We start from the raw sequence: 54,199 nt of genomic DNA, 5'->3' as shown, positions 1-54,199 counted from the left end.
CATGTGGATATCGAGCTGGAGTCCGGCCTGGCCCTGCGTTACACCGATCCGCGGCGTTTCGGCGCACTGCTCTGGAGCCGTGATCCGTTGAGCCATGTGCTGCTCAGCAAGCTGGGGCCGGAGCCGTTGACCGAGTTGTTCGATGGCGAGCGATTGTTCCAGCTGTCGCGTGGTCGAGCCATGGCGATCAAGCCCTTTATCATGGATAACGCCGTGGTGGTTGGGGTCGGCAATATCTACGCGAGCGAGGCGCTGTTTGCTGCGGGCATCGATCCGCGCCGAGAGGCTGGCTCGGTGTCGCGGGCGCGCTACGTAAAGCTGGCGGATGAGATCAAGCGCATCCTCGCCCATGCCATCGAGCGCGGCGGTACGACGCTGCGTGACTTTGTCGGCGGCGATGGCCAGCCTGGGTATTTCCAGCAGGAACTGTTCGTCTACGGGCGCGGCGGTGAATTCTGCAAGCACTGCGGCAGCACCCTGCGCGAGGTCAAACTGGGCCAGCGCGCCAGTGTTTATTGTCCGCGCTGCCAACGCTAGGGATTTTTCGTCGGGCTAGATTTGGCCTGTCTGCCCGAACCGATTACACAACAATAAGAAAGACCGAGGTTTTTTGATGTCCGGTAACTATCTGCCCCGCAACCCTCTGGCTGAGTGGGTCGGCCGTGTGGCGATGAAACTGATGGGCTGGCGTATCGAAGGCCAGCTGCCGAAGCTCGACAAGTTTGTGGTGATCGGCGCGCACCACACCTCCAATTGGGACTTTGTGATTTTTATCGCAGTGAAATTCGTGCTGCGTCTAAATGCCCGCTGGTTTGGCAAGCACACAATCTTCCGCTGGCCCTTTGGTGCGCTGATGCGGCTGTGGGGTGGTATCGCCATCCGCCGCGAACGTCAGGGCAATACGGTTGAGCAGGCAGTGCGGGCCTTTAGCGAACATCAGCAGTTTATGCTGATCCTCTCGCCGGAAGGCACGCGCAAGAAGGTCGAGCGCTGGAAGATGGGCTTCTATCACATCGCCCTCGGCGCAGGCGTACCTATTGTGCTGGGGGCGTTGGACTATCAGAACAAGCGGGTTTTTATCGGCCCGACCTTTATGCCTACGGGGGATGAAACGGCCGATCTCAAGGAGATTCTGGCGTTTTACCGGCCCTTTATTCCGAAAAAACCTGAATACGCCTTTTATGGCGATTGACGGCCGTCACGCTGACAATTACCAATGCGCTGTTATAGTTAGTCTTACCGCCTCCTAATAGCTGAAGGATCGCCCCATGAAACTGTTCCGCTCAACCGCTGCTGCTCTGGCGCTGACCACTGGCCTGCTGGCGCTGCCGGCTTATGCTGACGTAGCGCAGCAGAACACTAGCGGAGACCCTCTTTATACGGCTAACGCACCCAAAGCCTTTTCGATGATTGGCGATCTGCTGATTGCGCGGCCATTGCTGATTGGCGCAACTGCCATCGGTGCTGTGGCATTTGTGGTGAGCCTGCCGTTCACGGCTGCTGGCGGCAATATTGGCGAAGCGGGCCATGCACTGGTCGTTGAGCCAGGCAAGGAAGCTTTTGTGCGCTGCCTGGGCTGCACCACCAGCGGTTACAAGCAGAACTGATTGCTTTACCTGCTTCTGGGCTGCCGCGCTGTTTGGTTGGGCAGCCCTGAGACGTTCTCATCAGGCGCGTCAGTTATCCGCATTACTGCGGTACAGCTGGAGTGACCACCGCAGTACCGATCCCGCGCGGATCGCTTGCCGCGGCAACTTTCCCGTCTTGCTTGTCCCAGTACAGCACCTGCTGATTGCCGTACTGCCTGCCGGTTGCTTTCAATTGATGCCCGAGCGCTTCTAGCGCCGTGATTTCTGCTGGGCTGAATGTGTCCGGCTCATGCTCGATCAGGTCCGGACGGAACTGATGGTGGTAGCGCGCGACGCTGGGCCAGTGCTCAATCGGTTGCTGATCCAGGTACTGCAGCATCGCCAGCAGCACCATGCTGGGAATCCGGCTGCCGCCCGGCGTGCCGAAGCTGGCGAAGTCCTCAGCGCTTTCGATAAAGCTTGGGCTCATGCTCGACAGCGGCCGTTTGCCGGCAGCGATGCTGTTGGCCTGACTACCAGTCAGGCCGTAAGTATTAGAGCCCTGAACATCGGCGGCAAAGTCATCCATTTCATTGTTCAGCAATACCCCAGTGCCGGGTGCGGTAAAGGCTGCGCCGAACGGCAGGTTGACCGACAGGGTCGCGGCCACCGCATTGCCTTCGGTATCGAGCACCGCGAAATGGGTGGTGTGGTCGCCTTCCTGCCAGGTTTTGCTGGGCGGCAAGCTGTCGCTCGGCGTGGCGCGTTGTGGGTCGATGCTGCTGGCCAGCTGTTTCAGGTAAGCCGGGGCCAGGAGTTGCTGCGCCGGGTTGCGGACAAAGTCCGGGTCACCCAGCAAACCACGATCTCGGTAGGCGCGACGCAGGGTTTCGACGATCAGGTGAGTGCGCTGCACGCTATCAGCCTGTTGCCAGGGCAGTTGTTGCAGCATCAGCAGGCTTTGCCCCAGGGCAATGCCGCCGGCGGACGGCGGTGGTGCGCTGATCAGCTCGCGGCCTTGATCCAGCTGGACGCGCAGTGGCTGGCGTTCAACGATGCGGTAGTCGGCCAGGTCCTTGAGTGTCCAGATGCCGCCGGCATCACGCACTGCCTTGACCAACTGTGTGGCCACCGTTCCGGCGTAGAAGCCCTGAAGGCCCTTTGTGCCCAGCTGTTCCAGGGTGCGGGCGAGTTCCGGTTGGCGCAGCAGGCCGAACTCTTCGGGTATTTCGCCTTTGTCGAGGAAGATTCGTGCGGTTTCCGGGTCGTCGCGCATGGCAGCCAAGCGCCAGCCAGCGCGTTCACGGTAAACCCGGTCGATGCTGACGCCGCTGTGCGCCAGGCGGATGGCCGGCGCCAGCGAGTCGCGCAGCGGCAGGCGGCCAAAGCGTTCGGCCAACTCGACCAGTGCCGCCGGCAGGCCAGGAATGGCGGCGGCCAGTGCGCCATTTAGCGAAAGGTCTTTGCGAATTTCGCCGTCGACCCGATACAGGTCAGCATGCGCCGCCTGGGGCGCGCGTTCGCGGGCATCGAGAAAGCGGTAGATTGGGTGTTCGCCGGCTTCGCGCAGTAGAAAGAAACCGCCACCGCCCAGCCCGGAGCCGTAGGGTTCGACCACCGCAAGCGCTGCGCTGATGGCCACTGCAGCATCAAAGGCGTTGCCGCCCAGGGCCAGGGTTTCCTGGCCGGCCACGGTGGCGGCTGGATGTGCGCTGGCAATGGCGATGCGTTCAGGCTGAGCTGCGGCATGCAGTTCAAGGGCGCAGAGTAGAGCAAGCGCACCGAGCAGAGGGCGCCAGGGGAGGTGGCCGCGGATCAGGCGGCCGGTCTTCATGCTTTACCGGTAATGATCAGGTACTTCTGCATCAACTCATCCTTGCTCTCGACATTGTTCTCATCGAGCGGGATGCAATCGACCGGGCAGACCTGCTGGCACTGCGGCTCGTCATAGTGGCCGACGCATTCCGTACACAGGTTGGGGTCGATCTCGTAGATTTCTTCGCCCTGGGAAATCGCTGCGTTCGGGCATTCGGGTTCGCAGACGTCGCAGTTGATGCAGTCGTCGGTGATGATCAGGGACATGACAGAACCACTCCTGCTGCCGCTCTGGGGCGCAGCCTAGATGTGTGCAGAAAGACTATGGCGCGAATTGTGCCGCATCGGGGCCGCGCATGCACGCGGCCTGGCGGTAATGGCTTAGCGCTTGAAGCGCTCGGTCAGCGCTGCGGCCACGGCGGGGTGCACGAAGTTGGAGATATCACCGCCCAGTGCGGCGATTTCGCGGACCAGGGTCGAGGAGATAAACGAGTACTTTTCCGACGGGGTGAGGAACAGGCTTTCCACGTCCGGAGCTAGCTGGCGGTTCATATTGGCCAGTTGGAATTCGTACTCGAAGTCCGATACCGCGCGCAGGCCGCGCAGGAATACGTTCGCGCCTTGTTCTTTGGCAAAGTGCGCCAGCAGGGTGGAAAAGCCGACTACTTCAACGTTGGGCAGGTGCTGGGTGACTTCCCGGGCCAGCTCGACGCGTTGCTCCAGGCTGAACAGCGGGTTCTTCTTCGGGCTGGCGGCGACCGCAATGATCACGCTGTCGAACAGCCGCGCGGCACGCTCGACCAGGTCGCCGTGCCCCTTGGTGATGGGGTCGAAGGTGCCTGGGTATAACACTCGATTCATCGTGACGTCCTGGCGGGTCCGTTGGGGAGTCGGATGGTAGCGCAGCGCATCCCCTTGGCCAAGTCGACCGCGGCTTATCCAGGGTATTCACGGGCGCAGAATGGCCCGTGAATACCCTGATATCAGGCGTGCTTGAGGCGTTCGGCGAGTTTTGTCGCGAGTTTGGCCGTCAGACCATAGATCGACAGCTGCGGGTTGGCGCCGATGCTGGTGGGGAACAGCGAGCCATCATGGATCGACAGGTTGCTCAGTTGATGGTGACGACCCAGGCTGTCGGTGACGGCCTGCTGCGGGTCTTCACCCATGGCGCAACCGCCCATGACGTGGGCACTGCCGAGGCGGGTGCGGTACAGCTCCAGGCTGAGGTTGTCGATCAGGCTTTTCGCCTCGGCCAGGGTCTTCACATAGCCGGCATCGGCATGCAGCGGCAGCACCGCCTTGGACCCGGCGGCGAACTGGATCTCGGCCATGGTATGGAAGGCGCGGCGTACGCCGTCCCAAGTGTAGTCGGTCATCTGGTAGTCGAGCACCGGGCTGCCATCGCCGCGTAGTTCCACTGTGCCTTCGGCGCTGTCCGGGTGGAAGCCGTCGCGCAGCAGGGCCAGCATCACGTTGGTATTGGGCAGTTGCTCCATGCGCATGGCATTGTCGATGCCGAAACGGCCGAGCAGGGTGGCGGTCAGTGCCGGCTGCAGCGGCGGTACTTCGAGCTTGTAGGACAGGCGTCCAGCGGTGCCGTCATCCCATTGGAAGTGGTCGGAGTAGATCGATTGCGGCGCGCCGTAGAAGGGGTTGATCACCTGATCGAACAAGGCTGCGGAGAAGTTCACCAGGTGCAGGAAGGTGCGCTTGCCGGTGCGCTGGTGCGGGTCCGGTGCATTCGAGCGCAGGAGAATCCCTGGGGTGTTGATGCCGCCACCGGCGAGTACGTAATGCTTGGCCTTGACCGTGATCGTGCGGCCATTGGGGGCGACGCTGCGCTCGTCCATACCGAGGCATTCGATGCCCGTGACCTGATCGCCGTCGATCAGCAACTTGTTGGCGCGGGCCAGATAAAGCAGTTCGCCGCCTTTATCCAGGGTCGCGGGGATGGTGGTGACCAGCATCGACTGCTTGGCGTTGGTCGGGCAGCCCATGCCGCAATAGCCCAGGTTCCAGCAGCCGCGCACGTTGCGTGGAATGACCTTCCATTCATAGCCGAGCTTTTCACAGCCGCTGCTGATCACGGCGTTGTTGGCATTCGGCGGCACGACCCAGGGCGCGACGCCGAGGCGCTGTTCCATCTGCTCGAACCAGGGCGCCATTTCTTCGGGGCTATGGCCTTTGACGCCGTGCTCCTTGGCCCAGTGTTCCAGGGTTGGTGCGGGCGTGCGAAAGCTTGAGGTCCAGTTGATCAGCGTGGTGCCGCCCACCGCGCGGCCTTGCATGATGGTGATCGCACCATCCTTGCTCATGCGGCCGATGCCTTCCTGATAGAGGCTGGCGTAGGCCTTGTCTTCGAGCATCTTGAAGTCGTCGCTGGTCTTCAGCGGCCCTTCCTCGATCAGCAGCACCTTGAAGCCTGCCGCGCTGAGGATTTCTGCGGTGGTGCCGCCGCCGGCGCCGCTGCCGACGATGGCCACGTCGGCTTCCAGGGTCAGGTCGCTGTCCAGGCGCGAGCCGTTATAGGTCTTCCAGCCACGGGCCAGGCCCTCTTTGAAACTATCCGGTACAGGCATTTCAAGTTCTCTTTTTTATGATCGCGCTGCATAAAAGGTTGAGCGAGCTAGAGTCAGGCTAGGCGCAGATGCGCGAGGACGCGGAGTTTACGAGCTGTAAATGAGCAGTACTCGTTTCACTCGCCCTTGCGGGCCGCCCTCCGGGCGTTCGGTGACAAGTCACCGTCCGAGGCATCTGCAACAACGCCTGGCCGACGCGCAGCCAGCCGCTAGTCAGACCGTCGGAGGGCCGGGGTAGCCGCAATGCGCCCAGGACTCTGCGCGGCTATACCAGCTCATCATCACCAACTGCAGCAGCGAGGCGTGGCCCATTTTCAGCAGGCCAATGGAGCTGTTCTGCCAGCGTTCGAGGAAGGCCTGCACGTCGGCGTTTGAGGCGTTTTCCCAGCTGCCCCAGACGCCGGTCAGTGGCCCGCGGGTGATCGGCATGGCCAGCACGTCGAACAGCTGCACGGTCAGCTTGAGCAGTTCCGGCGAGACGTGATTAAGGCTGTAGTCGAGGCTGGCGAGGGTGCCTTCGACTGCTTGCGGCATCTTCTCGGCCGTTACCGCGCCGGCCAGCATCACCGGAATCAAGGCATTTAGAAAGGCCAGATCGGACTCGCGGATTACCGCAAAACCGGCTTTCGGCGTACTCGCCGAACAGCCGCTGAGGCTGGCAGTCAGCCCGGCAGTGGCGAGAAAGGCTGAGCCCATCAAGCCGACCTTGAGCAGGTTGCGCCGAGTCAGGTTCGGCGCTTCAAGCGTGGTGTTGTGCATTTATTGTTATCACCGATTCAGGCCATTTGGGGTTAGCGAACGAACAGCTTGTACACCAGCTTCTGCAGGGCCTTGCCGTAGGGTGGGTAGATCAGTTTGGCGGCGTTGAAGCGCTGCTTGATAAACACGCCCTTGGCCTTGCTGAAGGTGAGGAATCCCTCATGGCCGTGGTAATGCCCCATGCCGGACGGGCCGACGCCGCCGAATGGCATATCGTCCTGGGCCACGTGCAGCAAGGTGTCGTTGAGGCATACGCCGCCGGAGTGGGTTTCGTGCAGCACGCGCTGCTGCTCACTCTTGTCGTAGCCGAAGTAGTACAGCGCCAGTGGCCGGTCGCGCTCATTGATAAAGGCGAAGGCATCTTCCAGCTTGTCGTAGGGGATGATCGGCAGCAGTGGGCCGAAGATCTCGTCCTGCATCACCTTCATCTCATCGGTCACGTTCAGCAGCACGGCCTGCGGCATGCGCCGGCCCTGAGCTTCGGGGTACAGCGGAATAATGGTCGCGCCTTTGCTCTCGGCGTCCTGCAGGTAGCCATTGAGGCGCTGCTGCTGACGCTCGTTGATGATTGCGGTGTAATCCGGGTTGTCCTTGAGTTGCGGGTAGAAGCTCTGCACCGCATTGCGGTAAGCCTCGACAAAACCCTCCACGCGGTCTTTCGGCACCAGTACGTAATCCGGTGCGACGCAGGTCTGGCCGGCGTTCATGGTCTTGCCGAAGGCGATGCGCTCGGCGGCGTCGCTCAGCGGTACGGAGGCCGAGACGATGGCCGGCGACTTGCCGCCCAGCTCCAGGGTCACCGGGGTCAGGTTCTCGGCGGCGGCGCGCATCACGTGCTTGCCGATGCTGGTGGCGCCGGTAAACAGCAGGTGGTCGAACGGCAGTTTGGAGAAGGCCATGCCGACTTCCGCCTCGCCCAGCACCACGGTTACCAGATCCTCGGGGAAGACTTTAGCCAGTAGATCCTTGACCAGCTGCGAGGTGGCCGGGGTCGACTCACTCATCTTGATCATCACCCGGTTGCCGGCGGCCAGGGCGCCAACCAGTGGGCCGATGGCGAGAAACAGCGGGTAGGTCCACGGCACGATCACCCCGACCACGCCCAGCGGCTGGTAGATGACCTTGGCCGAAGCCGGCATAAATTGCATGCCTACGCTACGCCGTGAAGGCTTCATCCACTTCTTGATGCGCTTGGTCGCGTAGTGGATGCCATGCAGGCTCGGCATCAGCTCGGCGAGCAGGGTTTCATCGGCGCTGCGGTTGCTGAAATCTTGGGAGATGGCGCTGATCAGCGCGTCCCGCTGGTTGCTGAGCAGATCGCGCAGCACGTTGAGCCACTGGATGCGCTGCTCGGCCGAAGGCATGGGGTTGGCCTTGAACGCCTGGCGCTGACGGGCAAAGCTGCTCTCCAACTGGCTGAGCTGCTGTTGGCTGCGTTGCAGGCTTTGTTCTAGGTAGGCGACGTCGGCGACCATGGTGATACTCCTCGGCATTCCAGCAATGCAGTGCGTCAGATGAGCTGAGGCCGCTGCAGAAAAGGTGTGCTGGATTTTTAGAGCAATTGCTCTAATCTGTCAAATAGCATGGCGCTGTCAGCCGACGGACGCAGCCCAACGAAAAGTTAGCGCGCAGGATTGAGAGGCGCGCAGGTAACACTTTGGCGGCGGGTGCGTGTACCTTTGCCGGGCTTTTGAGCCGAGATCGAGCCGTTATGTCAGCCCCACTGAAAACCCGCGAACGCATCATTCAGGAGAGCCTGGCGCTGTTTAATGCCCAGGGCGAGCGCAGCGTCACCACCAACCATATCGCCGCGCACCTGGGGATTTCACCGGGCAACCTGTACTACCACTTCCGCAACAAGCAGGCGATCATCGCCGAGCTGTTTGCCCTCTACGAAAGCCAGGTGGATACCTTTCTGCGCCGCCCCGAAGGCCGCGCGCTGACGGTGCAGGACAAAACCTTCTATCTGGAAGCGCTGCTCGCGGCGATGTGGCACTACCGCTTTCTGCACCGCGATCTGGAGCACCTGCTCGACAGCGACGCCGAGCTGGCCGAGCGCTACAAGCTGTTCTCGCAGCGCTGTCTGCAGCGTGCACAGGAGATTTATCAGGGCTTTGTCGAGGCCGGCATCCTGTTGATGAATGCGCCACAGATCGAGGCGCTGACCCTCAACAGCTGGATCATCATGACCTCCTGGGTGCGCTTTCTCTGCACCACTCGCGGCAATCCCGGCGACCTCAGCCAAGAGATGCTGCGCCGTGGCATCTACCAGGTGCTGACGTTGGAAGGCGGTTATATCGCCCCGCAAGCACGCGAGGCTGTGGAGGCGCTCTACGCCAAGCTGCATGTGCCGCTGGAACAGGTGATCTAAGAACGAGTCGCCAAATTTGTAGCCCGGATAAGCCTTGGCGCAATCCGGGGTTGCTGTCCCGGATTGCGCTGCGCTTATCCAGGCTACGGGTTGAGTTGTTGTTTCAGTCGTAGGGTGGGCAACGCGAAGCTTGCCCACCGTCACCTACACAACCACTCGAATATCACCTGTCCTGTAGGGTGGATGATAAGAGCGTCATCCACCCTACAGGAGTTTCGCGGCCTGCTCGGCCAGCCACTGTGGAATGCGCCGTTCCAGGTAATAGCCTGGTTTAGCCAGGCTGCCTTCGACAAAGCCGACATGGCCGCCGTGGGCGTGCAGTTCGAATTCGATGCTGGGCGACAGTTCGCTGGCTTCGGGCAGGCTGTGCGGGAACACAAAGGGGTCGTCGGCGGCCTGGATAATCAGCGTCGGCGTCTCGATCTGGCCGAGGAAGTAGCGGCTGGAGGCGCGGCGGTAGTAGTCCTGGGCATCGGCGTAGCCATGCAACGGCGCGGTGATGCGTCCGTCGAAATCCCAGAAGGTGCGCATATTGTCCAGTGGGCCGAGTTTCTCCAGGGTGGACAGCCGATCAGCCATGCCCCGGTGAGCAAACAGGCGCTGTTTGTCTTTCACGTAGGCCACCATCTCGCGCATAAAGTGGCTCTGGTAGACCCTGGAAAAGCCCATGCCGATGCGGTCGGCGCACTGATCCAGACGAAACGGCACCGACACCGCCGCAGCGCCCTGCAACTGACTCTCTGCGCCGCTTTCCCCCAGGTACTTGAGCAGTACATTGCCGCCCAGGGAATAACCCACGGCATACAGCGGCGCCATCGGCCGTTGGGCACGCAGGTGGCGCACTGTTTCTGCCAGGTCTTCGCTGGCGCCGGAGTGGTAACCACGGGCCAGCAGGTTCGGCTCGCCGGAGCAGCCGCGCCAGTTCAGCGCCACGCTGGCCCAGCCCTGGGTCGCTAATTTTTGCTGCAAGCCCAGCACATACAGCGAGTCGGATGAACCGGTCAAACCGTGCAGCACCAGCACCAGCGGCGCATCGGCCTGGTGTGGGCCGTGCCAGTCCAGATCAAGAAAGTCGCCATCCTCCAGCCACAGCCGTTCGCGCGTGCGCTCAAGCTTCGCCGGTTGGCGACACATCGGGTTCCACAGAGTTTGCAGATGCGGGCCGGGTAGCCACCAGGCGGGCTTGAAGGACGTTTGCATGACAAATATCGATTGGGAAAGCGCTCAGGCTAGGGCCTGAGGCGGTGAAACGGAAGCTAAATGAGTGGGGCGAATAACAGAACCTGACCGGGCTTCACGACGTGAAGCCCGGAGTTTGCCTCAGGCTGCAGCCGTGCGCTGCCATAGCGCGTAGTACACCTGGCCCGCCTTCTGTTCGCGGTGTAGGCGCCAGTTGCCGGGCATGCCGAGGCTGGAGGGTGAGTTCTCGCTTTCGGTGTAGACCCAGGCATCCGCCGCCAGCCAGCCGTTCTGCTCCAGCAGGGTGCAGGCGGGGAACAGCAGGTTCTGGTTGAACGGCGGGTCGAGAAACACCAGATCGAACGGCGTCGCCGCCGGGTTCTGCAGGTAGAGCAGGGCGTCGGTCTGCTGCAACTGGCCGTTGTCGCAGTTCAGCGTTTGCAGGTGGCTGCGCAGGCTGGCGATAGCCGCTGGGTTGAGGTCCAGGGCCAGGGCGCTGCCGGCGCCGCGTGACAACGCTTCGAGAAACAGCGCGCCGCTGCCGGCGAACAGGTCGAGCACCTTGGCGCCTTCGACATAAGGCGCCAGCCAGTTGAATAGCGTCTCACGCACGCGGTTCGGTGTCGGTCGCAGGCCAGCCGCCATGGGGAAGTTGAACTGCCGCGAGCGCCATTGCCCGCCGATGATCCGCAGCTGGCCATCGCCGCTGTGGGCGGGGTTGGCTTTTGGCGGTTTGGGTCGCTTGCTCATCAGTGCTCCGGGACGCCAGTGGGTTGCTCGGCAGGGTTGTCGGTGGGCGGTGGCAGTTCTTTCTGCGCCACGCTCGGGCCGGCGGTGACGATCACCAGGGCGTCGGGGTTGAGGTGCTTGGCCATGGCGGCCTTGACCTGTTCCACGCTCAGCGCTTCGACGTCGCGCATAAAGTCTTCCAGGTAGCTCAGCGGCAGGTCATAGAAACCCATGGAGCCCAACTGGCCGACGATAGCGGCATTGCTCGCAGTGGACAGCGGGAAGCTGCCGGCCAGCTCGCGCTTGGCGTTGTTCAGCTCATCAGCGGTCGGGCCGTTGGCGATAAAGTCGGCGAGCATGCTTTTGACCAGTTGCAGGGTGCCGTCGCTGAGTTCGGCGCGGGTCTGCAGGGTGATCATAAAGGGGCCGCGCGCTTGCATGGCGCTGAAGCCGGAGTAGACGCCATAGGTCAGGCCGCGTTTCTCGCGCACTTCGGTCATCAGGCGGGTGCCAAAACCACCGCCGCCGAATACCTGGTTGCCCAGGTAGAGCGCGGCGTAGTCCGGGTCGCGGCGGTCGATGCCGAGCTGGGCAATCATCAGGTGGGTCTGGTTGGACGGGAACTCGATGTGCTGCAGGCCCGGCTTAGGGACTTCCGGCTGGGCGATACGCTGCAGCGCCGGGCCTTGCGGCAGTGCGGCGGATACCTGGCTGGCCAGGGCTTCGGCATCACTGCGCGAGAGGTCGCCGACCAGCGCAATAATCGCGTTATTGGCGGTGTAGGCCTTGGCATGGAAGGCCTGCAGCTGCTCACGGCTGATGGTCGGGATCGACTCCGCATTGCCGTCGCTCGGGTGCGCGTAAGGGTGGTTGCCGTACAGGCGCTCGAACAGCGCCAGGCTGGCCAGCTTGCCGGGGTTCTGCTTCTGATATTCGAAGCCAGCCAGCAGCTGGTTCTTGATCCGCGCCAGTGAGTCTTCTGGGAAGGTCGGTTGGCCGAGCACCTGATTGAACAGCTGCAGCGCCGGCTCGCGTTTGTCCGCCGCGCTGAGGCTGCGCAGGCTGGCGATGGCCATGTCGCGGAACGCGCCGTTGCCGAAGTTGGCACCGAGGTTTTCGAAGCCGGCGGCGATTGCGCCGACATCCTTACCCGGCACGCCTTCGTTGAGCATGGCGTTGGTCAGCATGGCCAGACCGGCGACGCCGTCGTCATGGCTGCTGCCGGCGGCAAAGGTCAGTTGCAGGTCGAACATCGGCAGCTCGCGGGCTTCGACGAACAGCACCTTGGCGCCTTCGGCGGTTTGCCAGGTCTGGATATTCAGATCGCGGCGGCTAGGCGGCTGATCGCCAAGGGCGGCCAGGGATTCGATGTGGGTCGATTCGGCGGCCGGGGCCGGGGCCGGGGTTGGACTGCTATCCGGGCGGTTGATCACCAGGGCCAGCAGCGCCAGCAATATCAGTAGCGCCAGGCCAAGCAGGCCGTAGCGCAGGCCATTGCGCTCACTCATTGCGCTTCTCCTCAGGCAGAACATGGGCGACGCTCAGGCGGTCGCGGGTAAAGAAGGTGCTGGCGGCTTGCTGGATATCGGCCGGGGTCACAGCCTCCAGTTCGGCCAGCTCCTGGTCGATCAGCTTCCACGACAGGCCGACGGTTTCCAGCTGGCCGATGGCGGTGGCCTGGCTGGTGATCGAATCACGCTCGTAGACCAGGCCGGCAATCACTTGTGCACGCACTCGGGCCAGCTCTTCGGCGCTTGGCGGGGTATTTTTCAAGTCTTCCAGCTCACGCCATAGGCCGGCTTCGACCTGCTGCAGAGTCTTGCCGGTCTGCACGTTGGGCGTAGCGGAAAGGATGAACAGGCTGTCGCCACGGGAGAAGCCGTCGTACCAGGCAGAGGCGCCGGATACCAGTTCCTCGCCACGCTCCAGGCGCGTGGGCAGGCGGGCGCTGTAGCCGCCATCGAGCAGGGCGGCGGCCAGGCGCAGGGCATGCACCTGGCGCGGCTGTTCGGCGGTGGCCAGGCCAGGCACGTTAAAGCCCATCATCAGGCTCGGCAGCTGGGTTTTCAGGTGCAGGGTGAGGCGTCGTTCGCCCGGTGCGGCCAGCTCACGCGGCGCTTTCGCCGTGGGCACGGTGCGCTTGGGAATGGCGCCGAAGTAGCGCTCGGCAAGGATCTTCACCTCGGCGACGCTGACGTCACCGACCACCACCAGGGTGGCGTTGTTTGGCGCGTACCAGGCTTGGTACCAGGCGCGCAGCTCTTCGACGGTCATGCGCTCAAGGTCGGCCATCCAGCCGATAGTCGGCGTGTGGTAACCGCTGGCGGGGTAGGCCATGGCCTTGAAGCGCTCATAGGCCAGGCTCGACGGTTTATCGTCGGTGCGCAGGCGGCGCTCTTCCTTGATTACCTCGATTTCCTTGGCGAACTCATCGGCCGGCAGCTTGAGGCTGGCCAGACGGTCGGCTTCCAGCTCCAGGGCGACGGCCAGGCGGTCACGGGCCAGCACCTGGTAGTAGGCGGTGTAATCGTCGCTGGTAAAGGCGTTTTCCTCGGCGCCCAGTTCACGCAGGATGCGCGAGGCTTCACCGGGGCCGAGCTTGCGGCTGCCCTTGAACATCATGTGTTCGAGGGCGTGGGACAGGCCGGTCTGGCCGGGCGTCTCGTAGCTGGAGCCAACCTTGTACCAGAGCTGGCTGACCACCACCGGGGCGCGATGGTCTTCGCGCACGATGACCTTGAGGCCATTGTCCAGGCTGAATTCGTGGGTCGGCTGCGGCTCGGCGGCCAGGGCCAGCAGCGGGCAGGAGAGTACGCCGAAGCAGAGGGCGGCGACACGATGGGCAAGCGTTGGCATGGGAGTCTGTTCACCGTAAATGGCAGGTTGCCGGGGCGCGGAGGGCGACTCGGCACGCTGTGAAGCGCAGGTATAAGGTGTTGGGCAAAACCTGCGGCAGAGTATCGCGTGTTGCGGCAGTCAATCCATAGAACCTGTGTGCGATCTGCATAGCCTCGGCCTTTTGGGCGGCTCAGGCAGGGGCGGAGTTTAACGGCAAGCGGCGCGCAACAGAACCGTGAGACCTTGCCGGTGTGGGCCGGTTCCACCAGCGCCGTGGCTATTGTTCAGGTCTTGGTGGCGGGGTTGAGGCCCAGCCCGCGGGCGTCGAGAAAGGCCGCCAGGTAATCGATAAAGGCCTGCACCTTGCGCGTGGCGCGCCGGTGGCTGGGGTATACGGCGAGGATCAACGGGCCGAAGGCATCCGGGTCAAAGTCGTAATCGCTCATCACCTGGACCAGTTGGCCGCTGTCCAGATAGGGCTGCACGCTCCAGGTCGGGCAGCCATAAAGGCCAGCGCCGCTCAGCGTATTGGCCAGCAGCAGGTCGTAGTTGTCACTTTCCAGGCGGGCAGTAGGCACCGGGACGCGCAGGCGCACACCGTTTTGCGCCAGCCACCAGAAGTGCTGATCCAGCGATGGGTGGCGGTAGAGCAGCCACTGGTGCTGGGCGAAGTGTTCCGGGCGCACGGGAGTCGGGTTGGCGGCCAGGTAGGCCGGGCTGGCGCATAGCACGATACGGTTGTGCCCCAGGGGTTTGGCGATCAGTCCCGGCAGGTCGCTGCGGCCCTCGCGCAGGGCCAGGTCATAACCACCGTCGACCAGATCGACAAAGGCGTCGCTCAGATCGACCCGCAGGCGGATCTGTGGGTTGGCGGCGAGAAAGCCACCACAAGCCTCATCGAGAAACGCCCGACCAAAGCCCAGCGGCGCGGTCAGGCGCAGGTTGCCATGCAGGCCGTGCTTGAGCTGGCCAATTTCCTCACCGGCATCGTGCAGGCGTTGTAGCACCTGGCGCGCGGTATCCAGATAGAGCCGCCCGGCTTCGGTCAACGCGGTGCGCCGGGTGCTGCGCTCGAACAGCTGCGCGCCCAGTTCGGCTTCCAGATGGCTGACCGCCTTGGTCAAGGCCGAGGGGGTTTTGCCCAGCTGCTCGGCCGCACGGCTGAAACTGCCGTGCTCGGCGGTGGCGACAAACATGCTCAGGGCGCTGAGCTTGTCCATAGAGTTTTTCCTGTTTGGCAAAAGCGTTTTGCTTGGCGCTGCGGTTCTGCACCGCTGCGCCAGGCGCTAGTCTCGCGGCGAAACCAATAAGAACAAGAGGCTAAGGCAATGCAACGATTTATTCCAAGCCTGTTGGTCGCGGCTCTGGCTTTTTCCTCGATGGAAGCCATGGCTGCTGCCGACCTGCTGCTATTTAACGGCAAGGTGTACACCGCTGAACCCGGCCAGCCTCTGGCGCAAGCGGTCGCGGTGGCCGATGGCAAGATCCTCAAGGTGGGCAGCAATGCCGAGATCAAGGCCCTGGCCGGTGCTGATACGCAACTGATCGACCTGGCTGGCAAGGTGCTGATGCCGGGCATGATCGACACCCACAGCCACCCGGTTGTGGCGGCCTACGACAGCATGGGCTCCAACCTGTATGACGAAGTGAAACCGCTGGCCGAACTGGAGCAGTGGATCATTGCCCAGGATCAGGCCGGCGCGGCGCGGGTGGGCGATATCATCGTCATCTCCGGCGCCAGCTCGGGCTATTGGGAGCAGAGCGCCGGGCTGGGCCAGATATTCAACCAGGGCCGCTGGGCCGATCAGCCGGTGGTGCTGAATGGCATCGACGGCCATACCGGCTGGGCCAACAACGCCATGCTCGCGCGCGTGAAAATCGACGCGGCGCTGGTGAAGAGCCTGCCGGAGAAGGAGCGCAACTATATCGGCCACGCTGCCGACTTCACCCCCAGCGGCTACCTGGCGGAAAACGGCTGGGATCGGGTGCGCAGCCAACTGCCTGCGCCCACCGAGGCGGTGATGCTCAACGCGGCGCGTGAGGCGGTGAAGGTTAACAACCAGGTCGGCGTTACCGCCTGGATGGACGCGGCGGCCAATGCCGGCAGCGGCGATTCGCTGTTCGAGCTGCGCCCCACCGAGCAGGATGTCGGCGTACTGCCGCTGTACCGCAAGCTGGCCGAGAACGGTGAGCTGAGCGCCCACGTCGCGGCGCTGCTGATCACCCATCCGCAAAGCCAGCCGGCCGACCTCGACGTGCTGGCCAAGGTCATGCAGCAATTTCAGGGCGTGCCGAACCTGACGTTCCCAGGGGTTAAGATTTTCGCCGACGGCGTAATGGAGTTCCCCGGCCAGACCGCTGCGGTAATCGACCCGTTCAAGAACAGCCTCAAGCGCGGCGAGTTGCTGATCGACCCGAAGCACTTCGGAGAATTGGCCGTGGCGGCTGAACAGCGCGGCTGGATCATGCATGTGCATGCGGTCGGCGACCGCGCGGTGCGTGAAGCGCTGAATGGCTTCGCGTACGCCCGCTCGCTCAAGCCGGCGCTGGTGCCGCACAGCATCAGCCACCTGCAGCTGGTCAATCCCAAGGAGTTTGTGCGCTTCAAGCAGCTCGGCGTGATCGCCTCAATGCAGCTGCTCTGGGCCACCGCCGAGGCCTACACCGAGGAACTGGTCAAACCCTATGTCAGCGCTGCCGCCTACCAGTACCAATACCCGGCGCGTTCGCTGCACCAGGCCGGCGCGACCATCGCCGGGGCCAGCGATTGGCCGGTATCCAGCCCCAATCCGTGGAATGCCATCGCCCAGGCCAGCACCCGCAAGGGCCCTATGGGCGTGCTAAATGCCAAGGAAAGCATCGACCGCGAAAGCATGTTCCAGGCCTACACCCTGAATGCCGCCAAGGCCCTGCGCCTGGACAGCCAGATCGGCTCCCTGGCGCCCGGCAAGCAGGCTGACCTGATCGTGCTCGACCGCGATGTGTTCACGGTCAGCGATGAAGAGCTGTTCGACACTCAGGTGCTGCGCACCTTCTTTGCCGGTAAACAGGTTTACGCCCCGGCCTCCTGACTCCGACTCCGTCCGCTCCGCCTTATCGGTACTGCTCCCCGCATCGGGCGGGGCGGGCGGAGCCTTGCCCAGCAGTCGCCACAGACCCATAACAATAAGGAATAGCCAATGCGCGCATTACCCACCCTCACCCTCACCCTCACTCTCGCCAGCCTGACGCTGCTGCCCATCTGCTGCCAGGCAGTGGAACTGAATGATCAGTTCGCCCTGCTGATTACCCCCAAAGTGGTCAGCGACTACCGCTCTGACGGCGTCTCGCAAACCCTCGGCGACCCGGCCGCGCAGCTCGACGTGATGCTCAGCCACGCCAGCGGCGCTTACCTCGGGGCCTGGACCAGTCATGTCAATTTTGGCTACGACTGGGAACATGACGATAACTACGGCACCCGCCAGGAAGTCGATTACTACGCAGGCTACTACTGGCAGATCAACGACAACATCAGCCTGGACGCCATGTACAGCAAGTACACCTACCCAGGCGAAAGCCAGTTCAACAGCAGCGATATCATCGTCACCCTAGAGGCCTACGGCGCCTATGTCGGCGGCAAGTATTCGGTCGATACCGACGACGACAAGCTCAACGCATACATCGGCTATCGCACCCTGCTGCCGTTGGACGTGGCCCTGGATGCTCGCTACGGGAATGTCGACTACAAGGACGACGTGCTTTGGAATGAAGACTTCAGCCGGTCGCGGCAGAGCTATGGCTACTGGCAGGTCGACCTGACTCGCGACCTGATCGGCGTGACCTGGGGGCTGAGCTACATCGACACCGACCAGTCGAAAGCCGAGTGCTTGAACTTCAACGGCTATGACGACCTGTGCGGGCCGACCCTGGTCGCCAGCGCCAGCAAGACCTTCTAAACGGCAGTACAAGCTGTCGGACGCGCCCGCTTGGTCTTAGCGCCGGTGGGCGCGGAGGTGCTAGGATACGCATCCGTTTTACTGGCGGCCGTGTCTGCTGGGGCATCCGGGTATTACTGCGCACACTCTTCAGCTCTGTTGCGCTGCGTGGGTAATACTTTCTGAGCCTTGTACCGGCGTGTCGCACCTTTCGAGATAGCCGTCCTCCATGTTTGGTTCCAACGACGACAAAAACACTCCCGCGCCTTCTGCGCCGGCCTCTGCCGAGAAGCCAGCGGAGAAGAAAGACCTGTTCGGCTGGCTGCGTAAAAAGCCACAAGCACCGACCAGCCCTGAGCCGCAACCAACTCCGGTTAGCGAGCAGCCGGTTGTTACGGTTGCGCCGGCTACGGAGCCCGCTGAGCCCGCAGCTGCGCCCGTTGCGCCGGTAAGCGAAGTCGCTGCGCCAGTCGTAGAGCCGGTTATTACCGCTGAGGTCGTTGCCGCGCCGCAGCCTGCGCCGGCGGTCCCTGGCCCGGTTGAACAGGCCGCTGCCGCCATGCCCGCGCCGGTTGACGCCAGCGAAGCCAATCCACAGCCACGTCCATCGCGTTTCCGTATTAATGCCGGCAGCGAAGTGCTGCATGCCCATATTGAACAGCCTGCGCTGGTTGAGCCGGTCGTCGTGCCACCCGTGGCCGAGCCTGCTGTCGTGCAACCTGTTGCCGCTCCGGTTAAAAGCGCCGAAGAAACCCGGGCGGGCTTTCTCGAACGCCTCAAGCAAGGCCTGTCGAAAACCAGCGCCAGCCTTGGCGAAGGTATGGCCAGCCTGTTTCTCGGCAAGAAGGCCATCGACGATGACCTGCTCGAAGACCTGGAGACCCGCCTGCTGACTGCCGACGTTGGTGTCGAGGCCACCACGGCGATCATCGGTAACCTGACCAAGCGTGTGGCGCGCAAGGAGTTGGCCGACAGTGGCGCGTTGTACAAGGCCCTGCAGGATGAGTTGGTGGCGTTGCTCAAGCCGGTCGAGCAGCCGCTGCAGATCGACAGCAGCAAGCAGCCCTATGTGATTCTGGTGGTCGGCGTAAACGGCGCGGGCAAGACCACCACCATCGGCAAGCTGGCGAAAAAACTCCAGCAGGATGGCAAGAAGGTCATGCTCGCTGCCGGCGACACCTTCCGCGCCGCTGCCGTCGAGCAACTGCAGGTGTGGGGCGAGCGCAACCAGATTGCGGTGATTGCCCAGCACACCGGCGCGGATTCCGCTTCGGTGATTTTCGATGCCGTGCAGGCCGCCAAGGCGCGCGGCATGGACGTGCTGATTGCTGATACCGCCGGGCGTCTGCACACCAAAGACAACCTGATGGAAGAGTTGAAGAAGGTCCGCCGGGTGATCGGCAAGCTGGACGACACCGCGCCGCACGAAGTGCTGCTGGTGCTGGATGCCGGTACCGGGCAGAACGCGATCAATCAGGCCAAGCAGTTCAATCAGACGGTCAACCTCACCGGCCTGGCATTGACCAAGCTGGACGGCACCGCCAAGGGCGGGGTGATCTTTGCCCTGGCCAAGCAGTTTGCTTTGCCGATTCGTTATATCGGGGTGGGCGAGGGCATTGATGACCTGCGCACCTTCGAGGCCGAGGCCTTCGTTCAGGCGCTGTTCGCGGAGAAATAGGATGATCAAGTTCGAGCAGGTCGGTAAACGCTACGCCAACGGCCACGTCGGGCTGCACGAGCTGAGCTTCCACGTGCGCCGTGGCGAGTTCCTCTTCGTCACCGGGCATTCCGGCGCCGGCAAGAGCACCTTGCTGCGCCTGCTGCTGGCGATGGAGCGGCCGAGCAGCGGCAAGCTGCTGCTGGCCGGGCAGGACCTGTCGCATATCACCAATGCGCAGATTCCCTTCCTGCGTCGGCAGATCGGCGTGGTGTTCCAGAACCATCAGCTGCTGTTCGACCGCAGCGTGTTCGACAACGTGGCACTGCCGCTGCAGATTCTCGGCCTGTCCAAGGATGAGATCGGCACCCGCGTGCGCACTGCGCTGGAGCGTGTGTCCCTGGCCGACAAGGCCGAGCAGTCCCCAGGCGACCTGTCCACCGGTCAGCAGCAGCGCGTCGGCATTGCTCGCGCCATCGTGCATCGCCCGGCCCTGCTGCTGGCGGATGAGCCCACCGGTAACCTCGACCCGCGCCTGGCGGCCGAGATCATGGGGGTGTTTGAAGACATCAACCGCCTGGGCACCACGGTGCTGATCGCCAGTCACGATCTGGCCCTGATCGCGCGCATGCGCCACCGCATGCTGACCTTGCAGCGTGGCCGCCTGATCGGCGACGGGGAGGCCGCATGAGCGCCACCCGCATGCCGCCACCGCAGCCCGCGCAGCGCGTCGGCGCTGCACCGAAGAAATCCGAATCGCCGACGCCGGACGACGACGGCCCGAGCTTTACCCACCAGCTGCATGCATGGTTGGAAAACCACCGCGCCAGCCTGGTCGACAGCCTGCGCCGGTTGGGCAAGCAGCCTATAGGCAGCTTCTTTACCTGTTTGGTGATGGCCGTAGCCTTGAGCCTGCCCATGGGCTTGGCGCTGCTGCTGGATAACGTCGAGCGCCTGGGTGTGTCCTGGCAGCGCGCGGCGCAGATTTCCCTGTTTCTACAGATCGACGCCACGGACGCTCAGGGCCAGGCGCTGCGCGAGCAGATCGCCGAGATGGACGATGTGGAAGAGGCCGAGTGGATCAGTCGCGAACAGGCCTTGGCCGAGTTCCAGCAACAATCCGGTCTTGGCGAAGCGCTTAAGGAACTGCCGGATAACCCGCTGCCTGGGGTGATCGTGGTGACGCCGCAGCAAGTCGACAAGGTCGCCCTGGAAGCACTGCGCTTGCGCTTGGCCGAGTTGCCACGGGTGCAGCAGGCGCAGCTGGATCTGCTCTGGGTCGAGCGCCTGAGTGCCATGCTCAAGCTGGGTGAGCGCTTCGTCTTCGGTCTGACCCTGTTGCTGGTGATGGCGCTGCTGCTGGTGATCGGTAATACCATTCGTCTGCATATCGAGAACCGCCGCACCGAGATCGAGGTGATCAAGCTGGTCGGCGGCACCGACAGCTATGTGCGTCGGCCATTTCTTTATATGGGTACGCTCTACGGTTTGGGCGCCGGGCTGCTGGCCTGGCTGCTGCTGGCTTACGGCCTGGGTTGGTTGAATGATGCCGTGGTGCGCCTGGCCGGTTTGTATGGCAGCGACTTCGCCCTGGCGGGCGTGCCGCTAGCCGATGGTCTATCCCTGCTGCTCGGCGCGGTACTGTTGGGCTATATTGGCGCCTGGCTGGCGGTCGCACGGCACTTGAGCGAACTGGCCCCTAGGTAGTAAGTTATTGTTTTGCTTGATATTGACTATGTGTAAGGGAACTTGTACCCCGGTATAAAGTCCCATGGGGCAGTGCTAGACTGCTCCACGATTCGTAAGTCGGAGGATTCAAATGTCCACTTCTTTGCAACCTGTTCATGCTCTGGTTCCGGGTGCCAACCTGGAGGCATACGTGCATGCGGTAAACGGCATCCCGCTGTTGACCCCCGAGCAGGAGCGTGAACTGGCGGAAAGTCTCTTCTACAAACAAGACCTCGAGGCCGCCCGGCAAATGGTGCTGGCTCACCTGCGTTTTGTTGTGCATATCGCCCGCAGCTACTCCGGTTATGGCCTGGCCCAGGCTGACCTGATTCAGGAAGGCAACGTCGGCCTGATGAAGGCGGTCAAGCGCTTCAACCCGGAAATGGGTGTGCGCCTGGTGTCGTTCGCCGTGCACTGGATTCGCGCCGAAATCCATGAGTTCATCCTGAAAAACTGGCGCATCGTCAAAGTCGCCACCACCAAGGCGCAGCGCAAGCTGTTCTTCAACCTGCGCAGCCAGAAGAAGCGTCTGGCCTGGCTGAACAACGATGAAGTGCATGCCGTGGCCGCAAGCCTCGGCGTTGAGCCGCGTGAAGTGCGCGAGATGGAGAGCCGTCTGACTGGCCACGATATGGCCTTTGACCCGGCTGCCGAGGCGGACGACGAAAGCGCCTTCCAGTCGCCGGCGCATTACCTGGAAGACCACCGCTACGACCCTGCGCGTCAGCTGGAAGATTCCGACTGGAGCGACAGCTCCACCGCCAATCTGCACGAAGCGCTGGAAGGTTTGGATGAGCGCAGCCGTGACATCCTTTATCAGCGCTGGCTGGCCGAAGAGAAAGCCACGCTGCATGACCTGGCTGCCAAGTACAACGTGTCGGCCGAGCGCATCCGTCAGCTGGAAAAGAACGCGATGAACAAGCTCAAGGGCTCAATCGCCGCGTAATCGCGCTACTGTCAGAAGCCGCACCCAGGTGCGGCTTTTTTCTGCCTAAGGAAAAGCCCGTGAAATTACCGCCCATACGCCCGCAGCACTGGCTGATCTTTGCCGTGGTCGCCGCCTTGTTCTTTGCCTGGGGGGCGTGGTTGATGCGCCCGCAGCCGGCTGCGCAGCCTCTGCCCTGGCTGGCGCAATGGCAAACCAGAGTGCTCGCGCCGTTGGCCGATGATCGCTTGAGTCTGGTGCACCTGCATGATGCTCTGGATGGCGAACTCTGGCTGCAGCCTAATCTGGAAGGCGCACGCCTGCTGTATCGCGGCGACTTGCAGGATGCTGATGGCAATTGGTCGTTGGAGGCGGAAGTCGGTCTGGATAAGGCCGAGCGAGAGAGCCTGCTGGCCGCCGCTGGGCTAAAGCCGACGGACAAGGAGCAGCCGCTGGGCAGCCAGTTGCTGGTGCCATTGGCCAATCGCCCGATTATTGCGCTGACCTTGCTGCCGCCGGCGCCGCTGGATGTTGCGCGACTCGCCGCGAGTATCGGTCAGCCGCGTCTGACCCTGGAGTTGGCCGAGGGGCAGGCCTGGGTCTATCCCGAGTTGGGTATGACCGCGCATCTGCAAGATGAAGAGCTGTACTTCCTCTATGCCGTGCCGCGGCGCCTGCTTAAACAGCGCTGAGCTAGACGCCCTTTAACCAGCTCGGCCACCACTCGGGGCGGCTGGGTTGCAGGCGGTTGAGGTAATGGCTGCCGCCCAGTTGCCACATCTGCTGGCGAATCCAGCTGGCCCGACGGCTGATGTGCGCACTCGGGCGGCTGGCGCTCCACTCGCGCGGGTTGGGCAGCACGGCGGCCAGCAGGCTGCTCTGCTGGCGCGACAAATAAGGTGCGCCGACCTTGAAGTGATGCCGCGCTGCCGCCTCGGCGCCGAACACGCCATCGCCCCACTCGACGCTGTTGAGGTACATCTCAAGAATCCGCTGCTTGGGCCAGAGCAGTTCGATCAGGCCGGTAAACCACACTTCCATGCCTTTGCGCAGCCAGCTGCGCCCAGACCAGAGAAACAGGTTCTTCGCGACTTGCTGGCTGAGGGTACTGGCGCCGCGCAGTGAGCCGCCTTGCTGATTGTGCTCCAGGGCGGCCTGGATGGCCGCGACATCGAAGCCCCAGTGTTCGGCGAACTTCTGATCTTCGCCGGCAATCACTGCCATCTTCAGGTCGTCCGGCAGTTCACTCCACGGCCGCCAGCTGCGCTGCAGGTCGATGGGCCGGTCTTCGAGCCAGGATTCGATCTTGCGCTCGACCATCAGCGCTGTGCCGGGTGGCGGTACCCAGCGAAACAACAGCACCAGCAATACCGAGCCGAGGATTAGCCAGAGCAGGAGTTTGAGCAGGCGACGGGCGATGGATCGAAACATGCGTGCTTGGCCAGGGTGATTTTGCCGGCCATTATAGCCAGCCCTGTCTTTATAGCTGGAGTGATGCATGGCTCGTCTGTGGTTATTGCTGTCTGCCTGTGCCGGTTTTACCGGTGTTGCCCTCGGCGCCTTTGCCGCGCATGGCCTGAAGGATCAGCTGACGCCGGCCTATCTCGCGGTATTCCAGACCGGTACTCACTACCAGCTGATTCACGCGCTGGCGCTGTTCGGCGTCGGCCTGCTGGCCTTGCTGCGGCCCGCGCCGCTGGTCAATTGCGCCGGCGCACTGTTTGCCCTGGGCATCGTGCTGTTCTCCGGTAGCCTGTATGCGCTGACCTTGAGCGGCATCAGTGCGTGGGGCATGGTCACGCCTTTCGGCGGCCTGGCGTTTCTTGCCGGCTGGCTGTGCCTGGGCATGGCGGCCTGGAAGCTTGGCGGGCGTCATAACGCCTGACCCATAAGTCAGAAAGCAGGACGAGCGGCAGCCTTCAGCCTTGGTCAACGCCCATGATCAGGCTAGAATGCCGGCCCTTTTCCCAGTTGTGACCGACCCGTCATGCATATTCAGTTAAACGGTGAAACATTCGAATTGCCCGACGGCGCCACCGTCGCCGGGTTGATCGACCGTCTGGATCTGGCCGGACGCCGCGTGGCGGTTGAGCTCAATCTGGATATCGTGCCGCGCAGCCAGCACGCCACCACCGCCTTGCGCGAGGGTGACCAGGTTGAAGTGGTCCACGCCATTGGCGGTGGTTGATCCCCGCTCATCGGTTTATCGCGTTCAGACAGCCGCCCACCTTCACGAGGATTACCCATGAGCCATGCGCCCAGCGACAAGCCCTTTACCCTGGCCGGCCGTACTTATCAGTCGCGTCTGCTGGTGGGGACCGGCAAGTACAAGGACCTCGAAGAAACCCGTCTGGCCATCGAGGCTTCGGGTGCCGAGATCGTCACCGTGGCGGTGCGGCGGACCAATATCGGGCAGAATCCGGGCGAGCCGAACCTGCTGGATGTGATCTCGCCCGACAAGTACACCATCCTGCCGAACACCGCTGGTTGCTACGACGCCGTTGAGGCGGTGCGTACCTGCCGTTTGGCCCGTGAGCTGCTCGACGGTCACAAGCTGGTCAAGCTGGAAGTGCTGGCCGACCAGAAGACCCTGTTCCCCAATGTGATCGAAACCCTCAAGGCCGCCGAAGTGCTGGTCAAGGACGGCTTCGACGTGATGGTCTACACCAGCGATGACCCGATCATTGCCCGCGAACTGGCGGCCATGGGTTGCATCGCGGTGATGCCGCTGGCCGGTCTGATTGGCACCGGCTTGGGCATCTGCAACCCGTATAACCTGCGCATCATTCTCGAAGAGGCTACCGTTCCGGTATTGGTCGATGCCGGTGTCGGTACCGCGTCCGATGCCACCATCGCCATGGAACTGGGCTGCGAGGCGGTACTGATGAACAGCGCGATTGCCCATGCGCAGAACCCGATTCTGATGGGCGAGGCGATGAAGCACGCGATCATCGCCGGACGCATGGCCTACCTGGCCGGGCGCATGCCGAAAAAACTCTATGCCAGCGCTTCTTCGCCGCTGGATGGCCTAATCAAGTAAGGACTACGATTTGCTGCGCGTCGGCCCTGCTGCGTTAGAAACAGGCTGGAGCGCCAGCCCGGTCGTAATGCTCATTTACAACTCGTAAACTCCGCTTCCTCGCCTGCTTTGACCAGCCGGAGGCTGTTACTAACGTAGCGCCTTGCATGGCTCTAGCTCGCGAAATCGTAAAAGCACTCTAAAAGCACTTTAAGAGCACAGCATGACTGATTTGCCACAACAACCTGAGCCGGCTGAAGACACCTCCAAGCACCGCGCGATCAAGAGTTTTGTGATGCGTGCCGGGCGCATGACTGAAGGCCAGCAGCGCGGCCTCGATCAGGGCTGGCCGAAGTTCGGCCTGCAGCTGGAGGACGGTCTGCGCGATTTCGATCAGGTGTTCGGTCGCAGCGCGCCGCGCACCTTTGAAATCGGCTTCGGCATGGGTCATTCCACCCTGGAAATGGCCGCCGCTTCGCCCGAGCAGGACTTTATCGGGGTGGAAGTACACCGTCCGGGTGTCGGCGCGCTGCTTAACGGCCTGATGACGCAGAACCTCAACAATATGCGCGTCTACAGCTGCGATGCGCTGGACGTGCTGCGCACCTGTGTGGCCGACGCCAGTCTGGACCGGGTGCTGCTATTCTTCCCGGACCCCTGGCATAAGGCCAAGCACAACAAGCGGCGTATCGTGCAGCCGGCGTTTGCCGAGCTGGTGCGGCAGAAGCTCAAGGTTGGCGGTGTACTGCACATGGCCACCGATTGGCAGCCCTATGCCGAGTACATGTTGGACGTGATGAATGTTGCGCCCGGTTACCAGAATCAGGCCGAGGACGGCCAGTATGTGCCGCGCCCGACGGAGCGCCCGACCACCAAGTTCGAGCGCCGCGGCGAGCGTCTGGGGCATGGCGTATGGGACCTGAAGTTCCAGCGCATCGACTGATTGATTCACGCGCTGAGATATCGGCGCAGCAAGACCATAAGCACAGGGACGATTGCACAAGATCGGAATAATCCGACGCCCGCCAGGACGGCTCCTCACCAAGACGGCACATAAACCCGGGCAGCACTGCCCCGGTCATAAAAACAGCAGCCCTGCCTCAGGCCAGGCTGCGAGGAGATCGCTGTGTTGAGAACGCTTTCAATTCTGCTGCTGGCTACGTGCGCGTTACAGGCACAGGCCAAAGTCGACAGTACCCAGGCTGCACGCCTGGGCCAGGACCTGACCCCGCTGGGCGGTGAGCGCGCGGGCAATGCCGCCGGCACCATTCCGGCCTGGGACGGTGGCCTGGCGCAACCGCCGGCCAACTACCAGCCGGGCATGCACCACCCTGACCCCTACAGCGCCGATGCACCGCTGTATCAGGTCAACAGCCAGAACCTGGCGCAGTACCAAGCGCAGCTGCCGGCGGGCCTCAAGGCGTTGCTGGAAAAGAACCCGGATTACTTCCTGCGGGTATTCCCGACCCGTCGCAGCGCGGCCGCGCCGCAGCGTATCTATGACGCCACGCGCTTCAATGCGCAGACTGCCGAGCTGATTTCCGGCGGTAATGGGGTCGACGGTGCCGCCGCCGGTATCCCCTTCCCGCTGCCGAAAACCGGTCAGGAAGTTATCTGGAACCACATCATGCGTTACCGTGGTGACCAGATCAGCTTTGTCACCAACCAGGCAGCGGTGCTCTCCAACGGTGCTTATAACCTGCTCAAGTTGGAACGCGATATTTACTTCCTCTACGGTCGTGACGGCGTCAGCCCGCAGGACTTGGACAACACCCTGTTCTACTACAAGTACAAAGTGGTCGCGCCGGCCAAGCTTGCCGGTTCGGCGTTGGTGGTGCAGGAAACCCTCGATCAGGTACTGGCGATCCGTAAAGCCTGGCGCTTCAACCGTGGCGAGCGCCGTGTGCGCCGTTTGCCGATGCTGGCCTACGACACCCTGCAACCGGATAGCAACGGCATGGCCACTGCCGATCAGGTCGACTCCTACAACGGTGCACCGGATCGTTACGACTGGCAGTTGATAGGCAAGCAGGAAATGCTGGTGCCGTACAACAGCTACGCCGTGCACCAGAAGGGCATTCCCTACGACAACATCCTGCGCAGCAACACCGTCAACCCGGATCTGTTGCGCTATGAGCTGCACCGCGTTTGGGTGGTCGAGGCCGAGCTGCGCAAGGGCTTTAGCCATCCGTATGCCAAGCGTCGTTTCTATATCGATGAAGACAGCTGGCAGATCCTCGCCGCCGATCTTTACGACAAGAGTGGCGAGCTGAGCGGCGTGCAGGAAAGCCACCCGATCAGCTATTACGACGTACCGATGTTCGGCAGCACCCTGGAAACCATCTACGACTTCAAGGGCAAGCGCTACTTTGTCGACGGTCTGGATAACAACGAGCCGATGTACAACTTCAATGCCAAGCTGGGCCCGCGTGATTTCACCCCGCAGGCGCTGCGCCGCGAAGGCAACTGAGCCTCGGCAGCACTAAAAAACCGCCTCTTCGCAGGCGGTTTTTTTATGGCTGGAGATCCACAAGGGCTGTTTGTGGGCAGCGCTTTGCCTGCGCCGGGCGTTGATACAGGACAAGTATGCAGGGTTTTCATCCAGCTACAGTCAAGGCTCTGTGCTAGCGCATACAAGGAGCCTGACCATGAGCATGATGAAAGCAGCGGTGTTTATCGAGCCTGGACGCATCGAACTGGTGGATAAGCCCATTCCGCCAGTGGGGCCCAATGATGCGCTGGTGCGGATCACCACCACGACCATCTGCGGCACCGATGTGCATATCCTCAAGGGCGAGTATCCGGTAGCCAGAGGGCTGACCATTGGCCATGAACCGGTTGGCATCATCGAGAAGTTGGGGAGCAACGTGCAGGGCTACCATGAGGGGCAGCGGGTGATTGCTGGGGCCATCTGCCCAAGCTTCAGCTCCTACGCCAGCCAGGACGGTTATTCCTCCCAGGATGGCGGTTGCAGCTGTCATGGTTACAAACCCATGGGCGGCTGGCGCTTCGGCAACAGCATCGACGGCACCCAGGCCGAATATGTGCTGGTGCCCGATGCTCAGGGCAACCTCGCGCCAGTGCCGGATGGCCTGACTGACGAGCAGGTACTGATGTGCCCGGACATCATGTCCACCGGGTTTGCCGGCGCGGAAGCGGCCAAGATCAAAATCGGCGATGTGGTGGCGATCTTCGCCCAAGGGCCGATTGGCTTGTGCGCCACGGCCGGCGCCAAGCTGCGCGGGGCGAGCACCATTATCGTGGTCGATGGTGTCGAGCAGCGCTTGCAGATCGCCCGCAAGATGGGCGCGGACGTCACCCTCAACTTCAATCAAGTGGATGTGGTCGAGGAGATTTTGCGCCTGACCGGTGGCCGCGGCGTGGATGCGGCTATCGAGGCGCTGGGCCTGCAGTCCACCTTTGCAAGCGCACTGCGGGTACTCAAGCCCGGCGGCACGCTGTCCAGTCTGGGGGTGTATTCGACGGATCTGGTGATACCGCTGGGCGCTTTCCATGCTGGCTTGGGTGACCACAAGATCGTCACCTCGCTGTGCCCTGGCGGCAAGGAGCGCATGCGTCGGCTGATCAATGTGGTGGCCTCCGGGCGCGTCGATTTCGGCGCGCTGGTGACCCACCAGTATTCGCTGGATGACATCGTGGCGGCCTATGATCTATTTGCTCACCAGCGCGACGGCGTGCTCAAGGTGGCGATTAAACCGTTCCAATAGGCTTTAGTGGGTAATGCCAGGGAGGTGTTATGCGACGACTAAACCGTTATCTGCTGCTGGGGGCTGCACTGCTGGTCGGTTGCAGCACCCAGGGCGAGCGCAGCATTCAGGAGGTGGCTGGCAGTTGGTCGATTCGCCAGTTCATTCAAAGCAGCTTTGCCTTGGGTAAGAGCAGCCATTATCGGGTTTATCACCGTGGTCAGCTGGTGCGCCTGACGCCGCCGCTGGTCGCACGGGAAACCAGCGAGCTGCTGGCGGTAGGGCACTTCAACCCTGGGGTGTTTCCCTATCCGGACCTGATCGTGTTGGTGCATGACCGTTTTAACAATGCGCAAGGCTATGGCGATGCCAAGCTGCGCGCGTTTCAGCTGATCGCCAAGCAGGATAGCTTCGAGATCGTGCCGATTGAGATATCCGCTGCGGGCTTTTAGTTGCGGCTGCTGGCCTGACTAAGCAACCCGGTCGCGATGGGGTTGGCTGCAGGTGTAAGTGGCTGGCTGGGTTTGTCCGGGAAGTGCAGGCTCTCGCGGCGACCGTGGCGCAGCAGGGTGACATGCTGGCGCTGCACGCTCTCAAGGGTGACGCCTGGGGCGATGGCGGCACCGACCATAAAGCGCTCAGGAGGCTGACCGGCCTGGCCAATAATGGCGCTGGAGCGGCTGCTTTGTGGGTGATTGAAGGCGGCCATCAAGGTCAGTTGCAAGGATGTGGCCGGAGCCGGGCCGCCACTGTCGAGTAGAGGGACGCCGAACAGTCCCGCCAGTTGCTGTTGATCAATAACCGGCTGCACCGGGGCGTGCTGCACGGGCGCCAGGTTGATCGGGCTGTGCAGTAAGCGCCAGAACGCTGCACCCTGATAGGCCAGGCTGAGGCTGCCAGCCAGCAGAAGCAACAGGCACAGGCTCGTGATCAGAGGCTCCGAGGCCACTGGCCGGGCTGGTTTATTGGGCTGCAACATAAAGAATCCTTAATGAAAAAACCCATGACTGCTGAGGCAGTCATGGGCTTGGGTGCTGCTGGGTGTTTACAGCTTGCCGATGCTGACGTTGTCGATAAACAGCGACTCGCTACGTTGGGTGCCCAGGATCAGCAGGTCGACGCGGCGCAGCGTGCCGGTCGGCAGTTGCACCTCATGCTGCAGCTTGCTCCAGCTGCCACCACGGGTGGCGCGCTGGCCAAGTGGCAGGTACTGGCCACGACCATTACCATCCTCGACATACAGGTAGGCGTAGGCGATGGCGCTGACTGCACTGCTACGGCCAATACTCAGGTCGGCCGAGACGCGATAGCGATTACCGGCCTGGACATTGCCGAGCAGGCTGACGCTGGCACCGGCGCCTTCGTACTGGCGCTGATAGGCTTCCAGGGCCTGCCGGCTGTCGCTGGCGAAGGTGCTGGCGCGGGCGCTGCCATGGAAGCCAGACCAGCCACCAATGCCATTCTCGAAGTTCCAGCCGAACTGGGTTGGTGCAGGTGGTACAGGAGGTGCGGCGGCCTGGACTTCCTGCAGTTCGACTTCATCAACCAGCAGGCTGCTGCCGCTGTCGCTCCAGATCGCCACATACAGATTGCGCACGTTGCTCGGTGTTTTATAGGTAAAGGCTTTTTCCAGGCGGCTGAACTCGTTGCCGGTCACGGACAGGCTGGCCGTCTGCTCGGCGCTGTAGGTAAAGCGACCATCGGTGCTTTCCTGGAGGATCGCCACGCGCACGTTCTCACGGCTGTCGCGGGCCTTGAGCATGGCTTTGGCTTTCAGGCGATATTGCGCACCGGCTGTCAGGCTACTGACTGGCGTGGCCAGGATGTCGAAGGCCCGCGCATCCATCTGCAGGGCGTTGTCGCGGCAGTTCAGCGCCACGTTGACCAGGCTCAGCTGGCTCTGGCCGAACAGCGCACGCCAGCCTTCGCTGCTGTTGAACTCGCCGTTGCTGACCAGGCCCTTGAGCGCTGGCTTGCTGCACCAGGGCAGTTCGGCCGGCGGCTTGGTCGGAGTGCCCGTGCCGGGATTGCTGGTGATGGGCACCTGGGTGGCGCGGAAGGCGGCGATCTGTCCGGCCATGGCGTTGAGCGCGCGCACGGCATCGGAGCGATCCGGCATGCCGCAGGGCTGGTTGGCGCAGTCGGCGTCGTTCAACCGTGGGTTGGAAAATACCGGCGCCTGACGGCGTGCGTTGAAGACCTGCGGGTAGGCCATGATGGTGCTGAACTGGCCCTGGACGCCGTAGCCACGGCTCCATTCGTGGGTGCCGTTGTGGCCGTTGGCGTTGTAATAGCCTTCCTGCTGGTCCTGCTCGTAGGAGTGGCGCAGGCCCATATTGTGGCCGGCTTCATGGGCGAAGGTGCTGAGGCTGCAGTCGACACCGGTCAGGCCATAGGCCATTTCCTTGGCGCCGCTGTTAAAGCGGTCGCTGTTCTTCGTGCCAGTGCCCATCCAGGCGATACCGCAGACGCCATAACCCTGGCCCTGGGTGGTGCGGTTGATCAGCTGTACCACGTCGGCGCCGTATTGCTCACGCAGGCGCTTTACCTGGGCGTCGTCGGTGAACTTGTTCAGGGTGGCGCTGGACACGTCGTAGTAATTGGCCCAGTCGAGCAGTTGCTTGTGCACCAGGCGCAGGCGGATGTTCACGCCGCTTTTGGCATAGGCCGTGTTGGTGTATTCGATATAGCTGGCGATGCGTGCGTCGATATCGCGGCCGTTGGGCAGGCTCTGCGCGTCTTTGGTGTAGAGCACCATGATGTCGACGGTTTGCGGGTTGGCCTGGGCGCTATGGGCGGTCAGGGCCAGTGCGAGGGCAGAGAGCCATTGCACTTTCTTCATGTCAGCGTTCCTTGTGCGAGGTGGGTAAACGGTGATCAGCCCTGGGCTGGCGGTGGCAGCGGGGCCAGTTCTTTATGGTCGTAGTGCAGGTGATCGTTGGGATCGGCCCGCAGTACCAGCTGGTTTTCATCGGTGATCACCGTCTTGCCGGTGGCGTTATCGATGATGATCGACAGGCTGCCGTCGAGCGTAGCGACGGTGATATGGGTCTCCAGCGCGCCCTTGATCAGGGTCATGCTTTCCACCTCATCGCCATCGATCAGACTGCCTTGCCATACGGCGCTGCCGGCGGTGTTGCGGGTTTCGCCGAGGCTGGCGCGGGTTGGGCTGCTGCGCCCCGGCAGTGCCAGAGAAACCACCTGACCGAGCGCCAGGTTGTTGAGTTGCTCCGGGTCGACCTGGGTCAGGTGCTGGGTGATGCCGTTGCTCTCGGTTTCCTGCAGTGAGTCTGCATCCCAGAGCGTGGCCTGCGCGGCGCTGGGGTTGGCCGCGGGCGGTTTGGCTTGCAAGGTGGTGACGCCGCTTGCGCCTTGGCTGGCTGCTGGGCTGACAGGCGCAGCGGTGCTTGCGCTGGGCGCGGGCGATTCACCCTCGGGATTGTTATTCGATGCCACTTGGCTTGGCTTGGGCTCAAGGTCAGCCGAGAGCACGACCCCCAGGACGCCGCCGACAATGGCGGTGGCGACTGCGGCTGTAATCCAGCGTTTTGACATGCGACTGCTCCATTAGTCTGGAAAGTTAAAGTCGCGCAGTCTAGGTAGAGCCTTTACGGTTATTCGCTATGCAGTTCACAGGCAGAGGCTATGGGCAGGGCGAGCTTGTTTAATTTGGACGCTGGTCTCATATCCAGGGTGTGCCACGTCTCGCTCGGAATGGGGCACAGTTCCACGCCGTTCGGCTTTGGCGTTGCGGCGTGGTGCTGCAACGCCTCTTTGCTCACTCGGGCAGGGCGCTGGCGCCGCGTTTGGGCAGCTGCTCGGGCAGGGCGGCCAGGGCTTTGAGCGCAGTCTCGCGGTTCGGGTAGCTGCCATAGAGCACGACGTAGCGGGTTTCCCCGTCCTGCTCGCGCTCGGCCAGGCGCAGCGGCTGTTTGGGGTGACGCTCAAGCAGGGCCTGCATAAATTCGCGGTTACTGCCTTCGACCAACTGGATGGTGTGGCGGCGTGCGACAACCTTGGGTTGGCTTTCGCCGCCACGGCCATCACCGAGGGTGCTGGGGTCTACAGGTTTGGGGGTCTCGATCAGGCTCTTGCTCGGTTTTGCCGGGATGGCTTTGGCCGGCTGGCGCAGGTCGGTCGCAGGCGCCTCAATGCCCTGGTCGAACAAAGCGTGGACCTGTTGCGGCAGTTGGTCGTAACCGTTGGCCTGGCCGAGCAGGCGCAGGTCGCGGTATTTGCCCAGGCTCAGGTTGGCCAGGCCGACACCGTCGCGCGCCACGGTCGGGCGCAGAAATACCATCAGGTTGCGCTTCTGCCGAGCTTCGCGGGTTGAGCGGAACAGCCGACCGACTCCGGGTATATCGCCGAGCAGTGGCACCTTGCTCTCGCTGCTGGTGATGTCGTCCTGAATCAGACCACCGAGCACGATCACCTGGCCGTCATCGGCCAGCACAGTGCTCTTGATCGAGCGCTTGTTGGTGACCAGATCCACCGCCTGGGCATTCAGCCCGGTGCTCGGGGCGATGGAGGAGATTTCCTGTTCGATCACCAGGCGCAGGGTGGCGCCCTCATTGATATGCGGGGTGACCTTGAGGGTCACGCCGATATCCTTGCGCTCGATGGTGGTGAAGGGGTTGCTCGAGCCAGCCGCGTCGGTGGTGTAGGAGCCTGTCTGGAACGGCACGTTCTGCCCGACCAGAATCTCGGCGGCCTGATTGTCCAGCGTCAGCAGGGTGGGGGTGGAAAGCAGGTTGCTTTTGCCGGTCGAGGACAGCGCAGTGATCAGTGCGCCAAAGTTGTCGTTGCCGACGCCGAAAATCGCCCCATTGGGCAGTGCCTTGGCCAGCTCGCCGGGTTCTTTGCTGGCGATGGCGCCAAGCAGGGTGCCGACCGACAGCCCGGCATTGCTGAAATTGACGCCGCCCAGGCCACCACCGCTGCGGCCATCGATGGCCCATTGCACGCCGAGGGCGTCATTGATGTCGCCGGACATCTCGACGATGGCCGCCTCCACCAGCACCTGGGCGCGGGGTATATCCAGCTGGCGCACCAGGTCCTCGAACATATTCACGATATCGGCTTCGGCCATGATGACGATGGCGTTGAGGCTCTCGTCGGCGCGGATCATCAGCTTCAGCGGTGCGGCGTTTTCACTGCCTTGGCTCTGGCTCAGGTTGTCGCCGAAGTCGCCGAGGGTCTTCGCCATCTCCTTGGCATCACCATGGCGTAGGCGGATAACCCGGGTGTTGGTCGAGCGTGAGCTGGGCGTGTCGAGGCTCTGCGCTAGTTTTAACAGGCGCGCGCGGGCGTCGCTGGGTCCGAGCAGCAGCAGGCGGTTGGCGCGGGTGTCGGCGATCACCTGGGCGCCGCTGGCCTGGGCATTTTTCAGTGAGCTGTTGATCACTGCCGCCAGCTCATGGACCCAGGCATGGCGCAGGTCATAGACACTGAAATCGTCCTGATTCTGGCTGTCGAGCTGGCGGATGATTGCGTCGATGCGCTCGATATTGGCAGGGGTGTCGCTGATGATCAGGCTGTTGGAGGAAGGCACGGCGGCCAGGTGACCGTAGTTGGCTACCAGCGGGCGGATCAGCGGCAGCAGGTCGTTGGCGGCGCCGTGTTGTACCTGCAGTACACGCGTTTCCAGATTGCCGTTGCTGCCTGCGGTGGTCTTGGCATCGCTGCTGGGGATGATGCTTAACTGATTGCCCTGCGGCATTACGGCAAAACCATGGGTGCTCATTACCGAGAGGAACAGCTTGTAAACCTCGGCGATATTCATCGGCTGCTGGGCAATCACCGTGACCTGACCTTTTACCCGTGGGTCGATGATAAAGGTCTGCCCACTGATGCTGGAAATCTGCTCGATAAAGTCGCGAATTTCCGCGCTCTGCATATTGATCGTCCAGCTGTCCTCGTCCTGCGCCGGCATCTCGACCTGTGCAGTGGCCTGGCCGGCAGCGCCGAGCAGCAGCGCGGTGTGCAGAAGGAGCAGGCGGAGTAAAGGGCGCAGGGCAGGCATGGTCATGGCAAGGGCATCGGTATGTGTGGCCGTAATGCACTGCCGCACCTGGCGTAAGGCCGGGCAAGGAAAGGCTGGAGGCGCTGTTTGAGTGGGAGAAAACGGCTGCAACCAGCACTGCGAGCAGTGTTGGGGGCGCAAGGCTAATGAAAAAAAATGCGGAGTGTTAAAGCATGATGGCGATCTGCGATGATCGTCACAGTCAGCCGGCAATTTGTTGCCAGGGCGTGATGGGCGTCAGTTGGCGGTTGCGCCTGTAGCCGGGAGCCCGTGGCCGGGCTGTCGATCAGTGGGCGCGCAGCTTAGCTGCGGTCGGCGAGGATACCGATGATAAAGAACACCAGAATCAGCACCGGGGCCAGGGTGAAGTTGTTGAAGAAGCCCAGGCCCTTGGCCAGGTACGGCGTGGCGAAGACGATCAGCAGGCCGTAGCCGACCGCGCAGAGCAGCACGAAGATCAGCGTGCGCAAGATGAAATTCATGCTGCTGGTATTGCGCTGCACCCAGGCATTGACCCCAGGCCCGAACAGCACCAACAGCGTCGCGATAATTGCCAGGGAGATGTCGTAGAGGTGGCTGCGGCTCCAGCGCGACAGGGTGACGATCAGGTCGAGTAGCAGGTCCATCAGGTTTCCTTAGCCGGGTGGGCGCATGCGTCAGGGTAGAAAGTGTTGCAGCAGATCATTGAGAAACAGCTGGCCTTCGCGGGTGGCGCTCAGGCGTGTCGGGTCGCTGTGCAGCAGGCCGCGTTGCTCGGCTTCGGCGCGCGCCGCCGCGAGCTGGCTGAGCGGCAGACCGGTGCGCTGAGTGAACAGCTCGCTGGCGACGCCGTCCGTGAGGCGCAGCACATTCATCAGAAATTCAAAGGGCAATTCATCGGCGCTAAGGGCGCGCTCGCCAGCGTTGAAGCGCTTGCTGCGGTCCAGGTAGTCCTTGGGCAGGCGGGTTTTCCAGCTGCGGCTGATGCGCCCGTCCGGCGCACTGAGCTTGGCGTGGGCGCCGGCGCCGATGCCGAGAAAATCGCCAAAGGTCCAGTAATTCAGGTTATGCCGCGCCGCCTTGCCGGCCTGGGCGTAGGCCGAGACTTCGTACTGCGCGTAGCCTTCGGCGGCCAGCAGGGCCTGCCCGGCTTCCTGAATGTCCCAGAGAATATCGTCCTCGGGCATCACCGGTGGCTGGTTCCAGAACACCGTGTTCGGCTCCACCGTCAGCTGATACCAGGACAGGTGCGTCGGCCCTTGGGCGATGGCGGTGCGCAGGTCGCTCAGGGCGTCCTCGATGGACTGATCCGGCAGGCCGTGCATTAGATCCAGGTTGAAATTATCGAAGCCGGCGGCGCGCGCCATATCGGCTGCGTGCACGGCTTCATCGCCGTCGTGGATTCGCCCCAGGGCGATCAGTTTGGGCGCCTGGAAACTCTGCACGCCAATCGACAGGCGATTGATGCCCAGGCGGCGGTAGTCCTTGAACTTGGCCTGTTCGAAGGTGCCGGGGTTGGCTTCCAGGGTGATCTCGATATCGGCGGCAAACGCCACACGCCGCTCCACGCGCTCAAGCAGATGGCCGAGGGCCTTGGCCGAAAACAGGCTGGGGGTGCCGCCGCCAAAGAAAATCGAACTCAGCGGGCGGCCATGCACCTGCGCCAGGTCAGCATCCAGATCCGCCAGCAGGGCGTCGACGTATTCTTCTTCCGGCAACGTTGGCCCGGCGGCGTGGGAGTTGAAGTCACAATACGGGCACTTCTTCACGCACCAGGGGATGTGCACATAGAGTGCAAGTGGCGGTAGCGCGAAGCCGCTGCCGAACGCCGTGGTCATGCCAGGCCCAGCCGTTGTTTCAACAGGGCCATGGCGCGGGCACGGTGGCTGATCTGGTTTTTCTCAGCAGCCGGCAGCTCCGCGCTGGAGCACTCGCGCTCGGGCACCCAGAACAGCGGGTCATAGCCAAAGCCCTCCACGCCTTGCGCGGCGTGCAGGATGCGCCCGTGCCAGAGGCCTTCGCAGATAATTGGCAGCGGATCGTCGGCATGCCGCACCAAGGCCAGGCAGCAGACGAACTGCGCACCGCGCTCGGCATCTGCAACATTTTTTAGCGCGTCGAGCAACTTGGCGTTGTTCGCCGCATCACCCTGACCATCGGCGTAGCGCGCCGAGTAGATACCCGGCGCCCCGCCGAGAAAATCCACCGCCAGGCCTGAGTCGTCGGCCAGTGCCGGCAAGCCGGATAGGCGTGCGGCGTTGCGCGCCTTGAGAATGGCGTTTTCGATAAACGACAGCCCGGTTTCTTCCGGCTCGACCATGGAGAACTCACCGACCGAGCGTACGCGTACGCTGCTGCCAAGCATGGCCTGCAGCTCCTTGAGTTTGCCGGCGTTATGACTGGCGAGTACAAGCTCGTTGAAGTGGATCATTCGTCTGGGAAGAATTCCTGGTTGAAGTCGAAACTGTGCGCCACGCCATCGGCTGCGCGCACATTGATGGTGAACCGCAGCATCTCGCGCTGGCTGAAGTTGAATTGCGCCAGGTAATAAATGGCGGCGCCCTCGTTAACCTGCTTGAAGGTCAGCGGCTGGCTGCGGCCGACCAGGTCTCTCACTTCACCGCTGACGCTGGCGCTGCTGGCGGTGCCGGCCTTGAGCACGGAAATGTTCACCACGCCCTGGGTCTTGCTGCGCACCAGGCCGTTGGCGGCGGCGATATTCGGCTGCAGAAAACCGGAGTTGAAGGCGATGTAGTGCACGTCGAGATCGCCAAAGGTCTGCTTGCGTTCAGCCAGCGCCGGCAGGCTCAGGCACAGGGCGATAAACAGTAGTGCTATGCGACGCATAAGGGTTCTCCAGATAGACGGCGGCTTGTGACAACGCCGCTCAATTGGCGATTTGAACATCCTGGGCAGTCGGCCCGCTGATCCGGTAAATGCCGATCTCACCTAACAGATTAGGCCAGATCCGGCTGGCCCAGCCGTGCCGGTGGTCGCGGTCCACGGCCAGGCGATCCATGACTTTGGCGCCCTGGTCGTGGCACAGGTTTTCAAAGTCGGTGAAGGTGCAGAAGTGGATGTTTGGCGTGTTGAACCAGGTGTAGGGCAGAAAGTCCGACACCGGCATGCGGCCCTTGGTGGTGAGGTACCAGCGGCAGTGCCAGTGGCCGAAGTTGGGGAAGGTGATGATGCAGGTCTTGCCGACGCGCAGCATCTCCGCCAGCACCTTATCCGGGTAATGCAGGGCCTGCAGCGACTGGGTCATGACCACCACGTCGAAGCTGTTACTGGCGAAGTTGCCCAGGCCTTTGTCGAGGTTCTGCTCGATCACATTGACGCCCTTGCTCACGCACTGGGCGATGTTGTCCGCATCGATTTCCAGGCCGTAGCCGCTGACCTGCTTGTGTTCGGCCAGCCAGGCGAGCAATTCGCCATTGCCGCAACCCAGGTCGAGCACGCGGCTGCCAGCGGGAATCCACTCTTGGATGATTTCGAGGTCCGCGCGCATGGCTACACCTTAATCCGTTTCATATAGCTGTCGAATGCCTGCAGGTAGCGCGGGATCGGCATGAGGAAGGCGTCGTGGCCTTGGGGCGCATCGATTTCCAGGTAGCAGACGTTTTTCCGCGCAGCGGTCAGCGCATCGACGATTTCCCGCGAGCGCGCCGGCGAGAAACGCCAGTCGGTGGTGAAGGAGATCACGCAGAAGTCCGCTGTGACGTGAGCCAGGGTCTTGGCCAAGTCATCATCGAAGGCGGCTGCCGGGTCGAAGTAGTCCAGCGCCTTGGTCATCAGCAAGTAGGTGTTGGCATCGAAGCGCCCGGAGAACTCCTCGCCCTGGTAGCGCAAGTAGCTTTCCACCTGGAACTCGACGCTGTGGAAGTCGTAGTTGAGCTTTTCGCTCTTCAGGCCGCGGCCGAATTTCTCGCCCATGGCGTCATCCGACAGGTAGGTGATGTGGCCGACCATGCGCGCCAGCATCAGCCCGCGTTTGGGGATTACGCCCTGTTCCTGGAAGTGCCCGCCATGGAATTGCGGATCGGTGAGGATCGCCTGGCGCGCCACTTCGTTGAAGGCGATGTTCTGCGCCGACAACTTGGGTGCCGAGGCAATCGCCAGGCAGTGACGCACGCGCTCGGGATAGCTGATGGTCCATTGCATGGCCTGCATGCCGCCCAGGCTACCGCCGATCACTGCGGCCCACTGGCGGATGCCGAGGTTGTCGGCCAGGCGCGCCTGGCTGTGCACCCAATCCTCCACGGTCATTACCGGGAAGTCCGCGCCGAAGGGTTTGCCAGTGGCCGGATTGAGGCTGCTGGGGCCGGTGGAACCGTTGCAGCCGCCAAGGTTATTGAGGCTGACGACGAAGAACTTGTTGGTGTCGATGGGTTTACCAGGGCCGATGCAGCTGTCCCACCAGCCCGGCTTACGGTCTTCTGCACTGTGATAACCGGCAGCATGATGGTGGCCGGACAGCGCGTGGCAAATCAGCACGGCGTTGTTTGCCGTGGCATTCAGCTCGCCATAGGTTTCGAAGATCAGTTGGTAGTCGGCCAGGCTGCGCCCGCAGGCCAGCGCCAGAGGGTCTGCAAAGTGCAGCACCTGCGGAGTTACCAGGCCAACAGAGTCTTGGGGAAAGGCAGTCGACATCGACCCTGCTCGCAATAAAGGAAGAGCCGCAGTCTAAAGAGCGCCGCCCCAGGCGGCAAGCGCATGGGGCGGCTGGGTAGTGCTGATGAGAAGGGCTATTCGCCGATGCTATGCGGGCGTGCGGCCCCTGGCAGGTTGACCACCTTGCCTTGACGTTGCACGGGGGCTGGGCGACGCAGGATGCGCAGGATGTCGTTGGCTTGCGCCAGTTGCTGCTCCAGCTCGCCGCTGTAACGCGCCAGTTGTTGGCCGCGCTGGCGTGCCTGCTGGGTTTCCTGAGCCAGGGCCTTGAGCCGCAGCATGTGGGTTTCCAGCAGCTGTTTGTGTTCCAGGGTGTGCTGCATCAGCGGCATCAGCGCATCGCTGGCCCACTGCTCGGCTTCCTGGCGCATGCGCTGGTGCAGGCCGATGACTTCCTGCACCAGGGTGGCGAAGAAACGTTTGGTCAGGCTGCGCTGTTCGGTCAGCAGGGTTTTCAGCTGCAGGCGGAACTGGTCGGCCTTGGTCTGTTGCTGCTTGAGCTCACGCAGGTAGCGGTTGACGTTGAACTGCGGCGCGTCGACGCCGTGCAGCGGGTTCTCTTCGTTGTGCCGACGGTAGATGGCCGCAACCATCTTGTTGGCCATCTCGGCTTCCTGCGCCAGGTTGTGCAGGTCCTGCTCAACACTGCGGAAGAAATGCAGGATGGCCTGGTTAATACCCAGGGTGGTCCAGCTGCCGGTGAGGTTCTTGCGCACCTTGTTCAGGTGTTCGTCCAGGCGTTCACTGCGCGAGGCGTGACGCAGCAAATCGCCCTGACGCTTGAGCAGGCGCTGGTTGGTTTTCAGGCCAAGCAGGCGCTTGTGGTGCTGGCTGTGGTCTTCCTTGGTCTTGGCGGTCAGCTCGAACAGCATCTGGCCGTTGTCGTGCTGATGGTTGCTCAGCAGCGCCTGCTGTTCGTTGACCTTTTCCAGGCGCAGGTTGAGCACGTGCTGACTGTTCTGCAGCAGGGCGAGCACCTGATTGACCACGCGGTCTTCGAGCAGGCGTTCCTTCTGCGCGATGATGCGCTCGCAGAGCAGGTTTTCCAGGTTGCTCATCTGGCTGCGGGCCAGCAGTTCCGGATCTTTGCGTACCTTGGCCAGCATCGCTTGCTTGGCCGACAGCGGCAGTACGTCCTCCACGCGGATACCGAGCTGGCGCGCGGTGCTGGTCTGGATCTGGCGGATGGCGTTCTGCACAAAGGCTTCGCCGGCCAGGTCATCCCAGAGCACGTCGATCTTGTTCAGCACGGCGAACAGGCTGGTCTGGGTGTCTTCGTCGAGCTGGCGGATATGTTGTTGCCACACGGCCATGTCGCTGGCGGTCACGCCGGTGTCGGCGGACAGCAGGAAGATGATCGCCTGGGCGCTGGGCAGCATCGACAGGGTCAGCTCCGGCTCGCTGCCCAGGGCGTTCAGGCCCGGGGTGTCGAGAATGCGCAGGCCCTGGCGCAGCAGCGGGTGATCGAAGTTGACCATGGCATGGCGCCAGGCCGGCACCAGTACTTCGCCGGGTTTATTGGTGCTTTCCAGCATGTCCGGGTGGAAGCCCAGGGCAATCGCCTGCTCCACCGGCATGGGTTTGGTCCGCGCAACCTGGACAAAGGCCTGAACCATGTTGTCCGGGTCGCTGAGGTCCAGTGGGATATTGACCCAGTGCCGTGGAATACGTTTGAACTGCGCCACGCTGGCTTCGGACACGCGGGTCTCGATCGGCAGCAGGCGGATATAGGAGCGCTCCGAGCGTGGGTCGAAGAACAGCTCGGTAGGGCACATGGTGGTGCGCCCAGCCTGGGACGGCAGCATGCGCTGGCCGTAGGAGGAGAAGAACAGGCTGTTGATCAGCTCGGTCTTGCCGCGCGAGAACTCGCCGACAAAGGCCAGGGTGATGTGGTCCGTGCGCAACAGTTTCAGTGCGCGCTCAAGCTTGGCTTCCACGGCCTCGGAGTTCAACCGATTGGTCACCAGCCAACTGCGATAGCGGGTGATTTCGCGCATCAGCTCGCGCTTCCAGGTGACGTAAGCATCGACCTGCTGACTGAGACGTTCCATGCTCATCCTGGGCTTTCCTCCGGTTGGCGCATCCATTGTGGGGCGACTGGGGCTATACGGCACCCAGGTTAAGTCGGGCACACATTGAACGATGCTGCGCAGCTGGCTGACGCAGCAGATAACGCTTTAAAGCCTGTGGAATTACGCCAGATCCACGACGTTCGTGGATTGACCTGCTTGGCATTATGCGGGTCGCAGCTATGGCGTCAATTGCATGTCGTCGCACGCCCGCCTTATGGTCGGTCAGGGTGACCGAGCGGTCAGGGCGGCTTCATCTGGCAGGCGCTGCGGTTGTTTGATGCGTACGCGCTTTTGCCGGCTTTGCTGACCGCTTTCCAGGCTGACCTGGCTTTTGCTCACGGCAAATGCGCTGGCGAGAAAGGCCAGCAGCTGGGCGTTGGCTTTGCCCTCCACGGGCGGCGCGGTGAGGCGGATTTTCAGCCGATCACCGTGCAGCCCGGCGAACTCATCCTTGCTCGCCTTGGGCTGCAGGTGGCAGTCGAGGATCAGGTCGGCGCCGTCCCAGCGAAAGTGGCTCATCCGGCGTTCGCGGTCAGATCGCCAGGCTCAGGCCTTTGTACATGCCGGTCATGATCGCCAAGTTGCGGATCACCAGCATGTCGATCAGGTTGAGCAGCAGGAACGCGACGATTGGCGACAGGTCCAGCCCGCCCATGCTCGGCAGAGTGCGGCGGATCGGCGACAGCAGCGGCTCGCAGATCTGGTTGATCAGCATGGCGGTCGGGTTATGGCTGCCCTGGGCGACCCAAGAGAGAATCACGCTGATGATCAGGGCGAAGAAGAACACCTTGAGGAACAGCGCGGTAACGCCAATGATCGACCACACCAGCAGCTGCAGCGGGTTGTCCAGGCCATAGCCGAGCAGCAGCAGGGTTACTGCCATCAGCAGCAGCTGCACCAGAATCGCCAGCACCAGCGAGGCCAGGTCAAGTCCGGCCAGGCTGGGGATGATCTTGCGCAGCGGTTTCAGCAGCGGGTGGGTGGCGCGCACGATAAACTGGCTGACTGGGTTGTAGAAATCTGCCCGCACCAGTTGCAGGATAAAGCGCAGCAGCACGATCAGCAGATACAGGCTGCCAATGGTCTGCAGGATATAAACGGCGGCGGTGTTGAGTCCGATCATTTTCGTTCCTTATTGGCCGAGTTGTTCGGCCAGCTCGGCAGAGCGGTGGGCGGCGGCGTTCAGGGCTTTCTCGACCAAAGCTTCGAAGCCGTTGGCCTGGAAGGTCTTGATCGCCGCTTCGGTGGTACCGGCCGGTGAGGTTACCCGGCGGCGCAGTTCGCTGGCATCGACATCGCTGGCCACGGCCATGCGTGCGGCGCCAAGGGCGGTGTGCAGGGTCAGCTGGGCGGCGGTATCACGCGGCAGGCCGAGTTTCTCGCCAGCAGCGGTCATGGCCTCAATCAGCAGGAAGAAATACGCCGGGCCGCTGCCGGAGACGGCAGTCACGGCATCGATCTGCTCTTCCTTATCCAGCCACAGGGCCAGGCCGACGGCGCTGAGCAGCTGCTCGGCCTGCTGGCGTTGGGCCGGCGAAACCTGAGCATTGCCATACAGGCCGCTGACGCCCTGGCGCAGCAGTGCCGGCGTGTTGGGCATGCAGCGCACAATGGCACGCGGGCCGAGCCAGCTTTCCAGGCTGGCGCAGCTGATGCCGGCGGCAATCGACACCACCAGCTGCTGTTCGCCGATATGCGCGGCGAGGTCCAGACAGACTTCTTTCATCACCTGCGGTTTGACCGACAGCACAATCACGTCCGCAGCCTGAATGGCCTCGGCGTTACTGGCAAAGGTTTCGATGCCATGCTCGGCGCTGATCGTGCTGCGTTGTTCGGCGCCGCGGTCACTGGCGCGAATCGCGCTGGCGTCGATGCCCTGGGCACGCAGGCCGCCGATCAGGCTGGCGGCCATATTGCCAGCACCGATAAAGGCAATGCGGGGAGTGGTCATAACGGGCTTCCTTAATAAGGCTGAAGGCAAACTCAATCAGTTATTGCTGTAGTCGCGCGCGCCGAACAAGGCGGTACCGATGCGTACCCAGGTCGCGCCTTCGGCAATCGCAGCTTCCAGGTCGTGGCTCATGCCCATGGACAAGGTGTCGAGGTCCAGGTTCAAGCCGTGCTGCAGCTCACTCAAGCGGGCGAAGGCGGCGCGTTGCGCGCGGGGGTCATCGGTCGGTTCGGGGATTGTCATCAATCCGCGCAGGCGCAGGTTGGGCAGTTGTGTAACCGCTTGTGCCAGTGCCGGCAGCTCGTCCGGGTTGCAGCCAGACTTGCTGGCCTCGCCGCTGACATTTACCTGCAGGCAGATATTCAATGGCGGTAGATGCGTCGGACGCTGATCAGATAGGCGCTGGGCGATCTTCAGGCGGTCCACCGAATGCACCCAGGCGAAGTGTTCGGCGATGGGCTTGGTTTTGTTCGATTGAATCGGCCCGATAAAGTGCCAGGTCAGCGGCAGGTCGCTCAGTTCGGCCTGCTTTTCCAGGGCTTCCTGCAGGTAGTTCTCGCCAAAATCGCAGGCGCCGGCGGCAAACGCCTGGCGAATCGCCTCGGCGGGTTTGGTTTTGCTCACCGCGAGTAGGCCAACAGACGCACAATCTCGCTGCGAGGCTTGCGCCGCCTCACGGATGCGCACTCCGACCTTTGCAATATTCTCTGCTATCGTGGACATTACTTGCGCCCGCCGCCTGGGTTTCGCGGCATTCTACCTGCTTGTCTGTCATTAGGGAGTCCCATGGATATCACTGAATTGCTGGCCTTCAGCGCCAAGCAAGGTGCATCGGACCTGCATCTCTCCGCTGGCCTGCCTCCGATGATTCGGGTCGACGGTGATGTTCGCCGGATCAATTTGCCTGCGCTGGACCATAAACAGGTGCACGCACTGATCTACGACATCATGAACGACAAGCAGCGCAAGGATTTCGAGGAATTCCTCGAGACCGACTTCTCCTTTGAAGTCCCCGGCGTGGCGCGTTTCCGGGTCAACGCCTTCAACCAGAACCGTGGCTCTGGTGCGGTATTTCGGACCATTCCGTCGAAAGTGCTGAGCATGGAAGACCTCGGTATGGGCGAGATCTTCCGCAAGATTTCCGATGTACCGCGTGGCCTGGTGCTGGTAACCGGGCCGACCGGTTCGGGCAAGTCGACCACCCTGGCGGCGATGCTCGACTATATAAACAGCAACAAGTACCACCACATCCTCACGGTCGAAGACCCAATCGAATTCGTTCACGAATCGAAAAAGTGCCTGATCAACCAGCGTGAGGTGCATCGCGACACCCTCGGCTTCTCCGAAGCACTGCGTTCGGCGCTGCGGGAAGACCCGGACATCATTCTGGTCGGCGAGATGCGCGACCTGGAAACCATCCGCCTGGCCCTGACCGCCGCAGAAACCGGTCACTTGGTATTCGGCACCCTGCACACCACCTCGGCGGCCAAGACCATCGACCGTGTGGTTGACGTGTTCCCGGCTGAAGAGAAGTCCATGGTCCGCTCCATGCTCTCCGAATCCCTGCAGTCGGTGATCTCGCAGACCCTGCTGAAGAAGATTGGCGGCGGTCGCGTGGCAGCCCACGAAATCATGATCGGCACCCCGGCCATCCGTAACCTGATCCGCGAGGACAAGGTGGCGCAGATGTACTCGGCGATCCAGACCGGTGGCTCGCTGGGCATGCAGACCCTCGACTCCTGCCTGAAGACCCTGGTAACCAAGGGCATCGTCAGTCGCGAAGCGGCGCGCGAGAAAGCCAAAACGCCAGAAAATTTCTAAGCACGTTTGAACTTGAAACGTACCCGGCCGGCAGTCGCTTGTCGGGTTCAGCCCAGCGGCAATTCACGCGTCTGCCGCTGGCCTTGCATAACCGCGTGATGCACATGGGCGAACAACGATGGAATTCGAAAAACTGCTGCGCCTGATGGTGGAAAAGGGCGGCTCCGACCTGTTTATTACCGCTGGCGTACCGCCGTCGATGAAGGTCAACGGCAAGATCATGCCGATCACCAAGACGCCCATGTCGCCGGAGCAGACCCGCGAAACCGTGCATGCGGTGATGAACGAGCAGCAGCGCCGCGACTTTACCGAGAATCACGAATGCAACTTCGCCATCAGCGCCCGTGGCGTTGGTCGTTTCCGCGTCAGCGCCTTCTACCAGCGCAACCTGGCTGGCATGGTGCTGCGCCGTATCGAGACCAATATCCCGACGCTGGACGAGCTGAAGCTGCCGGAAATCCTCAAGAAGCTGGCCCTGACCAAGCGCGGCCTGGTGCTGTTTGTCGGCGCAACCGGTACCGGTAAGTCGACCTCTCTGGCGGCGATGATCGGCTACCGCAACAAGAACAGCAGCGGCCACATCATTTCCATCGAAGACCCGATCGAATACATCCACCAGCACCAGAGCTGCATCGTTACCCAGCGTGAAGTCGGCATCGACACCGAGTCCTTCGAGGTGGCGCTGAAGAACACCCTGCGCCAGGCGCCGGACGTGATTCTGATTGGTGAGGTGCGTACCCGCGAGACCATGGACCACGCCGTGGCCTTCGCCGAAACCGGCCACCTGTGTTTGGCTACGCTGCACGCCAACAACGCCAACCAGGCGCTGGACCGCATCATCAACTTCTTCCCGGCGGACCGGCAGAACCAGGTATGGATGGACCTGTCGCTCAACCTCAAGGCCATCGTCGCCCAGCAGTTGATCCCCACTCCTGATGGCAAGGGCCGCCGCGCGGTGATCGAGGTATTGATCAACACCCCGCTGGCCGCCGACCTGATCCGCAAGGGTGAGGTGCACGAGCTCAAGGCGCTGATGAAGCGCTCCACCGAGCTGGGCATGCAGACCTTCGATCAGGCGCTGTACAACCTCTACAGCCAGGGCGAAATCACCTACGAAGATGCGCTGCTGTACGCGGACTCGGCCAACGACCTGCGCCTGATGATCAAACTCGGTTCGGAAACCGATGGCGACCATCTGAGCAGCATGGCCCAGGGCTTGTCGCTGGAAGTCAGCGAGGAAGATCCGGGTCGGCGTTTCCGCTGACGGCTGGCGGCTGCGCGCGGGTGTGGCGAATGCGTTTGCCGCCCTGGCGCGCAACGGCTTCGGCCTGGCCATCGCGTTGCGCGCCGGCGCGGGCCTGGCTCATCAGGCGTGGAATCAGCGGGCCTTCCGGCAGGTTTTTCCAGAAACGCACCGGCAGGCTGGTTTCCAGGGCGCTACGATTCAGTCGCGCTGGGTTGAAGGTGCTGCCGTAATAGGCCAGCCACAGCGCTTCACCCTCATCCTCGGGCGTTTGCGCCAGGCGTTGCCACTCACTCGGGCAAGGCCGTTGGTAGTGCAGGCGCTGGCCATCCCAATACACGCCGTCATCTGGCGTGGCAATCAACCAGGTACTGCGTCCCAGACGCTCGGCAAAGTGCCCGCTGGCGCTGGCCAGAATGTCGTGGGCCGGTTCGTGCCAGGCCACCAGCTGCGGTCCTTCGGCGGCTTCCGGGCGTGGATGAAAGCGTAGAAAGGCATGCAGGTGGTGGGCTTCACGACGTACCGCTTTCAGCCGTTTATGCAGCTGGCTGCCGTCAATATCGCCCGGCAGCATGGCGGCGCGATCACCCTGGGCGACGCGCCAGAGAATCCGATAGAGCAGGCTCCAGCGATCCTCAATGCGAAAACGTGCAGCGCTCTGCAGCAACTCCAGCAGCTGCTTGGGAATGCGCGGTGCGGGGCTTGTTACGGCGGTGCTGAGGCTTATCGGCGTCTGGTCAAACAGCCCGCCGCTGTCGCCATCGCCCAGCCAGCTGACCTGATGCGGCGGCACGCCTTGCTGCAGCAGGCTTCTGGCTACTTCACGCCAGCCAGCAAAGCTGCCATCGAATTGCGCGTTTTGCATCACCACAGCGCCATCTGTGCGGGCGTTTCGCTGAGCTGTTGGCGTAGCAACAGGGACTCGCGGCTGGCCTGCACGGGGCGGTAATCCTGGGTGACGATAAAGGGCTTGGCCTTTTCCAGGGCGCAGCGCAGGCGCGTCAGATCCTCGAAGCGGATACGTTTCTGCCGGCGCAGGGCGACCAGGCGTTTCGCGCTGAGCACGCCGATGCCGGGTACGCGGGCGATCATCGAGGGTTCGGCGCGGTTTAGATCGACTGGGAAGTGCGCACGGTTATTCAACGCCCAGGCCAGTTTCGGGTCGATATCCAGGGCCAGGTTGCCGGGGCCGCTGAGCAGTTCGCCCACCTCGAAACCGTAGCCGCGCATCAGGAAATCAGCCTGATACAGACGGTGTTCGCGCAGCAAGGGCGGCGCTTCGAACGGCACGGTATTCGGGCTTTGCGGGATTGGACTGAACGCCGAATAGTAGACCCGGCGCAGGCGGTAGTCGCCGTAGAGCGAGGCCGCGGTGTGCAGGATGGTGCTGTCATCGGTGGCGTCGGCGCCGATGATCATCTGCGTGCTTTGCCCTGCCGGGGCGAAACGTGGTGCGCGCTTTTCCGCGCGGGCCTCGCTTTCACCCTGATGGATCGAGTGCATGGCTTGCTTGATGGTGAGCACCTTTTTCTCCGGGGCCAGGCGGATCAGGCTGGCTTCGGTGGGCAGCTCTATATTCACGCTGAGGCGGTCGGCGTAGCGTCCGGCTTCGGCAATCAGCAGTGGGTCGGCGTCGGGGATGGTCTTGAGGTGGATATAGCCGCGAAACTCATGCTCTTCGCGCAGTAATTTGGCCACGCGAATCAGCTGCTCCATGGTGTAGTCGGCCGAGCGGATGATCCCGGAGCTGAGAAACAACCCGCTGATGCAGTTGCGCTTGTAGAAGTCGAGGGTCAGGGTCACCACTTCTTCCGGAGTAAAACGGGCGCGTGGCACGTCACTGGAGCGGCGGTTGACGCAGTACTGGCAGTCATACAGGCAGAAGTTGGTCAGCAGGATCTTCAGCAGCGCCACGCAGCGCCCGTCCGGGGTAAAACTGTGGCAGATGCCCATGCCATTGGTCGAGCCGATTCCACTCTTGCCCTTGGAGCTGCGGTTGGGTGCGCCGCTGCTGGCGCAGGAGGCGTCGTATTTGGCGGCGTCGGCGAGGACGGTGAGTTTTTCGATCAGCTGCATGGTGCTGCCTGCTTAACTGGTTATGCATACAGTATTTAGCAATCCAGTGGAGGCTTCAAGCGCGGCGATGCGGGTGGCTGCGCTGGATTTCCCCAGGCGGCGAACCTTGCGTAGAGTGTGGCGTCAAAGCGTTACCCGCCATCAGGAGCACACCTATGCAGCGACAGGACACGCACAGCAAACTTATCGGCTATCTGCTGTGGATTTTCGGTTTTCTCGGCGCGCACCGTTTCTATTACGGCAAGCCAGTAACCGGAACCATCTGGTTCTTCACCTTCGGCCTGCTGTTTATCGGTTGGATCATCGACCTGTTTCTGATCCCGGCGATGGACCGTGAGGCTGACCTGCGCTTTACCGCCGGTGATACCGATTACAACGTGGCCTGGATTCTGCTGACCTTCCTCGGCATTTTCGGCGTGCACCGCATGTACCAGGGCAAGTGGATCACTGGGATCATCTACCTGTTTACCGGCGGCTTGTTTCTGCTCGGCGTGCTGTATGACTTTTGGACACTAAACACCCAGGTGTCGATCAAGAATGCCCAGCGCGGCTGATTCTCCGGCACACAAAAAATCCCGCCGAGGCGGGGTTTTTTGTGTGTTCAGGTTTTAAGCCTGGTAGCTGACGTGCCCGTCCACCAAGGTGTAACGCACGGCACCTGGCAGGCAGTGGCCAATAAACGGGCAGTTGGCACCTTTTGAATACCAGGTTTCGCCGGCCAGAGTGGACGCTTGTGGATCAAACAGCAGCAGGTCGGCGGGTGCGCCCACGCTCAGTTTGCCAGCTGGCAGGCGCAGCGCCTGCGCCGGGCCGCTGCTCAGGCGAGCGAGCAGGGTGGGCAGGTCGAGCAGGCCGTCCTGCACCAGGCTCATGGCCAGCGGCAGCAACAGTTGCACGCTGCTGATGCCCGGCTCAGTAGCGCCGAAGGGTGCCAGTTTGGCGTCGCGCTCATGCGGCTGGTGGTGACTGGCGATGGCCGAGATCACCCCGCTTTTTACTGCGGCGCGCAGGCCGTCGCGGTCAGCGGCGGTGCGCAGCGGCGGCTGTACGTGGTACAGGCTGGAGAAATCACTCAGCGCTTCATCGGTAAGAATCAGCTGATACAAGGCCACATCGGCGGTGACCGGCAGGCCACGGGCCTGAGCCTCGGCGATCAGCTGGGCGCCACGGGCGCTGGTCAGTTGGCTGAAGTGTGCACGCACGCCGGTCTGTTCGACCAGCAGCAGGTCGCGGGCCAGTGCCACGGTTTCGGCGGTTTCCGGAATGCCCGGCAGGCCGAGGAAGCTGGCGGTGGCGCCTTCATGAGCGAGGCCGCCTTCGGCCAGATCATGGTCCTGAGAGTGGAAGATCACCGTCAGGTCGAAGGTGGCTGCATATTCTAGGGCGCGGCGCAGGGTGCGGTTATTGCGAAAGCTATCCAGGCCGTTGCCGAAAGCCACGCAACCGGCGTCGCGCAGCGCCACCAGCTCGGCCAGCTGCTCGCCTTCGAGGCCTTTGCTCAGCGCGCCAATCGGGAACACCTTGGTGTGCCCGGCTTCGCGAGCGCGGTCGAGAATCAGCTCGGCCACCGCCGGGGTGTCCAGCACGGGTTTGGTAAAGGGCGGGCAGCACAGGCTGGTAACGCCGCCGGCTGCTGCGGCCAGGGTTTCTGTGGCAATGCTGCCTTTGCGGCTATAACCCGGCTCGCGTAGGGCGACGTTAAGGTCGACCAGGCCCGGCGCAGCGACCAGGCCCTGGGCGTTGATGCTCTGTTCGGCGACGAAACTGGCCGGCGCCTGGCCGATGGCGAGAATCTTGCCGCTTTCGATATAGATATCGGCAAGCTTATCGAGGCCGCTGCTGGGGTCGATAACGCGGGCACCGAGGATACGGATGCGCATCAGTTTTGCTCCTCGGCATCTAGATTGATTTGGCGCTGGGCGTTTTGTCCGCTCATGGCCATGGACAGCACGGCCATGCGGATGGCGATGCCGTAGGTGACCTGATTGAGAATCACCGACTGCGGGCCATCGGCCACTGCCGATTCGATCTCCACGCCACGGTTGATCGGGCCCGGGTGCATGACAAGCGCATCTGGCTTGGCCAGCTTCAGGCGTTCTTCAGTCAGGCCGAACAGGCGGTAGAACTCGCCCTCGCTGGGCAGCAGGCCGCCGGTCATGCGCTCACGCTGCAGGCGCAGCATGATCACCACGTCGACGTCCTTGAGGCCTGCAGCCATGTCGCTGTAAACGGTCACGCCGTATTGCTCGATGCCGACCGGCAGCAGGGTTTTCGGCGCGATTACGCGGATATCGGGGCAGCCGAGGGTTTTCAGCGCAAGCATATTCGAGCGGGCCACCCGCGAGTGCAGGATGTCGCCGACGATGGCCACCGAGAGGTTTTCGAAGCTGCCCTTATGCCGGCGGATGGTCAGCATGTCGAGCATGCCCTGGGTCGGGTGGGCGTGACGGCCGTCGCCGCCGTTGATGATCGCCAGGTTGGGGCACACGTGCTCAGCAATAAAGTGCGCGGCACCGGAGTCGGCATGGCGCACCACGAAGATATCGGCGGCCATGGCTTCGAGGTTGCGCAGGGTGTCGAACAGGGTTTCACCCTTGCTGGTCGAGCTGGTCGACACGTTGAGGGTGATCACGTCGGCAGACAGGCGCTGGGCCGCCAGCTCGAAGGTGGTACGGGTACGGGTGGAGTTCTCGAAGAACACGTTGCACACGGTCTTGCCGCGCAGCAGCGGGACTTTCTTCACTGCACGGGCGCCGACTTCGAGGAAGGAGTCGGCGGTGTCGAGGATTTCCGTCAGCAGCTCGCGCGGTAGGCCGTCGAGGGACAGGAAGTGGCGCAGTTGGCCTTGGTCATTCAGCTGCAGCGGGCGCTTGGTGGCTAGGGTCGTCATCTGGCGAGTCTCAGTGGGCAAGCGTCTGGAGTTCGAGGGTCAGCGGCGTGGGGCCGGACAATTTTACCCGCTGGTCGCCGTCCAGCGACAGGGTGGCACCGACCACGTCCGGGCGGATCGGCAGCTCGCGGGCATTCAGGTCGAGCAGGCTGACCAGGGTTACGCTGGCCGGGCGGCCGTAGTCGAACAGCTCATTGAGCGCGGCGCGAATGGTGCGGCCACTCATCAGCACGTCATCGATCAGCACCAGGTGTTGGCCTTCGATCTCGAACGGCAGCTCGGAGGGTTGCACCTGCGGGTGCAGGCCGTTCTGGGTAAAGTCGTCACGGTAGAAGGACACATCGAGGATGCCCAGTGCGTCGTCGCGGCCGAGGGCTTCCATTAGCGCCTGAGCAACCCAGACGCCGCCGGTGCGGATGCCGATAAAGCGCGGTTCGCTGATCTGCCGCTGATTCAGGTGGCGGGTCAGGGCGTCGGCCATTTGCGGTAGCAGTTCGGCCGGGTTGGGTAAGCTCATGGCAACACTCCAGGTACAAACTAAGTGGGCGTCAGCCCAGGCAATTTTCTTCGAGCCAGCCCTGTAACAGCAGGGCGGCGGCCAGGGCGTCGACCGGGCGCTCGCGGTAGCCGCTATTCTGCCCTTGCTGCAGGCGCTGGCCTTTGGCTTCATAGGTGGTCAGGCGTTCGTCGTGGGTGTGCACGGGCAGGTTAAAGCGGCCATTGAGCCGGCGGGCGAATTTCTCGGCGCGGTCGCTCATCTCGCTTTTCGTGCCGTCCATGTTCAATGGCAGACCGACGACGATGGCGTCCGGTTGCCATTCCTTGATCAGCGCTTCGACCTTTTGCCAGTCAGGCACACCGTTTTGTGCCTTGAGGATGCACAGCTCACGAGCCTGGCCGGTGATCACCTGACCGACCGCAACGCCGATCTGTTTGCTGCCGTAATCGAAGCCCAGCAGCAGGCGCAGTGGTTTTGCATTCGCCTCGGCCATCAGGCGTGCCCGGCTTGTGAGGTGAGCAGGCTGAGGTTGACGCCCAGGCGCGCGGCTGCGGCATTCAGGCGCTGGTCGAAAGGCAAGTCGAAGAGGATGGTGTTATCGGCCGGGCAGGTCAGCCAGGCGTTGTCGGCCAGTTCGGCTTCGAGCTGTCCGGCTTCCCAGCCGGCGTAACCGAGGGTGATCAGGTATTTCTCCGGGCCGCTGCCATCGGCAATCGCGAACAGCACGTCCTGGGAGGTCGACAGGCCCAGTTCGCCCAACTCCAGGGTGGCCTGAAACTGCGGGCCGCTGGGATGCAGGACAAAGCCGCGATCGGTTTGCACCGGGCCGCCGGTAAAAATCGGCAGGCTTTGGCACAGCGCGGGCGGCTCGTCATCCGGGCGCAGCTGCTCAAGTACGTCAGCCAGGTTGAGGCCATTGGGCTTGTTGATCACCAGGCCCATGGCGCCGAACGCGTTGTGGTCGATCAGGTAGGTGACGGTCTGCGCGAAATGCGGATCGGCCATGTGCGGCATGGCAATCAGGAAGTGGTGCTTGAGGTAGCTGGGGCTGGCGTCTTTCATGGCACTAGTTTGGAGCTTCAAGCTGCAAGCCTCAAGCGCCTAGTGCAGATTCAGTTGCTCGACAGGCGGTCGCCACGCTCGAAGCGCCAAGTGCGGATGATTTCCAGTCGGTCGATGTCGGCTAGGTCGCCGGTAAAGGGGGCGAACGGTGCAGCCAGGCGCACAATGCGCAGAGCGGCCTGGTCGAGCGTGCGCTGGCCTGAGGACTCCAGCACCTGCACTTCATACAGGGTGCCGTCGCGGTTGATCGACACCAGCAGGCGCAGGCTGCCGTAGATGCCCTGGCGGCGCGCTTCATCCGGGTAGTTGAGGTTACCGACCCGCTCGACTTTCTTGCGCCACTCATCCTTATACCAGGCACCTTTGTCGCGCATGGTCGAGGCGGCGTTGAGGCGGTGGATCTTCGGACGTTTGGCGTATTGCTGGACTTCCTGGGCCAGTTCGGCTTCCAGGCTGGCGATCTCCGACGACAGTTGCGCGCTGTCGAACACCGGCGCTGGTCGCGCTTGTGGCGTGGGTTTGGCTTCTTCGCGCTTGACCGGGGTTTTCTGCTGTTGCGGGGTGTGGGTGGCGACGGCGGCCTTCGGTGCTTGCTGGCGTACGGCCGGTTGTTGCGGCGCGGCGGGCGGGGTAACGCGTTTGACTTCGCTGTCCTGAAACAGCGCCTGCTCGGTGGTTTTCGGCGCGGCCTTGTGCTCCAGGGTGCCACTGCCTTGCTGGTTGTCCTGGGCTAGGAAGTCGGCTTCTTTGGGCTTTTCTTCGCTTTTGAAGGTGGAGAGGGTGATTTCCAGGGTTTTGCTGATTTGGCTCGGCTCGGCCAGGGTAAAGCCCAGGCCGAGGATCAGCGCAGCATGCAGCACAGCGGCGAGGAACAGGGTAAAGCCCAGGCGGTCCGCCGGCTGTACGCCGGCGCTGGAAAGTTCAGGGAGTTGGGCTGCTGCGTTCATCGCGTGTCGGGTCTGCTCAGGTTGCCGCGCAGTCTGCCGAGGGCGCATGGAAAAGTCTATGAAGCACTGCGCGCATTGAGCTTCTCGGCAATCTTGTCCATCAGCTGCTCGCCGATGCGCGTATCGAAGGCGGCATCGATCTCGCGGATGCAGGTCGGGCTGGTGACGTTGATCTCGG

General features: G+C 62.5%; 56 protein-coding genes and 1 pseudogene (1 of these 57 cut by a window edge). 21 read left to right on the top strand and 36 right to left on the bottom strand.

Annotated features, from left to right (window positions below; translation table 11 throughout):
• From mutM to Q8M42_RS03530, 3 genes are all read left to right on the top strand, one after another.
• Window positions 1-537: the 3' portion of a bifunctional DNA-formamidopyrimidine glycosylase/DNA-(apurinic or apyrimidinic site) lyase gene (mutM, locus tag Q8M42_RS03540; RefSeq protein WP_304870216.1), read on the top strand. Its footprint begins 276 nt before the window's first position; 537 of the gene's 813 nt are visible here — the last part of the coding sequence; its start codon lies beyond the left edge, outside the window; it ends in the stop codon at window positions 535-537.
• Window positions 538-613: 76 nt separating this feature from the next.
• Entirely contained in the window at window positions 614-1,192 is a 579-nt protein-coding gene (locus Q8M42_RS03535; protein WP_304870214.1) for a lysophospholipid acyltransferase family protein, read from the top strand.
• A gap of 76 nt (window positions 1,193-1,268) precedes the next feature.
• Window positions 1,269-1,607, top strand: a complete 339-nt coding sequence (locus Q8M42_RS03530; RefSeq protein WP_090380255.1) for a multidrug transporter — start codon at window positions 1,269-1,271, stop codon at window positions 1,605-1,607.
• An 82-nt stretch (window positions 1,608-1,689) separates the two neighbouring features.
• On the opposite strand, the gene ggt is transcribed toward Q8M42_RS03530, so the two are convergent.
• From ggt to Q8M42_RS03500, 6 genes are all read right to left on the bottom strand, one after another.
• A complete protein-coding gene (ggt, locus tag Q8M42_RS03525) occupies window positions 1,690-3,402 on the bottom strand; it encodes a gamma-glutamyltransferase (RefSeq protein WP_370692752.1) in 1,713 nt (570 codons plus the stop codon).
• A complete protein-coding gene (locus tag Q8M42_RS03520) occupies window positions 3,399-3,650 on the bottom strand; it encodes a YfhL family 4Fe-4S dicluster ferredoxin (RefSeq protein ID WP_090250215.1) in 252 nt (83 codons plus the stop codon). The genes ggt and Q8M42_RS03520 overlap by 4 nt, the downstream gene beginning before the upstream one ends.
• A 114-nt stretch (window positions 3,651-3,764) precedes the next feature.
• A complete protein-coding gene (gene coaD / locus Q8M42_RS03515) occupies window positions 3,765-4,244 on the bottom strand; it encodes a pantetheine-phosphate adenylyltransferase (RefSeq protein WP_160013623.1) in 480 nt (159 codons plus the stop codon).
• 122 nt (window positions 4,245-4,366) lie between these two features.
• Window positions 4,367-5,962: a GMC family oxidoreductase gene (locus tag Q8M42_RS03510; protein WP_304870208.1), complete on the bottom strand. Its 1,596-nt coding sequence runs from the start codon at window positions 5,960-5,962 to the stop codon at window positions 4,367-4,369.
• Between the two features lie 213 nt (window positions 5,963-6,175).
• Window positions 6,176-6,721, bottom strand: a complete 546-nt coding sequence (locus tag Q8M42_RS03505; RefSeq protein ID WP_304870207.1) for a twin-arginine translocation pathway signal protein — start codon at window positions 6,719-6,721, stop codon at window positions 6,176-6,178.
• Window positions 6,722-6,753: 32 nt separating this feature from the next.
• A complete protein-coding gene (locus tag Q8M42_RS03500; protein WP_305283389.1) occupies window positions 6,754-8,196 on the bottom strand; it encodes a coniferyl aldehyde dehydrogenase in 1,443 nt (480 codons plus the stop codon).
• A 236-nt stretch (window positions 8,197-8,432) separates the two neighbouring features.
• Here Q8M42_RS03500 and Q8M42_RS03495 point away from each other — a divergent pair, with 236 nt between their 5' ends.
• Window positions 8,433-9,092 (top strand): TetR/AcrR family transcriptional regulator, encoded by a 660-nt coding sequence (locus Q8M42_RS03495; RefSeq protein WP_275960353.1) that lies wholly within the window; start codon window positions 8,433-8,435, stop codon window positions 9,090-9,092.
• 204 nt (window positions 9,093-9,296) lie between these two features.
• Here the strand turns inward: Q8M42_RS03495 and Q8M42_RS03490 are convergent, their stop codons facing one another.
• The 5 genes from Q8M42_RS03490 to Q8M42_RS03470 all read right to left on the bottom strand — a co-directional run bounded on the left by Q8M42_RS03490 (window position 9,297) and on the right by Q8M42_RS03470 (window position 15,058).
• The gene (locus Q8M42_RS03490; RefSeq protein ID WP_304870203.1) at window positions 9,297-10,292 is read right to left on the bottom strand and encodes a hydrolase; all 996 of its coding nucleotides are present in this window, start codon (window positions 10,290-10,292) and stop codon (window positions 9,297-9,299) included.
• Between the two features lie 120 nt (window positions 10,293-10,412).
• A complete protein-coding gene (gene rsmD, locus Q8M42_RS03485) occupies window positions 10,413-11,021 on the bottom strand; it encodes a 16S rRNA (guanine(966)-N(2))-methyltransferase RsmD (RefSeq protein ID WP_304870201.1) in 609 nt (202 codons plus the stop codon).
• Window positions 11,021-12,508 (bottom strand): pitrilysin family protein, encoded by a 1,488-nt coding sequence (locus Q8M42_RS03480; protein WP_304870199.1) that lies wholly within the window; start codon window positions 12,506-12,508, stop codon window positions 11,021-11,023. The genes rsmD and Q8M42_RS03480 overlap by 1 nt, the downstream gene beginning before the upstream one ends.
• Complete coding sequence (locus Q8M42_RS03475; protein WP_304870197.1) at window positions 12,501-13,856, bottom strand: pitrilysin family protein; 1,356 nt, start codon at window positions 13,854-13,856, stop codon at window positions 12,501-12,503. Before Q8M42_RS03475 ends, Q8M42_RS03480 begins: the two co-directional genes overlap by 8 nt.
• 266 nt (window positions 13,857-14,122) lie before the next feature.
• Window positions 14,123-15,058, bottom strand: a complete 936-nt coding sequence (locus Q8M42_RS03470) for a LysR family transcriptional regulator (RefSeq protein ID WP_304870195.1) — start codon at window positions 15,056-15,058, stop codon at window positions 14,123-14,125.
• Between the two features lie 108 nt (window positions 15,059-15,166).
• Here Q8M42_RS03470 and Q8M42_RS03465 point away from each other — a divergent pair, with 108 nt between their 5' ends.
• The 7 genes from Q8M42_RS03465 to Q8M42_RS03435 all read left to right on the top strand — a co-directional run bounded on the left by Q8M42_RS03465 (window position 15,167) and on the right by Q8M42_RS03435 (window position 22,754).
• Entirely contained in the window at window positions 15,167-16,909 is a 1,743-nt protein-coding gene (locus tag Q8M42_RS03465) for an amidohydrolase (RefSeq protein ID WP_304870193.1), read from the top strand.
• Window positions 16,910-17,017: 108 nt separating this feature from the next.
• Entirely contained in the window at window positions 17,018-17,773 is a 756-nt protein-coding gene (locus Q8M42_RS03460) for a TorF family putative porin (protein WP_304870191.1), read from the top strand.
• A gap of 208 nt (window positions 17,774-17,981) precedes the next feature.
• Window positions 17,982-19,430, top strand: coding sequence for a signal recognition particle-docking protein FtsY (gene ftsY / locus Q8M42_RS03455; protein ID WP_304870189.1), 1,449 nt, complete (start codon window positions 17,982-17,984; stop codon window positions 19,428-19,430).
• A gap of 1 nt (window position 19,431) precedes the next feature.
• Window positions 19,432-20,100, top strand: coding sequence for a cell division ATP-binding protein FtsE (gene ftsE / locus Q8M42_RS03450; RefSeq protein WP_304870187.1), 669 nt, complete (start codon window positions 19,432-19,434; stop codon window positions 20,098-20,100).
• Window positions 20,097-21,116: a permease-like cell division protein FtsX gene (ftsX, locus tag Q8M42_RS03445; RefSeq protein WP_304870185.1), complete on the top strand. Its 1,020-nt coding sequence runs from the start codon at window positions 20,097-20,099 to the stop codon at window positions 21,114-21,116. Before ftsE ends, ftsX begins: the two co-directional genes overlap by 4 nt.
• A gap of 112 nt (window positions 21,117-21,228) precedes the next feature.
• Entirely contained in the window at window positions 21,229-22,083 is an 855-nt protein-coding gene (gene rpoH / locus Q8M42_RS03440) for an RNA polymerase sigma factor RpoH (RefSeq protein WP_167143438.1), read from the top strand.
• A 59-nt stretch (window positions 22,084-22,142) separates the two neighbouring features.
• Window positions 22,143-22,754: a hypothetical protein gene (locus Q8M42_RS03435; protein ID WP_304870182.1), complete on the top strand. Its 612-nt coding sequence runs from the start codon at window positions 22,143-22,145 to the stop codon at window positions 22,752-22,754.
• A 1-nt stretch (window position 22,755) separates the two neighbouring features.
• Here Q8M42_RS03435 and mtgA read toward each other — a convergent pair whose 3' ends face one another.
• The gene (mtgA, locus tag Q8M42_RS03430) at window positions 22,756-23,493 is read right to left on the bottom strand and encodes a monofunctional biosynthetic peptidoglycan transglycosylase (RefSeq protein ID WP_304870180.1); all 738 of its coding nucleotides are present in this window, start codon (window positions 23,491-23,493) and stop codon (window positions 22,756-22,758) included.
• 67 nt (window positions 23,494-23,560) lie between these two features.
• Between mtgA and Q8M42_RS03425 the strand changes: the two genes are divergently transcribed.
• The 7 genes from Q8M42_RS03425 to Q8M42_RS03395 all read left to right on the top strand — a co-directional run bounded on the left by Q8M42_RS03425 (window position 23,561) and on the right by Q8M42_RS03395 (window position 29,240).
• Complete coding sequence (locus Q8M42_RS03425) at window positions 23,561-23,947, top strand: DUF423 domain-containing protein (protein WP_304870178.1); 387 nt, start codon at window positions 23,561-23,563, stop codon at window positions 23,945-23,947.
• Between the two features lie 102 nt (window positions 23,948-24,049).
• The gene (thiS, locus tag Q8M42_RS03420; RefSeq protein WP_304870176.1) at window positions 24,050-24,250 is read left to right on the top strand and encodes a sulfur carrier protein ThiS; all 201 of its coding nucleotides are present in this window, start codon (window positions 24,050-24,052) and stop codon (window positions 24,248-24,250) included.
• A 57-nt stretch (window positions 24,251-24,307) separates the two neighbouring features.
• Window positions 24,308-25,102, top strand: a complete 795-nt coding sequence (locus tag Q8M42_RS03415; RefSeq protein WP_090250159.1) for a thiazole synthase — start codon at window positions 24,308-24,310, stop codon at window positions 25,100-25,102.
• Between the two features lie 202 nt (window positions 25,103-25,304).
• A complete protein-coding gene (gene trmB, locus Q8M42_RS03410) occupies window positions 25,305-26,024 on the top strand; it encodes a tRNA (guanosine(46)-N7)-methyltransferase TrmB (RefSeq protein WP_304870173.1) in 720 nt (239 codons plus the stop codon).
• A 183-nt stretch (window positions 26,025-26,207) separates the two neighbouring features.
• Window positions 26,208-27,551, top strand: a complete 1,344-nt coding sequence (locus Q8M42_RS03405) for a DUF1329 domain-containing protein (protein WP_304870172.1) — start codon at window positions 26,208-26,210, stop codon at window positions 27,549-27,551.
• A gap of 178 nt (window positions 27,552-27,729) precedes the next feature.
• Window positions 27,730-28,809: an NAD(P)-dependent alcohol dehydrogenase gene (locus Q8M42_RS03400; protein ID WP_304870171.1), complete on the top strand. Its 1,080-nt coding sequence runs from the start codon at window positions 27,730-27,732 to the stop codon at window positions 28,807-28,809.
• A 29-nt stretch (window positions 28,810-28,838) separates the two neighbouring features.
• A complete protein-coding gene (locus tag Q8M42_RS03395) occupies window positions 28,839-29,240 on the top strand; it encodes a hypothetical protein (protein WP_304870170.1) in 402 nt (133 codons plus the stop codon).
• On the opposite strand, the gene Q8M42_RS03390 is transcribed toward Q8M42_RS03395, so the two are convergent.
• The 15 genes from Q8M42_RS03390 to Q8M42_RS03320 form a co-directional block, all read right to left on the bottom strand.
• Complete coding sequence (locus tag Q8M42_RS03390) at window positions 29,237-29,767, bottom strand: type II secretion system protein N (protein WP_304870168.1); 531 nt, start codon at window positions 29,765-29,767, stop codon at window positions 29,237-29,239. The two genes, Q8M42_RS03395 and Q8M42_RS03390, sit on opposite strands and share 4 nt — an antisense overlap.
• A 66-nt stretch (window positions 29,768-29,833) precedes the next feature.
• Window positions 29,834-31,630 (bottom strand): zinc-dependent metalloprotease family protein, encoded by a 1,797-nt coding sequence (locus Q8M42_RS03385; RefSeq protein ID WP_304870166.1) that lies wholly within the window; start codon window positions 31,628-31,630, stop codon window positions 29,834-29,836.
• A 35-nt stretch (window positions 31,631-31,665) separates the two neighbouring features.
• Entirely contained in the window at window positions 31,666-32,343 is a 678-nt protein-coding gene (locus tag Q8M42_RS03380) for a hypothetical protein (RefSeq protein ID WP_304870164.1), read from the bottom strand.
• 223 nt (window positions 32,344-32,566) lie between these two features.
• Window positions 32,567-34,810, bottom strand: coding sequence for a type II secretion system secretin GspD (gene gspD / locus Q8M42_RS03375; protein ID WP_304870423.1), 2,244 nt, complete (start codon window positions 34,808-34,810; stop codon window positions 32,567-32,569).
• A gap of 302 nt (window positions 34,811-35,112) precedes the next feature.
• Window positions 35,113-35,436: a DUF3392 domain-containing protein gene (locus Q8M42_RS03370; protein WP_275960375.1), complete on the bottom strand. Its 324-nt coding sequence runs from the start codon at window positions 35,434-35,436 to the stop codon at window positions 35,113-35,115.
• A gap of 30 nt (window positions 35,437-35,466) precedes the next feature.
• Window positions 35,467-36,627: a radical SAM family heme chaperone HemW gene (hemW, locus tag Q8M42_RS03365; protein WP_304870161.1), complete on the bottom strand. Its 1,161-nt coding sequence runs from the start codon at window positions 36,625-36,627 to the stop codon at window positions 35,467-35,469.
• Complete coding sequence (gene rdgB, locus Q8M42_RS03360) at window positions 36,624-37,220, bottom strand: RdgB/HAM1 family non-canonical purine NTP pyrophosphatase (protein WP_304870159.1); 597 nt, start codon at window positions 37,218-37,220, stop codon at window positions 36,624-36,626. The genes hemW and rdgB overlap by 4 nt, the downstream gene beginning before the upstream one ends.
• Window positions 37,217-37,636, bottom strand: a complete 420-nt coding sequence (locus tag Q8M42_RS03355) for a DUF4426 domain-containing protein (protein ID WP_304870157.1) — start codon at window positions 37,634-37,636, stop codon at window positions 37,217-37,219. The genes rdgB and Q8M42_RS03355 overlap by 4 nt, the downstream gene beginning before the upstream one ends.
• A 40-nt stretch (window positions 37,637-37,676) precedes the next feature.
• Window positions 37,677-38,297 carry a methionine biosynthesis protein MetW gene (gene metW, locus Q8M42_RS03350; RefSeq protein ID WP_304870155.1) on the bottom strand — a complete coding sequence of 207 codons (621 nt, stop codon included), beginning with the start codon at window positions 38,295-38,297 and terminating at the stop codon, window positions 37,677-37,679.
• 2 nt (window positions 38,298-38,299) lie between these two features.
• Window positions 38,300-39,439 (bottom strand): homoserine O-acetyltransferase, encoded by a 1,140-nt coding sequence (locus tag Q8M42_RS03345; RefSeq protein WP_304870153.1) that lies wholly within the window; start codon window positions 39,437-39,439, stop codon window positions 38,300-38,302.
• A gap of 95 nt (window positions 39,440-39,534) precedes the next feature.
• The gene (locus Q8M42_RS03340) at window positions 39,535-41,517 is read right to left on the bottom strand and encodes a dynamin-like GTPase family protein (RefSeq protein ID WP_304870151.1); all 1,983 of its coding nucleotides are present in this window, start codon (window positions 41,515-41,517) and stop codon (window positions 39,535-39,537) included.
• 237 nt (window positions 41,518-41,754) lie between these two features.
• On the bottom strand, window positions 41,755-42,051 hold the full coding sequence (locus Q8M42_RS03335) for a DUF167 domain-containing protein (RefSeq protein WP_304870149.1): 297 nt from the start codon (window positions 42,049-42,051) through the stop codon (window positions 41,755-41,757).
• A 13-nt stretch (window positions 42,052-42,064) separates the two neighbouring features.
• The gene (locus Q8M42_RS03330; protein ID WP_304870147.1) at window positions 42,065-42,655 is read right to left on the bottom strand and encodes a YggT family protein; all 591 of its coding nucleotides are present in this window, start codon (window positions 42,653-42,655) and stop codon (window positions 42,065-42,067) included.
• A 9-nt stretch (window positions 42,656-42,664) separates the two neighbouring features.
• Window positions 42,665-43,483, bottom strand: a complete 819-nt coding sequence (gene proC / locus Q8M42_RS03325) for a pyrroline-5-carboxylate reductase (RefSeq protein WP_304870145.1) — start codon at window positions 43,481-43,483, stop codon at window positions 42,665-42,667.
• 36 nt (window positions 43,484-43,519) lie between these two features.
• The gene (locus tag Q8M42_RS03320; protein WP_304870143.1) at window positions 43,520-44,206 is read right to left on the bottom strand and encodes a YggS family pyridoxal phosphate-dependent enzyme; all 687 of its coding nucleotides are present in this window, start codon (window positions 44,204-44,206) and stop codon (window positions 43,520-43,522) included.
• A 63-nt stretch (window positions 44,207-44,269) separates the two neighbouring features.
• Here Q8M42_RS03320 and Q8M42_RS03315 point away from each other — a divergent pair, with 63 nt between their 5' ends.
• The gene (locus Q8M42_RS03315) at window positions 44,270-45,304 is read left to right on the top strand and encodes a type IV pilus twitching motility protein PilT (RefSeq protein WP_090250115.1); all 1,035 of its coding nucleotides are present in this window, start codon (window positions 44,270-44,272) and stop codon (window positions 45,302-45,304) included.
• Window positions 45,305-45,422: 118 nt separating this feature from the next.
• Entirely contained in the window at window positions 45,423-46,568 is a 1,146-nt protein-coding gene (locus Q8M42_RS03310; protein ID WP_304870139.1) for a PilT/PilU family type 4a pilus ATPase, read from the top strand.
• Here the strand turns inward: Q8M42_RS03310 and Q8M42_RS03305 are convergent.
• Together Q8M42_RS03305 and Q8M42_RS03300 are read right to left on the bottom strand one after the other, a co-directional pair.
• Window positions 46,534-47,412, bottom strand: a complete 879-nt coding sequence (locus tag Q8M42_RS03305; protein ID WP_304870138.1) for a TIGR03915 family putative DNA repair protein — start codon at window positions 47,410-47,412, stop codon at window positions 46,534-46,536. The two genes, Q8M42_RS03310 and Q8M42_RS03305, sit on opposite strands and share 35 nt — an antisense overlap.
• Window positions 47,412-48,623 (bottom strand): putative DNA modification/repair radical SAM protein, encoded by a 1,212-nt coding sequence (locus Q8M42_RS03300; RefSeq protein WP_304870136.1) that lies wholly within the window; start codon window positions 48,621-48,623, stop codon window positions 47,412-47,414. The genes Q8M42_RS03305 and Q8M42_RS03300 overlap by 1 nt, the downstream gene beginning before the upstream one ends.
• 155 nt (window positions 48,624-48,778) lie before the next feature.
• On the opposite strand from Q8M42_RS03300, the gene Q8M42_RS03295 reads away from it, so the two are divergent.
• Window positions 48,779-49,177, top strand: a complete 399-nt coding sequence (locus Q8M42_RS03295; RefSeq protein WP_304870134.1) for a TM2 domain-containing protein — start codon at window positions 48,779-48,781, stop codon at window positions 49,175-49,177.
• Window positions 49,178-49,231: 54 nt separating this feature from the next.
• Here the strand turns inward: Q8M42_RS03295 and Q8M42_RS03290 are convergent, their stop codons facing one another.
• From Q8M42_RS03290 to Q8M42_RS03260, 7 genes and pseudogenes are all read right to left on the bottom strand, one after another.
• A complete protein-coding gene (locus Q8M42_RS03290) occupies window positions 49,232-50,503 on the bottom strand; it encodes a dihydroorotase (RefSeq protein WP_304870132.1) in 1,272 nt (423 codons plus the stop codon).
• Window positions 50,503-51,513: an aspartate carbamoyltransferase catalytic subunit gene (locus tag Q8M42_RS03285; RefSeq protein ID WP_304870130.1), complete on the bottom strand. Its 1,011-nt coding sequence runs from the start codon at window positions 51,511-51,513 to the stop codon at window positions 50,503-50,505. The genes Q8M42_RS03290 and Q8M42_RS03285 overlap by 1 nt, the downstream gene beginning before the upstream one ends.
• Before the next feature lie 10 nt (window positions 51,514-51,523).
• Complete coding sequence (gene pyrR, locus Q8M42_RS03280) at window positions 51,524-52,030, bottom strand: bifunctional pyr operon transcriptional regulator/uracil phosphoribosyltransferase PyrR (protein ID WP_304870128.1); 507 nt, start codon at window positions 52,028-52,030, stop codon at window positions 51,524-51,526.
• A gap of 31 nt (window positions 52,031-52,061) precedes the next feature.
• Entirely contained in the window at window positions 52,062-52,505 is a 444-nt protein-coding gene (ruvX, locus tag Q8M42_RS03275) for a Holliday junction resolvase RuvX (RefSeq protein WP_170048555.1), read from the bottom strand.
• Window positions 52,505-53,074, bottom strand: a complete 570-nt coding sequence (locus Q8M42_RS03270; RefSeq protein WP_304870421.1) for a YqgE/AlgH family protein — start codon at window positions 53,072-53,074, stop codon at window positions 52,505-52,507. The genes ruvX and Q8M42_RS03270 overlap by 1 nt, the downstream gene beginning before the upstream one ends.
• 50 nt (window positions 53,075-53,124) lie before the next feature.
• Window positions 53,125-54,021, bottom strand: a complete 897-nt coding sequence (locus tag Q8M42_RS03265; RefSeq protein WP_304870125.1) for an energy transducer TonB — start codon at window positions 54,019-54,021, stop codon at window positions 53,125-53,127.
• A 56-nt stretch (window positions 54,022-54,077) separates the two neighbouring features.
• Window positions 54,078-54,199, bottom strand: a pseudogene (locus tag Q8M42_RS03260) (glutathione synthase); the annotation flags it as partial.

The sequence above is a fragment of the Pseudomonas sp. genome (genome assembly GCF_030684895.1).
GTDB lineage: Bacteria > Pseudomonadota > Gammaproteobacteria > Pseudomonadales > Pseudomonadaceae > Aquipseudomonas.
Note: the sequence above shows the minus strand (reverse complement) of the source record. Positions and strands in the feature narration are given on the sequence as shown.

Excerpts from the sequence above, each read along its gene's own strand:
- ftsE (WP_304870187.1), top strand. The coding sequence starts at position 19,432 with ATGATCAAGTTCGAGCAGGTCGGTAAACGCTACGCCAACGGCCACGTC.
- gspD (WP_304870423.1), bottom strand. The coding sequence starts at position 34,810 with ATGCCTGCCCTGCGCCCTTTACTCCGCCTGCTCCTTCTGCACACCGCG.
- Q8M42_RS03310 (WP_304870139.1), top strand. The coding sequence starts at position 45,423 with ATGGAATTCGAAAAACTGCTGCGCCTGATGGTGGAAAAGGGCGGCTCC.
- ruvX (WP_170048555.1), bottom strand. The coding sequence starts at position 52,505 with ATGGCCGAGGCGAATGCAAAACCACTGCGCCTGCTGCTGGGCTTCGAT.
- rpoH (WP_167143438.1), top strand. The coding sequence starts at position 21,229 with ATGTCCACTTCTTTGCAACCTGTTCATGCTCTGGTTCCGGGTGCCAAC.
- Q8M42_RS03460 (WP_304870191.1), top strand. The coding sequence starts at position 17,018 with ATGCGCGCATTACCCACCCTCACCCTCACCCTCACTCTCGCCAGCCTG.
- Q8M42_RS03520 (WP_090250215.1), bottom strand. The coding sequence starts at position 3,650 with ATGTCCCTGATCATCACCGACGACTGCATCAACTGCGACGTCTGCGAA.
- Q8M42_RS03490 (WP_304870203.1), bottom strand. The coding sequence starts at position 10,292 with ATGCAAACGTCCTTCAAGCCCGCCTGGTGGCTACCCGGCCCGCATCTG.
- Q8M42_RS03480 (WP_304870199.1), bottom strand. The coding sequence starts at position 12,508 with ATGAGTGAGCGCAATGGCCTGCGCTACGGCCTGCTTGGCCTGGCGCTA.
- Q8M42_RS03500 (WP_305283389.1), bottom strand. The coding sequence starts at position 8,196 with ATGGTCGCCGACGTCGCCTACCTAGAACAAAGCCTGCAACGCAGCCAA.
- Q8M42_RS03465 (WP_304870193.1), top strand. The coding sequence starts at position 15,167 with ATGCAACGATTTATTCCAAGCCTGTTGGTCGCGGCTCTGGCTTTTTCC.
- rdgB (WP_304870159.1), bottom strand. The coding sequence starts at position 37,220 with ATGATCCACTTCAACGAGCTTGTACTCGCCAGTCATAACGCCGGCAAA.
- Q8M42_RS03335 (WP_304870149.1), bottom strand. The coding sequence starts at position 42,051 with ATGAGCCACTTTCGCTGGGACGGCGCCGACCTGATCCTCGACTGCCAC.
- Q8M42_RS03475 (WP_304870197.1), bottom strand. The coding sequence starts at position 13,856 with ATGCCAACGCTTGCCCATCGTGTCGCCGCCCTCTGCTTCGGCGTACTC.
- Q8M42_RS03370 (WP_275960375.1), bottom strand. The coding sequence starts at position 35,436 with ATGGACCTGCTACTCGACCTGATCGTCACCCTGTCGCGCTGGAGCCGC.
- Q8M42_RS03340 (WP_304870151.1), bottom strand. The coding sequence starts at position 41,517 with ATGAGCATGGAACGTCTCAGTCAGCAGGTCGATGCTTACGTCACCTGG.
- hemW (WP_304870161.1), bottom strand. The coding sequence starts at position 36,627 with ATGACCACGGCGTTCGGCAGCGGCTTCGCGCTACCGCCACTTGCACTC.
- ftsY (WP_304870189.1), top strand. The coding sequence starts at position 17,982 with ATGTTTGGTTCCAACGACGACAAAAACACTCCCGCGCCTTCTGCGCCG.
- proC (WP_304870145.1), bottom strand. The coding sequence starts at position 43,483 with ATGACCACTCCCCGCATTGCCTTTATCGGTGCTGGCAATATGGCCGCC.
- Q8M42_RS03290 (WP_304870132.1), bottom strand. The coding sequence starts at position 50,503 with ATGCGCATCCGTATCCTCGGTGCCCGCGTTATCGACCCCAGCAGCGGC.
- Q8M42_RS03315 (WP_090250115.1), top strand. The coding sequence starts at position 44,270 with ATGGATATCACTGAATTGCTGGCCTTCAGCGCCAAGCAAGGTGCATCG.
- trmB (WP_304870173.1), top strand. The coding sequence starts at position 25,305 with ATGACTGATTTGCCACAACAACCTGAGCCGGCTGAAGACACCTCCAAG.
- ggt (WP_370692752.1), bottom strand. The coding sequence starts at position 3,402 with ATGAAGACCGGCCGCCTGATCCGCGGCCACCTCCCCTGGCGCCCTCTG.
- Q8M42_RS03385 (WP_304870166.1), bottom strand. The coding sequence starts at position 31,630 with ATGAAGAAAGTGCAATGGCTCTCTGCCCTCGCACTGGCCCTGACCGCC.
- Q8M42_RS03320 (WP_304870143.1), bottom strand. The coding sequence starts at position 44,206 with ATGTCCACGATAGCAGAGAATATTGCAAAGGTCGGAGTGCGCATCCGT.
- Q8M42_RS03355 (WP_304870157.1), bottom strand. The coding sequence starts at position 37,636 with ATGCGTCGCATAGCACTACTGTTTATCGCCCTGTGCCTGAGCCTGCCG.
- Q8M42_RS03535 (WP_304870214.1), top strand. The coding sequence starts at position 614 with ATGTCCGGTAACTATCTGCCCCGCAACCCTCTGGCTGAGTGGGTCGGC.
- Q8M42_RS03495 (WP_275960353.1), top strand. The coding sequence starts at position 8,433 with ATGTCAGCCCCACTGAAAACCCGCGAACGCATCATTCAGGAGAGCCTG.
- Q8M42_RS03345 (WP_304870153.1), bottom strand. The coding sequence starts at position 39,439 with ATGTCGACTGCCTTTCCCCAAGACTCTGTTGGCCTGGTAACTCCGCAG.
- Q8M42_RS03395 (WP_304870170.1), top strand. The coding sequence starts at position 28,839 with ATGCGACGACTAAACCGTTATCTGCTGCTGGGGGCTGCACTGCTGGTC.
- Q8M42_RS03390 (WP_304870168.1), bottom strand. The coding sequence starts at position 29,767 with ATGTTGCAGCCCAATAAACCAGCCCGGCCAGTGGCCTCGGAGCCTCTG.
- Q8M42_RS03470 (WP_304870195.1), bottom strand. The coding sequence starts at position 15,058 with ATGGACAAGCTCAGCGCCCTGAGCATGTTTGTCGCCACCGCCGAGCAC.
- Q8M42_RS03300 (WP_304870136.1), bottom strand. The coding sequence starts at position 48,623 with ATGCAGCTGATCGAAAAACTCACCGTCCTCGCCGACGCCGCCAAATAC.
- Q8M42_RS03285 (WP_304870130.1), bottom strand. The coding sequence starts at position 51,513 with ATGACGACCCTAGCCACCAAGCGCCCGCTGCAGCTGAATGACCAAGGC.
- Q8M42_RS03425 (WP_304870178.1), top strand. The coding sequence starts at position 23,561 with ATGGCTCGTCTGTGGTTATTGCTGTCTGCCTGTGCCGGTTTTACCGGT.
- Q8M42_RS03330 (WP_304870147.1), bottom strand. The coding sequence starts at position 42,655 with ATGATCGGACTCAACACCGCCGCCGTTTATATCCTGCAGACCATTGGC.
- pyrR (WP_304870128.1), bottom strand. The coding sequence starts at position 52,030 with ATGAGCTTACCCAACCCGGCCGAACTGCTACCGCAAATGGCCGACGCC.
- rsmD (WP_304870201.1), bottom strand. The coding sequence starts at position 11,021 with ATGAGCAAGCGACCCAAACCGCCAAAAGCCAACCCCGCCCACAGCGGC.
- Q8M42_RS03505 (WP_304870207.1), bottom strand. The coding sequence starts at position 6,721 with ATGCACAACACCACGCTTGAAGCGCCGAACCTGACTCGGCGCAACCTG.
- Q8M42_RS03530 (WP_090380255.1), top strand. The coding sequence starts at position 1,269 with ATGAAACTGTTCCGCTCAACCGCTGCTGCTCTGGCGCTGACCACTGGC.
- Q8M42_RS03510 (WP_304870208.1), bottom strand. The coding sequence starts at position 5,962 with ATGCCTGTACCGGATAGTTTCAAAGAGGGCCTGGCCCGTGGCTGGAAG.
- Q8M42_RS03415 (WP_090250159.1), top strand. The coding sequence starts at position 24,308 with ATGAGCCATGCGCCCAGCGACAAGCCCTTTACCCTGGCCGGCCGTACT.
- mtgA (WP_304870180.1), bottom strand. The coding sequence starts at position 23,493 with ATGTTTCGATCCATCGCCCGTCGCCTGCTCAAACTCCTGCTCTGGCTA.
- ftsX (WP_304870185.1), top strand. The coding sequence starts at position 20,097 with ATGAGCGCCACCCGCATGCCGCCACCGCAGCCCGCGCAGCGCGTCGGC.
- Q8M42_RS03295 (WP_304870134.1), top strand. The coding sequence starts at position 48,779 with ATGCAGCGACAGGACACGCACAGCAAACTTATCGGCTATCTGCTGTGG.
- Q8M42_RS03380 (WP_304870164.1), bottom strand. The coding sequence starts at position 32,343 with ATGTCAAAACGCTGGATTACAGCCGCAGTCGCCACCGCCATTGTCGGC.
- Q8M42_RS03305 (WP_304870138.1), bottom strand. The coding sequence starts at position 47,412 with ATGCAAAACGCGCAATTCGATGGCAGCTTTGCTGGCTGGCGTGAAGTA.
- thiS (WP_304870176.1), top strand. The coding sequence starts at position 24,050 with ATGCATATTCAGTTAAACGGTGAAACATTCGAATTGCCCGACGGCGCC.
- coaD (WP_160013623.1), bottom strand. The coding sequence starts at position 4,244 with ATGAATCGAGTGTTATACCCAGGCACCTTCGACCCCATCACCAAGGGG.
- metW (WP_304870155.1), bottom strand. The coding sequence starts at position 38,297 with ATGCGCGCGGACCTCGAAATCATCCAAGAGTGGATTCCCGCTGGCAGC.
- Q8M42_RS03270 (WP_304870421.1), bottom strand. The coding sequence starts at position 53,074 with ATGAAAGACGCCAGCCCCAGCTACCTCAAGCACCACTTCCTGATTGCC.
- Q8M42_RS03265 (WP_304870125.1), bottom strand. The coding sequence starts at position 54,021 with ATGAACGCAGCAGCCCAACTCCCTGAACTTTCCAGCGCCGGCGTACAG.
- Q8M42_RS03400 (WP_304870171.1), top strand. The coding sequence starts at position 27,730 with ATGAGCATGATGAAAGCAGCGGTGTTTATCGAGCCTGGACGCATCGAA.